This is a genomic window from Neobacillus sp. 19 (assembly GCF_049463095.1).
Lineage (GTDB): Bacteria > Bacillota > Bacilli > Bacillales > Cytobacillaceae > Neobacillus.
The window spans coordinates 1-57,671 of sequence record NZ_JBMPZU010000001.1; the positions used below are offsets into that span (position 1 = coordinate 1).

Consider the following 57,671-nt stretch of genomic DNA (forward strand, 5'->3'; position numbering starts at 1 on the left):
GTTCAATTTTGAAGCAGGTGCTTTTTTATTCCTAAGTCATTGATGGAAGCGAGTTCAAAGTTTATAATATAGTAAGATAGTAAAATTTTGATAAACAAGTAGAATCTGTATGTCTACTTGTTTGTTTTTGTAGGAGGATCACAGTGAAAGTATACGTTAAAATCATCTTTGTTTTAATGCTTTCATTTTCGCTCGTTAGTTTGAGCGGCTGCTTCGGGAAAGATAAAGCGACAGAGGCTGAGGGAAAAAAGACTTCAGAAACCGATCAAAGTACGAAAAAAGCAAAGGCAGCTGAACAAAGTACTGAGAAAGCGAAAACGACCGAACAAAGTCCTGATAAAACAAAAGCAACCGAATCAACCACCGATAAAGCAAAAGCAACGGAACAAAGTACCGATAAAGCAAAAGCACCGGAACAAAGTACGAGCAAAGCAAAAGAAACGAATCAAAGCAGTAATAATACGAAGGAATCCAATCAAAGTACAAGTAAGCCAAAAGAAACAAACCAACCCGCTAAAGAAGCCGATAAAAAAGCACCTGACACGCAAACTGTCGGGGAAAAAGAAGTGACTGATTTTGTCCTAAAAAATACTAGGATTGTACAAATTTCTAGTATAAGTAAGCGCAGTAAAGAAGAATTCCCTGACTTGGGACCATTCTTTGTGATACGAGGTATTGATTTACGCGGAGAAACAAGTGAGGTTTGGGTTAAAGATATGAAGATCTTCGAGATGGAGACACAAGCTAAAAACTAACGAAAAAGGGAAACAACCACACGACAGTGTTATTGTTTCCCTTTTTTTTATTTATTTTTAGAAGCTTGATTAATAATGATGGTACATAGCCCCATGAGGAACCAGAGATATCTCCAGTGCAATGTATCTAAAAAGAAGCTGTTAACAATGACACCGATATAGACCGCCAAGAATAAATAAACGGGAAGATTCCAGACTTCCTTTTTTCGATAGTACACCAGTAAGGATAAGATATAAAGTACCACCGCTGCTAAGGAAAGGAAAGAAATCCAGCCATTTTCAGCAATGATGCGTACAAATAGATTGTGTGTGGCATAGCTGAATAGTAATTCAAACTGCCCCGGGCCAATCCCAAATAGATGGGTTGAACCAAGGACAATTCCTTGGCGCTGATAAAAGAATCGATCCGTATCATAGGATTGCAATACATCCGTAGAACCAGAAAACCGAATAGAAATAGAGTGGATAATGGAGTCACCTGCAACACCCATTAAGATGGCAGCCGCAACTCCTATTAATCCAGCCAGCATGGCAATTTGTCCGAGCTTTTTTTTATAAAAAATAGAATAAAAGAGATAGATAACGATTACAATGATAAAGTTTAGAATCGCTGCCCGTGACATTCCTGCTAATAAGACGAAGGCGACGATTCCGGCCAGAGCACAAAAAGCAACATATTTAATTGAAAAATAATGATAGGAAAATGCCCTATCAATCAAAAGAACAATCGCAAGGATTAGAAATGGGGAAAAGTCATTCGGATCCATAAAAAATCCCTGTGCCCGAACTCCTTGAAACCAGGTTCCAACGTCACCAATAATCCCTGTTTTCTGTAATATCACGGCCAAAGTTGAAAACAGAACCGTACAGATATAGCCCCAAAGAATGGAATGGAATTCCTTTTCCGTTCGAATCGTAATAGAAAGAAAATAGTAGATAGCGATCATAAATAGGGTGTGGATAAAATAACTTATACCTTGATGAAGTGCATGACTGCTAAGCACCGACAGCAAAGAAACGATCACAAATAACAGTAAGGCATAATTAACAAAGCGAATATCTCTTAAAGCATCCAGCTTTTGTTTTTTTCAATAATAAAAAGTCCTGCAACGATGACAAAAAGAAGGTCGAAAAGTTTCAGATCGGTATTCATCATCCCAAAGGTGCTGAAGAAGACGAATAATATTGAATTTGTAACATAAGTTTTCTTGATGACCATGTGTCTTACTCCCATGTTTATGAAATTATGCCTTTTAACGTATTTTTCCAAAGGAAAAACACTGCCCCTGAGTAAATAAGGAAAAAAGGCAATCCTGCAACCATACTAAGTAGTGGGGAGAAATTCTCTTGAAAGATGATTTTTATTCCGAAAAAAGGGATCCCGACCATTAACACAAGCAGCAATACTTTTAAAAATGCCATCCAGGGAATCTTCCATTTGATGAATCGCCGCGAGAAAACAGAGAGTAATCCGCTATAAACAAAAAATCCTATTGTAGTAGAGATTGCTGCTCCAACAAACCCCCATTTAGGAATGAAATATAGATTAAGGGTAAAGTTAACAATCGCAGCGATCAGGACGAAATAAAACAATTCTTTCGTTCTTTTCGCAATTTGATAGGTAAGCTGACCATATAATCCGATATTCCAAGCAAAAAAGCCAAGGATTAAAATGGGAATGATAATGGCGCCAGTGGTAAATTGACTCCCTAGTAAAAGCTCACTAACTTCGTTTCGGTAGATGGAGAAATAGACCCCAAACGGCATAGCGATGATAATAAACAGATGAGTAAAGTTAGAAATCCTTCGTTCGATATGGTCATGCTCACTATGCTGCTGTATTTCGTTCATCATGATGGGTTGTATCGCAAAGAACAAGGGATTACAGATTAAGGCAATCGCTTGAACAGCAATCGTAAAATTGGCTGAGTAAATGCCAACTTCATGGGGGGAGCGGAAATATTCAATCATGAATCGATCCGTAAGGTTCATAACCGTTGTCCCGATATACCATCCGATTAATGGAAATCCGTACCGCCAAAATTTCCTTACAAATGCAAAAAATGAATCCCTTGCTACTTTCATAGAATTGAACATTTTACCTACATCTACATACCGAAGCATCGGAATCGTTACGAGGACTTGAGCGGCCAACGTTCCCCAGATAAAAGAAACAGGCGAAAATTGAATATACCCAACAAAAATAACAATAATAATTAATTTCATTAAGGATTGAATCACATTCAAATTGCGAAATTGCTTCGATTGTAAATCAGCCTGGTAAACTCCTCCTAAAACGGTAAAGTAAATAGAACTAATAATGAGGAGGACAGAAGACCAATAGTAGTCCCGATAAGATAATAATCCCGAAGGTATGAAGGGATAAAGAATGACCGCCGCTACAAGAAAACTGAGCGAAATAAAAAATAGCAGGCGGTTCAAATTACGATTAAATTCCAAGATGGCACCATTATTACTGTATTCTGGCCTAAATCTTTGCACCGATAATAAAATCCACTGGGCAAGTACAGATGAAAGGATAATCGTTGTGTTCACAACAATGGTATAGGTCCCATATTCTTTTGGAGAAAAGAGTCTAGTAAACACCATCAGCAAGATGATATTAATGAGTGCAGGAGCTAAAAATACGGGTATATAGATTATGGTATCCCGGCTAATACGACTGTTCTTGACGAGTGCTGACATGGTGCCGTTGTCCCCTTATATTAGCTAAATAGACCTTATTTGTTTTTACACACATTTGCTCCACCGTAAACCGGCTGGCAATCTCAAGAAAATACTTGCCCAATTCCTCGCGGTAGGAGTCATTTGACAGTAAAAGATGGAGTTTTTCGTACATAGCCTCATCATCATTGATTGCGACAAGGATATTCTTCCTGCCATCTGGATCGACGACCTCTTTTACACCGCCAACATCCGTACTAATAACGGGAAGGCCACGGCCGCAGGCCTCTAGCAAGACGTAGGGAAGGCCTTCTTTATGAGAAGTAATCACCATGGCATCCATGTGGTCCATCCAGTCGAGGACATTGTCCTGATTCCCTTTTAGCTGAACGATGCCTTCAAGGTTTTGCCGTTTGATTTCGTGCTGGTAATGACCGAACAATGGACCATCACCAATCAGCCAAAACTCGACATTCTGCCCCAAAAAACGGGAAACCACCCTGAGGAGCATATCCAAATTCTTTTCAGAGGCAAAGCGGCCGACAAAACCAATGATTTTTTTATCTCGACCACGATGCCTTTGCTGCTTTTGTTTTAAAACAGAGTGTGGAATAATCGCACTTTCCAGGATGCCGTTATGGATGACCGACATTTTCTTGCCGTTGATTCCGTCCGCTTTACCCTGGTGATAATCAAAGGCAGATACCGTGATAATATCAGTAGAAAATCGGCTGAAGAGCTTCTCAAGCCAGAGATACAGTCTCCGTTTTTTTGCTGAAAGGGTAGGATCTGTGAAGACAAAGCCATGGGCCGTGTAAATGTTTTTATCCATCCGATTTAAAAAGCCGGCTAACCTGGCAATAATTCCTGCAATGGAACTGTGTGAGTGAACAAGATCATAGTTTCCTTTTTTAATAAAGAGAACCAACTGCCAGATTGCTTTGAGATCGTCCCATAACTTGATAGTCCTTGGGATAGGAATCACGGTAGCGCCAATATGCTGCTTTGCGAGTTCACTGATGAAAGGACCATCCTCTCCAAGTACCACGTGAACATCATGCCCCTTTTTGGCAAACCAATCTGACAGATAAAGTAAATGCTTCTGAGCTCCGCCGATATCCGCACCTGTTATAACATAGAGGATTTTCATGAGACAACGGTGTTGATCACACCTGCAACTCCTTTGACAAATAATTTCTTTGTAAAATGGGACTCATATGTTTCTCGCGCCTGCTGCCCCATCCGTTCACAAAGTGCCGGCTGATCGAGAAGCAGCGCCAGTTTTTCAACCAGTTCTGCAACATTTCCAGGCTTGATGATGAACCCTGTTTTCCCATCCTCGATTAATTCCGGTACACCGCCCACATTTGTAGAAATGCACGGCAAACCCAATGCCATGGCCTCGATAATCGAAAGCGGCATGCCTTCGGTGTCCGAAGGCAAAATAAACACATGGGAATGGAGGATGGTGTCGAATGGATTTTCGAGCCAGCCTAGGAAAGAGACACAGCTTTCAAGATTGTATTGACTTACTAGTTTATATAAGGAGTGTTTATAGCCATCCGTATGCCACGGCGGCTTTTCACCAATGATTTGTAACTGTACGTTATATCCCTGTTTCACCAGTTCCGCCACTGCTGATATGGCAAGGTCCTGTCGTTTTCCTTCTATAATTGTTCCTACCATTGTGATGGTAAACGCTGGATTCGTTTTTTGGGGCGCGGTGGTCATGACCTCCACCCCATTATGAACGACCATGAATTTGGACTTTTGCTTAGGAAATAGTTTCTTGTAACGTTCTGATACTGTCTGCGAGACGACGATGATTTGGTCGGCAGCGGCTACACTTATTTTTCCTAAAAGATTATTCAATTGTTCCTCGCCATGGATATGCCAGATGACCTTTCTCCCCAGTCCTTTTGCCAGCCAGCCGATCATCAACTGGGAGCGAAATTGACTCGTATAGACAAGATCAATCCGATTCTTGCGAATAAAGTTCATCACCTTCCAGAAGTGGGGAAGCATTTGGAACACTTGAATAATCATAAATAAAATGCCCGTTTTAACTTGTCCTTTTCGAATCTGATCCACGTTTTGATGTACTGGAATAATGGTAACCTGTTTACCTGCAGCGTTCACACGGCTGTTCATCGGTCCCTCTGTTGAGGTGGCAAAATACGTTTTCATCGAATCGTTATCAAGCGCAGTTAGGAGTTCAAGCTCACACTTTTGAGCCCCGCCCCATTCCGGACGACTTTCGTAAAAAAGAATGCGCTTCACTGTCTTATCTCCATCCTTTGGCGAACAAAATAACAGGAATTGATTTCATGATTATTTTCATATCCAGTGAAAAAGAATAATTGTAAATATAATATAAATCTAGTTCTAATTTTTCCTGCGGATCAATCTCATATCCACCGTTGATTTGCGCCCACCCAGTAATGCCAGGCTTGACCTGAAGGCGCTTACGAAAATCAGGAACGTTTTTTTCAAATTTTTCGATAAAGACGGCTCTCTCGGGCCGCGGACCAATAATCGACATTTCGCCGCGCAATATATTAATAAATTGCGGGATCTCATCAATGCGATATTTACGTAAATAATAGCCTACTCTTGTAATGCGGACATCATTTTGATTGGCCCATTGTGGTCCGTTCTTTTCCGCATCGGCACGCATGGTTCGAAATTTTACGATCAGGAAGGACCTTCCACTCAACCCGAGTCGTTCCTGTTTGTAGAAAATTGGACCGGGGGAATCTAATTTAATCAAGATTGCCACGATCACCAATAATGGAAAAAGAATGCATAATGAACAAAGGCTAACGAAACTATCAATGGTCTGTTTAATAAAATAATAGAACGGTTTGTTTTTGTTGTTTGTGATTACTAGACTTTGTCCATTTATTACCTTCATCTCTCTCACCCTTATTCATCAAAATTAGAGGTTTTTCTCTCTAGATTTTTACAAGATTCACCTTGAATAGAGCTATAAAAGCATCATGGGTATCTTTACCTATTGTACTATATATTTGCACATTTTGTCTGTCATACGGAGGAATTTTGTCGAAATTGATAGGGGGAAACTTTTACCATTCATGAAATTTTCAGATGAAAACATTTACATAATATAAACGGTCATTTCCTAAATGAAAAATAGCGTATAATGGAAAGAATAAAAGCTAACGGGAGTAGAGGTTCTTGGAGAAACAAAATAGCAGGTATAGATGGGTTGTTTTTGCTACGGTATTGTTTGCATATTTTTTAATTGTGAGTCAACGAACAGCCCCGGGATTAATTTCGGATCAATTAATGAAGGAATTCAGCCTCACTGCAGCTGTCATCGGATTACTGACAAGTATACAGTTTTTGGCCTATTCCGGTTTTCAAGTGCCAATTGGGATTTTATCAGACCGTTTCGGCCCCAACCTATTTCTGATTGTTGGTGCGCTGCTTAATGGAATTGGTACACTCATGTACAGTCTTGCTCCGAATGAATATGTGCTCCTTTTTGCCAGGTTTTTGGTGGGAACGGGGGATGCGGCCATATGGGTCAATTTGGTGATTATTTTAAGCCAGTGGTTTAAAGTAAGAGAATTTATTGGGTTGCTCGGTTTTGCAGGAATGTCCGGCAGCTTTGGCTTTTTGCTTGCTACGGTTCCTTTTTCTGCATGGATTGCCAAAGCAGGATGGCGGGCACCATTTTTAACATCCGGGATTGTGTTATGTCTGTGCGGCATCCTCCTCTATTATGTGCTCGAGCGGAAGCCAAAGCAGCTGTTTCCGCAGGATGCTCCTATTAAGGCGAAACAGAAGAAAACACAGGAAAAAACGCGGGTAATCTTACGACGGGTTTTTACCCATCGCCAGGCATGGGCGACATTCCTCTGCCATTTTGGTGTTGTCGGTACGTATGTGGGCTTCATCGGTTCATGGGCAGTTCCATATGGGATGCATGTGTATGATATGTCGCGGTCGGATGCGAGTCAGCTCATCATGATAGGTCTCTTCGGTGCGATTGTCGGTGCGCCGCTGACCAGCTGGATTTCCAGTCGCTTGGGGTCGATTAAACGTCCCTATTTGGTTGTTCATTTGTTTGTTTTTATCAGCTGGATGGGGTTTCTATTTTTTAGCGGCAAGCCGCCATATATAATGCTTGTGATCATCTTTTTACTCATAGGGTATGGAAATGGCGCCAGTTCATTGACGTTTGCTGTAGTAAGGAATTCGTTTGAAATGAAAGAGGTCGGTGTGGTTTCAGGGTTTGCCAATATGGGCGGTTTTCTGAGTGCCGTCCTCCTGCCAAGTATGTTTGGTAAGGTATTAGATTATTTTCATTCCTCAACTGTTGGTTACCGTTACGGATTTATGATTCCTGTTGTGTTCTCACTGGTAGGAATCATTGGCGGGATCTTAATAAAGGAAGAGAGGCAGGAAGCAAAGCAGCCGAGTGAAGCAGTCGTTTAGCAGGAGATAGAAAAAATGGTCCATCTCGTTTTGATCGCGAGATGGACCATTTTTTAATGTTGTAAAAAAGCAAGTTGAATAAAGAACAATACCGCAAAAACGTATACGAGTGGATGGACTTCACGCCATTTGCCTTTTGTGATTTTTAATAGCGGGAAGCTAATAAAACCAAGTGCAATCCCCGTTGCAATGCTCGAGGTGAGCGGCATACTTAAAACCGTTAAAAATGCCGGGAACGCTTCATCAAGTTCATTCCAGCGGATTTTGGCGATACTGCCCATCATCAGGCTGCCGACGATGATCAAAGCCGGTGCCGTAATCGCTGCAATTCCGGACACAGCACTGACGAGCGGGCCGAAGAAAGCTGAAACGATGAATAATCCAGCAACCGTGAGCGAGGTTAAACCTGTCCGGCCACCGGCAGCGACACCTGAAGTTGATTCAATAAAGGCCGTTGTCGGGCTTGTCCCAAACATGGCACCGACCGCTGTCGCCAGTGAATCTGAGAGCAATGCCTGACGGGCGCGCGGCAATTTGTCTCCTTTCATTAAACCAGCTTGGTTGGCGACTCCGATCATCGTACCGGTCGTGTCAAAAATGGTGACAAGGATAAAGGAAAACACGACTGCGTAAAGGCTGTGCTGGACTACGTCAGTCAATGCCGTGATGGGATTAGCAACCATCAGCCCCTCCGGAAGGGAAGGCAGGGACATGAACCCTTTATCAAAAGAAAGCTGACCGGTAAAATAGGCAACCAGACCAGTAACAATCATCCCGAAAAATAAGGCGCCATTCACTCTTAGTGCCATTAAAATAAGTGTGACGGCAAGCCCGACAATCGCTAAAATGGCTTCCGGGGAATGGAGATCGCCCAATCCGACAAGATTGGACGGGTGTGCAGTAATGATTTTCGTCTGGCGCAGGCCGATAAAGGCGATAAATAATCCGATTCCTGCAGTAATTCCGTGCTTAAGATTTTCCGGGATTGCTTCAATTAATTTTTCCCGAAATGGTGTTAACGATAAGATAACAAAAATAATACCGGCAATGAAAACGGCGGCAAAGGCGGTTTGGTAGCTGATGCCTTGGTGACTGCCGACAACAGAATAGGCGAAGTAGGCGTTCAGCCCCATACCTGGTGCGATGGCGATTGGGTAATTGGCGAAAAGCGCCATCCAAAGGGTCCCGACCAAAGCGGCGATGATGGTGGCCGAAAAAACCTGCTCGAATGGAACACCGGCATCCGCAAGAATGACCGGGTTTACCACAACGATATACACCATGGTAAAAAAGGTCGTAATCCCCGCCATCAGTTCCGTTTTTGTATTTGTCTGATTTTCTTTGAGCTTAAACATAGAGGTCCTCCGAAACACGAATGTTTTTTTATAACTTAATTATATTATTCGCTTTTGGTTGGATTTTCAATAGGCATATTATATTTTGCTCTAATATTGGGGTGCTTACCCTCATGCTGATTTATCAAATTGGGTGCGACGCGAGAAACTGCTCACCCCGACAGCCAAAAGGACACCGATCCCATCAATACCGATATCAAATAGTCTCCCATCCCGAGTGAAATATAATTGAAGAAACTCGGTTAATGCTGCATAGGAGGTAGCTATGATTAGGGCGAGCATTCTCGATTGGAATTTCGTGTGCAGTAAAAAGGTGAAAATAAAAAATGCAGTCAGATGTCCCAACTTTTGTAGCAGGAAATGCCCGCTTAAAGCAGCAGGCAGCGGGAACAAAAGCTCAGCAAAATGGGGACGGCTATCCCATTCAAACCCAATCACCCCGAATTCAATCAGACTATGAAAACTCGCCGTACAAGTAAAGATAAAAATAACAACACCCCAAACCAAAATCAACAAACCCCTCATAACACCACCACCTTAACCCCATTCTAAACGTAAAAAACATGCATTATACCTTAATGGTGCCTGACACCCTTTATAATCTGGGCAGTAGGGAAATATTAGTAAGCATTCACTGTGCGCGATTTTTGGTGTGTAATGTTATAATGGAATGCGTGAATAAAATTCTTTCGAAGGGGAAATGAGTATGATTCTCGTCGTTGGCGGAGCTGGCTATATTGGCAGCCATCTTGTTAAGGAATTAGTTGAAAAAGAAGAGGTCGTTGTGCTCGATAATTTGTCAACGGGGCACCGCGAGGCCGTAGATAGCCGGGCCATCTTTGTCAAAGGAGATCTCGGCAATGAGGACGATCTCCATATGGTCTTCAGAAGTTATCCGATCAAAGCCGTGATGCACTTTGCTGCCTATAGCTTAGTCGGGGAGTCTGTTATTGATCCTTTAAAGTATTATCAAAATAACGTTGCCTCCACTTTAACACTGTTAAAAGTCATGTTGAAATTTAAGGTGAAAAAATTTATTTTCTCCTCTACTGCAGCTACATATGGAATTCCTGATGTTGAACTTATTGATGAAACAAGTGCCACTGCACCGATTAATCCGTATGGTCAATCCAAGTTAATGGTAGAGCAGATTCTCGCAGATTTTTCAAAATCCTACGGGTTGAATTATGTGGTGCTGCGCTACTTTAATGCAGCCGGTGCCCATGAATCAGCAAGGATTGGTGAAAGTCATGACCCTGAAACACATTTAATTCCTATTGTCCTACAACAGCTGTTAGGCCAGCGTGAAAAAGTCGCTGTCTTTGGCTCGGATTATGATACACCGGACGGTACGTGTATCCGGGATTATATTCATGTGACTGATTTAGCAAACGCCCATATCTATGCGCTTGAGGCCTTGCTGTCAGGGAAGAAGTCGGCTGAGACGTATAATCTTGGCAACGGACTTGGCTATTCTGTTAAGGAAGTTATTGAAACATGTGAAAAGGTAACAGGAGTGAAGGCAAACGTAGAAATGGCCGACCGCCGTGCGGGTGATCCGGCCCGCCTTGTTGCATCTTCCCATAAGATTTACTCCGAATTAGGCTGGCAAGCCGAACGGAATTTAGAAAAAATTATTGCTGATGCCTGGAAATGGCACCAGAAACAAACCTATTAAATCAAACCAAAAGCAATGCACTGTCAAACAAAGACGGCGCATTGCTTTTATTTATTTGTAGGACTATTTTGTGAAAACAATTGAAATGATCGGCCAATCGTATTATGGTAATACAAATGTTATCAGTTGGAACAAATGAAAAAATGATATTACTCCCTCAGTACAATGTTGAACACAAAAAGGAGGTATGGTAGGTAAAAAGTTGGGATGAAAACGGTTACAAATTTCATAACATTTCAAATACAATTGAACTATAAGGAGGTTGTAGTGAATGTTCCTTGATGATCGAAGTGTCAATTTATTACATGAATTGATCAAAACTCCACAAATAAAAAATAAGGAACTCGAAGATAAATTTCATTTGAGCAGAAGACAAGTGTCATATTCCCTTGAAAAGATCAATCAGTGGCTGCAAACGAAAAACTTAGTTCCAATCACAAAAAGCAGAAACGGGAATTTTATTATTGATAAAAAAATATTTGCCCATTTTTCTGAAGGGAATTCTGATTCCAACCATTTGGAGGAATATATCCCAACTGAAAAAGAAAGAGCACTTTTAATTATTTTATATTTATTAGGTAAAAGAGAAGATGTTTCCCTCTTTCATATTATCGATCTCTTAAATGTAAGTAAAAATACGGGAATTAGTGATATTAAGGAAGCATCAGAACTAATTAAAAAATACTCTTTATCTATTGTTTATACCCGATCCGAGGGCTATGACATTGTCGGTGACGAATTCCAAATCCGGAAACTGCTAATCGTTGTCGTAAAATCTGTTTTAAACTTTTTTAACGGTCATAAATATTTCGAGAAGTTATTACAACTCAATATTTCCACAACGCAGGAAAAAGTGAAGTCGATTGAGGAATCGTTAAACATTCATTTAACAGATGAAAGCTATGAAAAATTGCCATACATGATTGAACTGATTTTTATCAGAATAGAACAAGGCCATCTGCTCAACGCTGATTTTTATATTGGCTTGGATGAACTGGCAGATACGGAAGAATATGCCGCCTCCAAACTGCTTTTAAAAGAAAACATGGAAGTGCCGATTTCCGAAAGAATCTGGCTCACCCTGCAGCTGCTTACTTCCAATGTTCGCTCAGCAGATATTCTAACCAATGAACGGATTAACGAATTAAAAACAGCCGTTGGTCAAATGATTGAGCTTTTTGAGAAAAAATCCTGTATCTTCATTGTCGACAAAGAGGAAATCTTGGACAAATTGCTGCTCCATATGCGCCCTGCTTATTATCGAATCAAATATCATTTAACACTAAAAAATCAATTTTCAGCCAAAATGATTGAGGAATATATGGATTTGCATGAAATAGTCACATCCTCCATCAAGCCACTAGAGGACTTAATTGGCGAAACGTTCCCTCCCGGTGAAATAGCCTTTATCACCATGTTTCTTGCCGGGCAGCTAATCAAACAGGGTGAAGAGTTGAATAAAAAGAAACGAGCCTTAGTTGTCTGTACAAATGGTTTAACCATTTCAAAAATCATGCAGCAAACCCTAAAGGAAATCTTTCCGGAATTTTACTTTGCTGAAAGTCTCTCGTTACGTCAATTTCAAAACTATCAGCTCGAATACGAGATTGTCTTTAGCACGATTCCAGTACAGTCGGAAAAGCCGATGTATTTAATTAATCCACTAATGACATTAAGTGAAAAAGAATCATTGCGAAGGCAGGTTATAAACACTGTCGACAAGGAAAGCTATGCCACCATCAACATTAGTAGATTAATAACGACAATAAAAGAGAATGCCATTGTTACAGATGAAATGGCCTTATTAACCTCTTTGTCAAAGCTTTTTCAAGAGAATCAAAGGAAAGAGGCGAAAGAGCTTAAAAATGTCACCTTCGGCTTAAAGCAATTTTTACCAAGTGAGTTTATTCAATTTAGAGATCAGGTTACCACGTGGCAGGAAGCGATCACCATTGCCTGCGAACCGCTTGTAAAAAGCAATATCGTTAAGTCGGCCTATGTGACAACATTAATAGAAGAAAATGACCGTCAGCAGATTTATAGTTTTTTAGGTAAAAGGATGGCGATTCCACATGCTGCTCCAGAAAAAGGCGTTACGGCCGACGCATTTGCGATGCTTATATTAAAAAATCCGGTCAAGTTTGCAAACGGACATCAGGTATCGATTATCACACCGCTTGCCATTTATAATCAAAACCGCCATTTAAAGGCATTATCACAATTAGTCGAGCTCGCTGAGGATGAAGAAAAAATTTCCGAACTGATTGGCACAAATGATGCTTCCGATGCCTGGTTTATCATAAATGGCATTTGAATTGTAAGGAGGAACTACCATGTTTTTTGATAGAAAAATAACCTTTTTTGAATTAGAAGCAAAGAATCGCCAGGATGCACTAAGGCAAATGGCCTTGTCATTACAGGAAGCAGACCTGGTTTCCGCTTCGTTTGAGGAAGGAATTTTGGAGCGTGAAGAAACATTTCCAACAGGATTAGCTGTAGAACCGTATGGGGTCGCTATTCCTCATACAGATGCAGACAAAGTCTTTACACCCCAAATTGCTTTTGCCTCCTTAAAAAAACCTGTCAAGTTCCAAATGATGGGGAATGGCAATGAAGAGGTTGATGTATCCTTAATCTTCATGCTCGCCTTAAAAAAAGCAGAAGACCAGCTAACTATGCTGCAACGATTGATGGGGATTTTTCAAGACCGTTCATTATTAACAGAATTCGCAGCTTGTAAAAATCAAAGTGAATTAGAGGGACTTTTAAGCAAGGTTGGACTTGAATAACTTTAAGAGGGGGACTATACATGTCAGTTTTACAATGGTTTGTTGATCTTGGTGCAAGCGTTATGCTGCCAATTCTATTGTTTATTTTCGGAATTATTCTGGGAACAAAACCGGGGAAAGCCTTTAAGGCAGGCTTAACCGTTGGGATTGGATTTGTCGGTTTGAATCTCGTTATTGGTTTATTAACAAATAGCTTAGGACCTGCGGCAAAGGCTATGGTCGATAATTTTGGCTTCCAGCTGGGTACGATAGATGTCGGCTGGCCGGCGGCAGCGGCCATCTCCTATGGTACAGCGTTAGGAAGTTTAGCCATTCCACTAGGTATTGGTATTAACGTTGTCTTGTTAATTACCGGTCTTACGAAAACACTTGATGTTGATATTTGGGATTACTGGCACTGTGCCTTTACGGGATCACTTGTATATGCCTTAACCGGAAACTTTGCCCTTGGATTATATACGATTGCGATTCATTTAGTAGTAATTTTCTTCTTAGGAGATTTAATTGCCAAAGATATCAGCAAATTTTATGGCTTCCAAAATATCACCTTCCCGCATGGTGCATCTGCGCCATCCTATTTAGTAGCAAAACCATTAAACTGGGTGTTTGATAGAATACCAGGCTTTAACAAGTTAGAGGCTGACCCAGAATCAATCCAAAAGAGAATCGGAATTTTCGGTGATTCCACTGTTATGGGTGTCTTAATCGGAATCGTCATTGGGATTCTTGCCGGTTATAATGTCACAGAAATCATGCAGCTTGCCGTTCAAACTGGAGCGGTTATGATGCTGATGCCGCGGATGGTGTCGCTATTAATGGAAGGGCTTTCGCCAATTTCGGAAGCAGCAAGTGATTTTGTCAGAAAGCGTATGCCAGGACGTGATTTATATATCGGGATGGACAGTGCCTTGTCCGTGGGGCATCCGGCAGTTCTATCCGCATCACTCATCATTGTGCCAATTACATTATTCTTAGCAGTTATTTTACCAGGGAATAAAGTTTTACCATTTGGGGATTTAGCAACGATTCCATTTTTAGTCTGCTTAATGACACCTGTTTTCAGAGGGAATATTATCCGTACTGTTGTCGCCGGAACGATTTATATGGCGGTCGGTTTGTTAATTGCTTCATGGGCGGCACCGTTAATAACTGATTCTGCTTTAGCAGCAAAGTTTGATATGGCTGGAAATTCAAGTATTTCTGCACTAGTAGATGGAGCAGTTTGGACGACGTTTATCTTTGTCGGCCTGGCAAAGGTCCTCAATTGGGCGGGAATTACCATTATTGGCGTTGTTGCCTTTGCGGGATTAATTTACTTAAATAAAATCAAACCGAAACGTGATGCGAAATTAGGTAAAGACCAAAGCGCCAGCTTATAAAAACAGCCACGGACGGGCGGGAAAAATTCTGCCTGTCGAAAAAATAAATGAAAGTGAAGGAAGGTGGTGAATCTGATGTTAGAGGATTTAAAACAATTAGTCTGTAAAGCAAATAAAGCGTTAAAAGAGTACAATTTGGTGAAATGGACGAGCGGAAATGTTAGTTATCGGGATCGTGAGAGTAACAGAGTGATAATAAAACCAAGCGGCGTCCACTTTGATGCCTTAAATCCTGAGGATATGGTTGTCGTTGATTTGGATGGTAATGTAATCGAGGGTAAGTTGAAGCCGTCCGTGGATACGGCAAGCCATTTATATGTCTATAGACAGCGCGATGATATTCATTGTATTGTTCATACCCATTCCCCGTTCGCAACTAGTTTTGCGATCCGAGGGCTGGATATCCCGTCCTATACGACAACCGCCGCCAATATTTTTAAGGATAATGTTCCATGTTCTGATTTTGCTGCTATTGGTGAGGAAGAAGTAGGAAAACAAATTGTTGATCATATTGGCGAATCACCTGCTGTTTTGCTTCGAAGTCATGGGGTATTTACGGTTGGAAAAGATATTGAGTATGCATTGAAGGCCGCGGTTATTTTAGAAGAAACAGCAGAATATGCCCATTATGCAACATTGCATAAGCCTGACCTCATGCCGCTAAGCAAAGAGGTCATTGCCTCATGCAACCATTTTTACAGAACGTCCTATGGACAAGAAAAACAAATAATAAAAAAAGGGTGATGAATTATGAAAAAATTATTAATTATGTGTGGAACAGGTATTGCAACATCAACAATCGTGACAGGGAAAGTTAAAACGTGGTTAGCAGAAAATGGTTTGGAAAATAAGGTGAAATTATACCAATCCAAAATCAGTGAGGAACTTAGCAGAATCGATGATTATGATATTATCGTTTCAACGACACTAGTACCTGATAATATTAAGAGTAAGATCATTGACGGCGTGCCATTGTTAACTGGAATTGGAAAAGATGCGATGTTTGAAAAAATCAAAACACAAATTTTGGCGTAGTATAAGAAACAGTCTGCAGATGATGCAGGCTGTTTTCTTCTGTGGTATATTCAGCTTTTAATTATATAAACGGCAGCCTTTAGTAAAAATATATTTTTAAAGATCATTGACAGGCACAACCATTTTTATTATTCTAAATATATAACAAATGCAACACGTTGTAACAAATGTGAAAAATATAATTCAAAGTTATACAACGTAACATTTGTTCAACTCAGTCTGTTTTTTATGTAAAAATTTTTTCGTATGATTGAAAGCGTTTTACCTAAAAATGAAAACGCTATATCACGGATGGAAGGGGTGAGAAACGGTAGTTAATCTAAGCAGGATAGTTAAAGTAGGAGGGATTTCGTGCAGTTAGCTATTATTCTATGTGCCGTTCTCATTGTTCAATATGTACTGTCACTCATTCAAATCAGGTCTTATAAGAAAAATATTGATAAAATTGTTCGTGATTATAAAGGAGAAGATGGGTATTTCATGTTCTCCGGCATGCAAAGAGGGAAATTCCGCCCAGGGGCCATTGCCGTTCTTGTCGTCGATCAGGACTACATTGTTCATGAATGCCACATGTTAAAGGGAATGTCGGTTCTAACGAAATTCAAACCGATAGATTCATATAAAGGGCAGCATGTTGGGGAGATCGTCAATGATGTCAATGACAGTGCTGCAAAATATACAAAGAAGAAGCTGCCTGCGTTTAAACAGGCACTTTTACAAGCAGGAGAAAATGCACTGCTAACAATTTCAAAAAGTAAAATTTCTATGGAAGCATAAAGGAGGGCAACTAAATTATGGAATGGATTAAATGGTTAGGGGAACATTTCATCGGGATGTTTAATGCGGGTGGAGAAACATTTATGGGGTTATTCACCGGAATTGTCCCAACGTTGGTCGTACTACTAACATTTACGTATGCGGTGATTAAGTTCGTCGGGGAAGATAGAGTAAGCAGAGCAATCCAGTTCGCTGCGAAATATACATTGCTGCGCTATACGTTAATGCCGGTGCTATCGGTCTTATTGTTAACAAATCCAATGGCATATACATTTGGCCGCTTTTTACCAGAGAAACAAAAGCCGGCATTCTATGATTCTGCAGTTTCATTTGTTCATCCGGTTACGGGTTTATTCCCATACGCAAACGCGGGTGAGCTCTTTGTCTATTTAGGTATTGCCAATGGAATCAAGGAATTGGGCCTGCCGGTCGCAGACCTTGCTGTTCGTTACTTTTTAGTGGGTATTGTTATTATTTTTATCCGCGGGGTAGTGACCGAGTTAATTACAAACTATCTAGCTAAAAAAGTAGAAGCGGAATCAAGATAGAAGGGAGAGGTTCTAGATGACTAAACGTGGAGTATTTGTATCAAAAGGTTCAGGCGGTTGGGGCGTCGGCCTTTATATAGAGCCAAATGGTAAAAAGAACAAGGTTGTTTCTATCACAGGTGGCGGTATTCACCCGGTAGCAAGAAGAATTGCAGAATTAACTGGTGCAGAGGCAGTGGATGGTTTTAAAGGCTCTTATCCTGAAGAGGAAATGATGTGTGTGGTCATTGACTGTGGAGGTACTGCCCGAATTGGCGTCTATCCAATGAAGCGGATTCCGACAGTAGATATTCTTCCATCCTCACCTTCAGGTCCGCTCGCCAAGCATATCACCGAGGACATTTTTGTTTCCGGTGTAACCGTAAAAGATATTGCACTGGCAGAGGGACATACACAAGCAGCCGGAGCGCAGGAGGCTGTAGAAGATGAACCTAAGTTTGATACGAGCGATAAGGAGAAATTCAAGGAAAGCTATCAACAACTGAAAAAAGAACATGCAGAACATCAAAAAGAAAATCTGCTGCTCCGGTTTTCAAAAGGAATTGGAAATGTAACCGGAACGTTCTATCAAGCCGGCCGTGATACCGTTGAAATGTTATTAAAAAATATCATTCCATTTATGGCATTTGTCAGTATGTTAATGGGGATTATTAATTATACTGGAATTGGTGACGTCATTGCGAACTCTTTATCTCCGCTTGCCGGGTCATTATGGGGACTTCTGGTGATTGTTATTATTTGTACGCTGCCATTCTTATCACCGGTTTTAGGACCTGGTGCGGTTATTGCACAGGTTATTGGGGTATTAATTGGAAGTCAGATTGCACTAGGAAATATTCCGCCGCAATATGCATTACCGGCATTATTTGCGATTAACGGTCAAGTAGGTTGTGACTTTATTCCAGTTGGTCTATCTTTAGGTGAAGCAAAACCGGAAACAGTCCGTTACGGAGTGCCGGCTGTTTTATATAGCCGTTTAATCACTGGTGTAGCAGCTGTTGTGATTGCCTATTTTGCAAGCATCGGTATGTACTAAATTGGCAGGGAAGAGGTTTGTTCGGTGGTTATTATTGACAATAGAAGAATATTAGTAAAAGTGGCCCAAATGTATTATAACGAAGGAGCTACCCAGTCGGAGATTGCGGAAGTCATCGGTGTCAGCCGTTCGCTTGTGTCGAAATATTTGACGAAGGCAAGGGAACTGGGAATCGTGGAAATCACGATCCATGATGAGGGCTTGCATCAATTTAGTCAGTTAGAGCGGAAGGTGGAGCGGCTTTATAACCTTCGCGAGGTTGTCTGTATTGAAAGTGTGGGACAGGAATCTTCCAAGAAACAGCTGGCAGAAGCAGTGAGCGAATTTTTACAAAGGATGATTAAGGACGGACAAATCATTGGGTTCTCCTCCGGGACCACCTTGAATGAAGTGGCCAAAGCGTTGAATTCGCCGCAAATGTTTCCTAAACTTACGGTTGTTCCATTAGTAGGCGGAATGGGGAACGAACAGGTAGATATCCACTCCAATTCGATTGTTGCGAGAGTTGGAGCAGCATTTCAAGCGCAATGTGAATTTCTTCATCTCCCTGTAATGGTGGACACAAAGGAAGCGAAGGAAGTGCTTATGCGGCAGCCTTCCATCCACAGCACGTTTACCCTTGCCGAGCAGTCAAATATTGCCGTGGTGGGGATTGGGGGAAGCCCTGAGCATTCTACAATGGTGAAATCGTACTTAGGCTCAGACTTTCAGTCAATTATAGATGACAAAGAAATTGTCGGTGACATTTGCTATAACTTTATTAACAAATTCGGCAAGCCTGTCGAAAATCAGTGGAACGACCGGGTCATTGCTCTCGAACTTGAAAAGTTAAAGCAGATCCCGCTTGTGATTGGTGTTGCTTCCGGTTTAGAAAAAGTAGAGGCGATTAAAGCGGCCCTCGAAGGGAACTTAATCCATGTCCTGATTACAGATGAAGTGACCGCAAATGCCTTGGTTGAATAGTTAGAGAAGAAAGCTGCACTGGGCGTCATTCAAGTGCAGCTTTTTATTTATTGATGACCAAAAATTTATATAAGTTTTTTGAAAGTTCACTCTTGACAGCCCTTACATGGAGGTATAGACTAAAGTTGTAGGAACAAATGGTATGTAAAGTAACATATGTGAATTAAACAAGGATAGTGTTACAGTGGATAACATTTGTAACTAAAATAATAGTTAACCGTGTTTGTTAGTTAGATAGAATGTAAGCGTTATAAATTAAGAACCTATTTAGGAGGAATCGTACATGTCAGTTTATCAACAGCTTTTACAACGTGAACGTGAAAACGCGCCAATAAGAGTAGGAGTAATCGGCGCTGGTCAAATGGGATTCGGAATGATCGCGCAAATTTCCAATATTCCTGGAATGATTGTTGCAGGTGTATGTGATGTCAACGTGGAAGCTGCCCAGAGAGCAGCGGACTTTTATAACTCAAAAGCTAGTAAAAGGAACCCGGTTATTGTCACAAGCGATTTTCGTGAAGTGATTCAATCTCCAACGGTGGAAGTCATTGTCGATGCGACAGGGGTGCCAGAGGTCGGAGCAAATATCTCGCTAGAAACCTTACGCTCGAAAAAACACCTTGTTCTTTTAAATGTTGAAGTAGATATTACCATCGGTTCTGTGATGTATCAAATGTTTAATAATGCAGGCTTAGTATATACAGGTTCTGCAGGCGATGAGCCGGCTGCAACTCTAGAATTATATGAATTTGCGAAAACAATGGGATTTGAAGTATTAGTTGCAGGTAAAGGAAAAAATAATAAGTTAAACCCACTATCAAATCCTGATGTTTGTGCCGCGGAAGCGAAACAAAAACAAATGAGTGCCCATATGCTGGCAGCCTTCCAAGATGGAACGAAAACAATGGCGGAGATGAACCTGTTAAGTAATGCAACCGGTTTTCTGCCTGATAAAGTCGGCATGCATGGTGTATCAGCAACCGTTCAAGATGTGGCGGACAAATTGGATCTAAAAGAAAATGGCGGCGTACTGGACAGCTTCGGTGTTGTAGAATATGTAGACGGCCTTGCTCCTGGTGTATTTGTCATCGTAAAAAGCGACCTAGAACCTGTTGACCACGAACTTCGTTATTTAAAAGTGGGGAAAGGGCCACACTATACACTATATCGCCCATACCACCTTGCGAGCTTGGAAACACCGATTACAATTGCAAAAGCAGTCCTACAACATGATTCATCCATCCACCCAATTGGTGCACCAATTTCTGAAACAGTAGCTGTGGCTAAACGGGATATTAAAGCAGGCGAAACATTAGACGGCATCGGCGGCTATTCTGTTCGCGGTGTTCTTGAGACACATGTGGATATGACAGTAAACGGCCATATTCCAATCGGCCTGATCAGCGGTAAAGTGGTTGTGAAAAAGGATATTAAACTTGGCCAATTCTTAACGTTGGATGATGTGGAATTAGATTCATCGACAACCGTTTGGAAGTTACGCTCACTTCAAGATCAGCTATTCCCAGTAAGTGTTGAGAATCGCCCATTAGTAAGACTGTAAAAACAAACTTCGGAGGTATAGAACGTGACAAAATCAGTTGTACAGGAAATCGGGGTATTAGTGCCGACGTTTAAAGAGGATAAAATTGTAATCTTATTTGGCCCGCAGGCACCAAAGGAATTGCGCGAAATGGCGGTCATTCATGAATTTGAAAGCGTAACGGAGGAGCCATTAAAAGAGGGCGGTACGATTCAATTTGGCGGGGAGTCGTTTACGATAACAGCCCTTGGAACACTAGCGAACAAAAACTTTAAGGAATTAGGGCATATCTCAATTTATTTCCAAGAGCCAATGGAGGAAGTGTTACCTGGAGCGGTATTTGCACACCCGCATCAATTCCCAACCATTGAAGAAGGAACAGTTATTACTATAAAGTAGGCCGTAAATAAAATAGATCATGAGCAGTGAAGGCGAAAAGGGAAAGAGGAAATGGTTCGAAAAAAACCTGCCCGCTTTTCCCTTTTTTTATTAAAATTTTCCGGAAAATCAGCCTGCTTTTACTTGACGGAAAGGGTAATAGGGGGTATGATGTTTACAAATGTAACACATCAGAACAAATGTAAAAGGAGGAAATAGAAATGATGAAAACGATGAATCTGCCAGAGATGATTACGGAAGAGAAGTTGAAAGATTTATATAAACAAATGTGGCTCATCCGCTATTTTGATGAAAAGGTGGATCAGTTCTTTGCGAAAGGGTTGATTCACGGAACTACCCATCTATGTGTCGGCCAGGAGGCATCCGCTGCCGGTTCGATTGCTGTGATTGGCAGAAAGGATAAAATTGTCAGCACACACCGCGGCCATGGCCATTGCATTGCCAAAGAAGGAGACGTTAACAAAATGATGGCTGAGCTGTTTGGCCGGGAAACAGGTTATTGTAAAGGAAAAGGCGGCTCAATGCATATTGCCGATGTTGAAAAAGGGAACCTTGGTGCCAATGGTATTGTTGGCGGCGGCTTACCGCTTGCAGTCGGTGCAGCGCTCACGTCTAAAATGAAAAAGAAAACTACGTTGTCCTTTGCTTCTTTGGCGATGGTGCTTCAAATGAAGGAAGCTTCCATGAATCCGTTAACCTTGCTGCGATTTGGGATCTGCCGGTTGTCTTTATTTGTGAAAATAACCAATACGGCATGTCTGGCCCGGTAAAAGAAATGACACGAGTTGAAAATATTGCTGACCGTGCCGGTGCATATGGAATTCCTGGCAAGGTCGTAGATGGACTTGATATGGTTGAGATCATGAATTCGGTAAACGAGGCAGTAGAGCGTGCCCGCGGTGGATTTGGTCCAACGTTAATTGAAATGAAAACATACCGCTGGAAAGGCCACTCTAAAAGTGACGCGAAAAAATACCGCACACGTGAAGAAGAGAAAGAGTGGAGAGCAAAAGATGGTATTAAGCGGTTTAAAGAGTTCCTGATTGGAGAAGGAGTCTTAACGGAAGAAAGTGCGAAACAGCTGCATGATGAGGCACTTCAAGAAATAGAGGATGCGGTAAAGTTCGCAGAGAGCAGCCCTGAACCATCAATTGATAGTTTACTAGAGGATGTCTACGCATAATACAGGAGAGGATGAAAATGATGGCTACAAGAGAAATTACTTATTTAGAAGCAGTACGTGAAGCGATGAGCCAGGAAATGCGGCAAAATGACGATGTCTTTATCCTTGGTGAAGATATCGGTGTTTACGGCGGGGCGTTCGGTGTTACTCGCGGCATGATTGAAGAATTCGGACCAGAACGTGTGCGGAATACCCCGATATCAGAGGCTGGGATTGCCGGTGCAGCGGTCGGTGCTGCGTTAACGGGTATGCGTCCGATCTTGGAACTGCAATTTTCAGACTTCATCACAATCGCGATGGACCAAATTGTTAACCAAGCAGCGAAAACACGTTATATGTTTGGCGGGAAAGGAAAAGTGCCGATGGTGTTACGGACACCTGCAGGTTCCGGAACAGGGGCTGCCGCTCAGCACTCGCAAAGCTTAGAAGCATGGATGGCCCATATTCCCGGCTTGAAAGTGGTGCAGCCTTCAACTGCCTATGATGTTAAAGGTCTTTTGAAAGCAGCGATAGACGATAACAATCCAGTTATATTTTACGAACATAAATTACTGTATAAAACTTCTTCACACGTCCCAGAAGAACAATATTCAATTGAAATAGGCAAAGCAGATATCAAACGTGAGGGTACAGATGTAACGATTGTCGCTACAGCGATTATGGTTCATAAAGCGCTTGAAGCAGCCTTAGAACTTGAAAAAGAAGGAATCAGCGTCGAAGTTGTTGACCCGCGGACGATCGTACCGCTTGATAAAGAAACCATTATTAACTCGGTGAAAAAGACAGGCCGCTTAATTGTGGTGCATGAAGCCGTCCGCCGCGGCGGTATTGGCGGTGAAATTGCCAGCATGGTGGCTGAAAGTGAAGCGTTTGATTACCTGGATGCACCGATTAAGCGCTTAGGCGGTAAAGAAGTGCCCATTCCATATAATCCAAATTTAGAAAAAGCAGCGATTCCACAGGTGCCTGACATTTTGGCAGCTGTTAGGGAAACCGTTAAATATAAATAGAAGGAGGGGTTCACAGTGGCAAAAGAAATTTTCATGCCAAAGCTTAGTTCGACAATGGCGGAAGGGACCCTCCTTCAGTGGTTTAAAGAAGAAGGGGAAAGCGTCGAGATTGGCGAGCCATTGTTTGAAATCATGACGGATAAAATTAACATCGAAGTGGAAGCTTACGATGCCGGAATCCTTTTGAAAAAATATTTTCAAGTAGATGAGCAGGTGCCGGTCAATCAAATCATCGGTTATATCGGTGAGGCGGAGGAAACGGTGCCTGACACCTCACCGGGAATTTCCGGTTCTGAAGAAGCGGCAAAGGAAGAGGCTGAAGTTCAGGCGCCTGCAGAAGTGGTTTCTGTGGAAGCAGCCTCCGCGGGAAGTCAAAGTGGCGAGAAGCCGCGCGCCACACCGGCTGCACGGAAGCTTGCAAGGGTAAATGAGCTGGTATTAGGGAATATCCAGGGAAGCGGTCCAAATGGCCGTGTCCAGAAAAGAGATGTCGTCGCGGTTGTCGAAAGTGTATCGGCAGTGCCGAAAGCAACTCCGCTTGCCCGGAAGATTGCTGCTGCCGAGCAGGTTGATTTGTCAGCGGTTACCGGCAGTGGGTTAAACGGAAAAATTGTCAAGACGGATGTCATCTCTCGTGCAGCTAGAGCAGAAGCCGCTCCGGCACCTGCCCAATCACAGCGCAAGAAGATGTCCGGTATGAGGAAGGTGATTGCTGAGCGGATGGCACAAAGTGCTTACACAGCGCCGCATGTTACCTTAACAACAGATGTGGACATGACGAAGGTGAAGGAGCTTCGTGCTTCCCTTCTGCCAGTGGTCGAAAAACAAACTGGTTTGCGATTATCTTATACAGAAGTATTAATCAAGGCCTCTGCTGCCGCTCTTTCTCGTCATCCGGAAGTGAATGTATCAATTGAAGGCGATGAAATCGTACAGCATGGACATGTCCATATTGGACTGGCTGTGGCTGTTCCTGGCGGACTAATGGTCCCTGTTGTCAAAGATGTACTCTTTAAGGGGCTTTCTGAACTTACTCAAGACGCGAAGGACATTGGCAAGCGTGCCCGGGAGAATAAATTACTTCCAGACCAGCTAAAAGGTTCTACGTTTACGATCAGTAATCTTGGCATGTATGCGGTTGATGCGTTCACACCAATCATCAATCAGCCGGATAGTGCGATTCTTGGGGTCGGCCGGATCGTTGATAAACCTGTTGCTGTTAATGGTGCACTAGAAATTCGCCCAATGATGACGCTCAGTTTATCGTTTGACCACCGGGCCATCGACGGTGCACCGGCGGCTGCCTTCTTGACAGAATTGAAACAAATTCTTGAAAATCCGTTTGAGTTACTAGTGTAATGAGGTGAAAGAGTTGAAATCATCCTATGAAATCGTCGTAATTGGCGGTGGACCCGGCGGTTATGTAGCCGCATTAAATGCAGCAGAGCTTGGTAAAAAAACAGCGCTGATTGAGGCGGATTTTCTCGGCGGCACGTGTTTAAACAGAGGCTGTATTCCGTCCAAAACCTATTTAAAGCATTCTGAAATAATTGAACAAATTGAAAAAGCGAAGGATTGGGGGATCGAAACCGGCTCCCTGACCCTTTCCTTTGATAAAATGAAGAAACGAAAAAATGACGTCATCGAGCGTTTGCGCGGCGGCATAGCCTTTTTGCTGAAACAAGGGAAAATTGATGTCTATAACGGCTTTGGAACGCTTTTGGCAGACGGAAATGTCATGGTTAAAACAGAATTAGGGGAAGAGACGATTGGAGCGGAAAAGGTCATTGTGGCAACTGGTTCAACGCCGGCTGTGCCACCAATTCCAGGGCTGGATTCTGTCCACTATCACACAAGTGATACGATCTTTGATCTTCCGGATATTCCAAAATCGGTAATCATTATTGGCGGCGGAGTCATTGGCGTCGAATTTGCCACGATTTTTGCTGCCTTGAAAACAGAGGTTACAATCGTGGAGGCAGCTGACCGGATTGTGCCGACGGAGGATGCCGAGGCCTCAAAGTTTTTGGCAAAGAATTTGAAGAAAAAGGGTATTAAGCTTCATGTTGGGGCTAAAGTCCAGCAAGTGGAACAAACCGGCAGTGTAAAAACAGTTGTTTGCGTCGATGCAAAGGGCAAAGAGCTGGCCCTATCAGCCGATACTTTGCTTGTCAGCACAGGCCGCCGGCCAAACCTGTCTGCGGTAAAAGAGGTAAATCTTGAACAAAACGGTCCGTTCCTAAAGGTAAATGATCAAATGGAGACAAGCATTAGCCATGTGTATGCCGTGGGCGACGTAATTGGCGGCTGGCAGCTTGCCCATGCCGCAAGTGCGGAAGGGGTGGTGGCAGCGAATAATGCGGCCGGAATCCAAGATAGTATAGATTACAAAGTAATGCCGCGCTGCATTTACACGCTTCCGGAGATTGCTTCTGTCGGCTTGTCAGAGGAAGAGGCCAAGAAGCAGGGCATCGAAGTCCGGACCGAGAAGTTTGACTTTGCCGGAAGCGGGAAGGCATTAAGTGCAGGAGAGCCGGAGGGCTTCACGAAGGTGATTTTTGAAGCGAAATACGGAGAAATTATTGGCGTAGTGATGGCAGGAGCCCATGTTACGGAAATGATTTCCGAAGCATCAGCGTTTATGTATCTCGAAGGAACCGTAGAGGAAGCGGCAAAAATGATCCACCCGCATCCAACGATTTCAGAAACATTTTTTGAAGCGGCTGTGAAGGCTGTTCAGAAACTGGAGTCTCGTAAAAAGATGGTCCTTGTTGGTTAATTTCATAGGTTTATAAAAAACACATTTGAAATCCCTCATTCCTTGATGATTGGGGGATTTCCATGTGTTTTTTAGCTAAAAAGTGGAGGCGTGCTGCGTTGGTATGGAACGATTTATTGGTTTTAAAAGGAATATCATGTAAAATGTTCTTATAGAATACATTTGTAAAAATCATGGGCTTTTATAAAAGGGGCTGTCTACGTGGAGTGGCAAGAAAGAAGGCAATTGGTTAAGGTCTCCAGCATGTATTATAACGATGGCTGGACACAGGCTGAAATCGCTGCAAAATTGGGCGTATCAAGACCCGTCATATCCAAATTGCTTCAAAAGGCAAAGGATGAGGGAATTGTAAATATATATATTAAAGATGAAACGGTTCGAACCGTTGAATTGGAGCAGCAGCTTGAGAAATATTTTGGTCTCAAGGATGCTGTTGTGGTACCTGCCAACGGCGTGTCAAGTGAATTGGCAAAACGGGCAGTTGGTCTAGCAGGTGCAAACTACTTATCGCAAAATATGAAGGGTGTCAAAAGTATTGGTATTTCATGGGGCACGACGCTTGCCCACCTTGTTCATGAATATCCTTATGAGCGCAGGGAAGACATAAAGGTTGTCCCATTAGAGGGCGGTATGGGTGTAAAATCAGTGGAAATCCATTCCAACCAGTTGGCCAACGATTTAGCGAAAAAAATGAACGGCACATGTACGTATCTGTATGCCCCAGCGATTGTTGAAACAGAAGAAGTGAAAAATCGGCTGATGGCGATGCAGGATATTAAAACGGTATTAGAAAGTGGACGGAATGTAGATGTTGCGGTAATCAGTATCGGCAATCCTTTCAAGAATTCCACATTAATGAATGTTGGCTACTTGAAGGAAACGGATTTAAGCCATCTCCGTGAATTGGGAGTGGTGGGTGACATTGGGTACCGCTTTTTCGATCAAAACGGAAATTCTGTTAAGGATTCTTTATACAGAAAGGTAATTGGCATTACCATGGAAGAAATTAAAAACATTGATATGGTGATTGCTGTTGTTGAAGGAGAGCCGAAAGCAGAAAGTGTGCTTGGCGCATTAAGAGGCCAATTGATTGATGTCCTGATTATTGACGAACAAATGGCAGGTGCAATTTTAAAAAAATATCAACATGAGGTATAATATAAAATAGTAAGTATCTACTAAATTTTTCATTATTTTAGGTAGAGGAAAATGAGTAAAATCAGGTACATGTTCACAATCGTTTGATTACTATATAATATGAAAAATTAACTTGATTGAAAAGATAGCAGCCCGCATAACGGGTTCTTTTTTGAAAGAAAGTCTGTGGAATATTTGTAAAGGAGAAGACCTATATGAAGATTTCAGAAATAGATGTCACCCTTTATTGTTCACATTGTCATGACGAAACCCTGCATCGTGTTCAATATTTAAACGATAAGATTCAAAGTATTGATTGTACGAACTGCCGCCGTACAATCGAGACAGATATGAGTCCGATGAGGGAATTGTACAAAGAGGTATATAAGCGCGTTACATCGAAACCAACAAGATTAACTGATGAATATAAAACGGATCAAGGGAAGTTCATTGAGGGGTTTCCGAAGAGAGTGTTAAGTAAGCCTTTACGTCTGGTAAAATATCTCAATGAAACGAAAGAAGCTTTGAAAAAAATCAATAAAAAGGTGCAATGATCTTTTTCAGGCGATTTTCACTCCATTAAATGTAGGTCTTTATTTCATAATTTGCGTTTAAACTTTGCTCTCTGACATCTTTCGTCGGAGAGCTTTTTATGTTGCAATTTGTCTATTTTTGACTAAATTTGATATTTTTTTCAATGATTATGTCAAATGATGCTGTCTGCTAGTATAATTAATGTAGTGTGAATTCTATAATGGGGCTCACTATTAATGAGAGAATAACAGTTTAAGAGGGGGATTATTAAATGGCAGGTTACAAATTGCCGAAGATCGTCTTATCGATTGGTCTCGGCGCGTCATTGTTGACACCGGCTACTGCTTTCGCGCAAGAACCGGCACATGATTTTACACAGGCAAAAATTCAGTTCGAGCAAAAGCTAATGCAGTCAAAGGCTGGTGAGAATCAGCTTAAAACTGAGGATAATGGGGAAGAAGCAGTTGAAGCAGTCTATGTCACAGACTATAAATTCACCGAAGATTCAGTGTGGATTTCTTGGATGTACGATTATCGAAGCCCAATGATTTCCTATCAAATTCTTTTGAATGGCAACCAAGTTGCGACTCTACCAGCAAACCCAAATGAAGAAGAAAATGTATATTCGATTAAAAACTTGGAGCCGAATACAACGTATTCCATAACGATTAAGGTTTTGAAAAATGGCGTATGGACAAATGAGGAAACCACATTTGAATTTACAACCTATGAAGCACCAAGCGGCGGGGTTGTTACCCTCAAGGATGCCAACCTAGCTGAAGCCATTAAAGATCAGTTGGGAATTGAAAATCGCGGCCTATACGAAAGTGACCTTGACCATTTGACAGAATTATATGCATACGATCAAGGGATTTCATCAATTTCGGGACTTGAGAAAGCGGAAAACCTGGAGATCCTCGATCTATCCAACGATCCTATCTCTGATATCAGACCTTTGGCTGGGTTGAAACATATATATTACCTTGATTTATCCGGAACCGAAGTTAAGGACATTGAAACTCTTCTTACGCTAGAAAGTCTTGAAACAGTATTCTTTTATTATTCTCCGATCAATTTTTCAAAAGGCAGCAGTGCAAGAAAGGTGGCAGACCAGTTGGTCAGTAAGGGAGTAGAGGTGGTATATAGTTTACTGGCTGAAGACAAAAAAATCGTTTCCAATAAAGCGTTTGGACTGGCCTGGAATGATTTCAGCGAGATTAAACCTGATTATTATAAAGTTTATTACGGTGAACGGTTTAGTGATGTAGAAGGGTCTGAAGTGAAGACGACATCTAAAAATGTCTTTTTAACAGGATTAAAGCCTGATACTGATTATGTTGCATTTGTTGTTTCATATACTAATGGGGAGGAGCCGGAGGAACTTAATGTATTACCGGTTTATTTCCACACTTCGACCAAGGCCGCTATTACAGGTTGGGTCCAATTAGGTGACAGTTGGTACCATTATACGGCTGGTACAGATAAGCTTACAAAAGGCTGGTTAAAATCCGGTCCAAGCTGGTATTTCATGAAAAATAATGGTGAAATGGCTACAGGATGGGTATATACAGGCGGAAAATGGTACTTCCTGAATCCAAATGGTGACATGAAAACCGGTTGGGTATTTACAGGCGGGAAATGGTACTTCTTGGACACAAGTGGCGCCATGAAAACTGGCTGGGTGAAAACAGGAGATACATGGTACTTCATGAATAATAACGGCGCCATGCTAACCGGATGGGTGAAATCAGGGTCCTCTTGGTACTACATGAATCAAAGTGGTGAAATGGCTACAGGATGGGTATACACAGGCGGAAAATGGTACTACCTCAAATCCGACGGAAGCATGGCCTACAACACCTATATTGGTAAATACAAACTAGGCAAAGACGGCGCCTGGATTCACTAGAACAAAGAGCGCCTGAACAAAGGGTGCCTGACACCCTTTGCCCTATGACGAGAGTAAATAGGGTGTCAGGCACCGTGAAAGGCAACGTGAGGGTATTTTAACATGCTGCGGGAATGTGTGGATTCCTGCAGTTTTTTTTGGTCAGCTTTTTTAACAGAAGGAAGCGTCAAAAAAACGGTCGCTAATAAGGCTCTAAGCGACCGATATATTAAAAAGACTAGCTGCTGCATTCGCAAAACTACATTTTTTCCACAGTAACTCTTCCTGAAAAGAAGGTTGCGCCGCCTCCCATATCGCTGATGCGATCTGGGGTTAGCGAGTTAACTAGGTATTTTGGGGCTGTTGAATCTTCTTCTGACCTTGCCGCAGCATCCGACCAGAGTCCTTGTGATACGACCACTCCTGGTAGGACATTTTCCCCGACCACTGCCTGAAGCACACATTCCCCGCGATTATTCCACACCCGCACTCTGTCTCCATCCACAATGCCAGCCCCAAGCGCATCTAACTGATTCATATGTAACTTAGGTTTTTTTTCCAGGCTGATATGTTTCGGATTATTGGAAAAGGTGGAATTTAGGAAATTATGATTCGGCCCGGGTACAAATTGAATGCGATGGTCTCCATCATTCACGAGCGGGATATAAGTTGGCAGGGCAGGATACCCATCTTGTTTCATCCTCTCGGAATATAGCTCTATTTTTCCACTAGGAGTCGGAAGTGTCCCGGGGAACAGTGGTTTGACCTTGGCTTTCAGATAGTGCTGTTCAGATAAAGCGTCGTAATCAATCCCCTCCAAATAAGGATTTTGAGGATGATTCAGGGCGCTTGCAATCATCGCTGTCTCTGTTTCTGTGAAAGCTGCCTCATCACCAAATCCCATTCCATTTGCCAGTAAACGGAAGACGTCCACATTTGATTTTGACTCCCCGAATGGTGAGATGAGCGGCTGCTGGATTTGGGCATAATGATGCCAGTACGATGTGTATAAATCCGTGTTTTCAAAAGACGAAGTTGCTGGCAGAACAAGATCGGCATACTTGGCCGTTTCTGTTAAAAATAAATCATGAACGACAAGGAATAAATCTTCTCGCGCAAGACCTTCTCTGACTTTATTGCTTGACGGTGCAACTAAAGCGGGATTGGAACCATACACATACAGCGATTTAATCGGCGGGTCCAGCGTTAATAATGCATCGCCCAGCAAGTTCATGTTGATGACCCGGGTATTTTTATTTTTCAAAAGCTCTGGCCGCTGCAGGCTCGCAGTGTTTAGGGCAAGGTAGGCAGAATTACCTTTAATGGCACCGCCGCCTTTCACGAGCCATTGACCGGTTAGGGCAGGAAGGCATGAGATAGTACGGACGAACATGCCGCCATTGTCATGATGCTGGGGCCCGTTGCCGATGCGGATAAAGGAAGGTGACGTTGCGCCATACATCCTGGCCAGCTTGTAAATGTCTTCTGCAGGTACGCCGGTAATTTCGGACACTTTGACAGGGTCATATTGAACGACATGGTCGCGCAGTTCATCGATACCGACAGTATATTTTTGCAAAAAGTCGTGGTCTACAAGTTCTTCGGCAAATAAGACGTGCATTAATCCGAGGGCGAGGGCACTGTCCGTCCCTGGCCGAATCGGAATAAACCAATCTGCCATTCTGCCTGTTTGATTTTTATGAACATCGATGACGATGATTTTGGCATCGTTTTGCTTGCGGGCCTGCTGCGCCAGGGCGACCTGGTGCATGTTGGTACTTACCGCATTAATACCCCAAAAGATGAACAGCTTGGAATGAACCGTATCCTCAGGGTCAATTCCTAAGCTTGCGCCCATCGTATATTGATACCCTGCTGAGCCAGCCGAGTTACAAATTGCCCGGTCCAATCTTGAGGCACCCAAGTGATGCCAAAAACGGCGGTCCATGCCTTCAGCGCTTAGCCTTCCCATGTTTCCGTAAAAGCTGTAGGGGAGAATGCTTTCCGGTCCATCTGTGGCGATGAGATCCTTCCATCGGGAAGTAATGGTGCTTAGAGCATCCTCCCAGCTGATTCGTTCAAACTTTCCCTCACCTTTGGGGCCTATACGTTTTAACGGATATTGCAGGCGACTTTCATCATAAATTCTCTCTGACATGTTGCGAACCTTGTTGCAGATATGACCTTTGGTTACCGGATGCTCGGGATTGCCCACTACCTTTACAATACTTCCGTCCACCTTATGCAGAAGCAACCCGCACTGATCCGGGCAGTCCAGCGGGCAAACAGCATGAAACACACCATTTGGCACATCAATGAAAGATGGCATAGTAACACAAAAACCCCTTTCCACAATAACAATCACCCAAACATACCCTCGGGGAGCGGCCAGGCATTTCAATTGTCCGCCCCAGGTGGAATACTGTCTTTTCGTGGTGTCAGGCACCATTAGCAATAGATTGATATTTTTAAATTTTGCTACTATCATAACATGAATATGGGTGTCAGGCACCATGAAGGCACATTAGTCTGTGGAACTTTGGGAATAAAATAGGCTGAATCCCATTTTTGATGTGGGCATGTGGTATAATAATTTCGATTATTGTGGTTCATATTGGGTAAATATAAAAATATTGTCATAATTTGCATATAATGAGTGACGAAAAAAGGAGAGACAGGCTGTGAAAAAGGTTCGTAAAGCAATCATCCCTGCTGCTGGATTAGGTACACGTTTCCTACCAGCAACCAAAGCAATGCCAAAAGAGATGCTTCCGATTGTGGATAAGCCAACGATTCAATATATCGTTGAGGAAGCAATTGCTGCTGGAATCGAAGATATTATTATCGTAACAGGTAAAGGAAAACGGGCAATTGAGGATCATTTTGATTTTGCTCCTGAGCTTGAGAAGAACTTGCTTGAAAAAGAAAAGTGGGATCTTTTAAATAAGGTAAACTACACCTCCAATCTTGCTGACATCCATTATATCCGTCAGAAAGAGCCGAAAGGACTGGGGCATGCAGTGTGGTGTGCACGGAATTTTATTGGCGATGAGCCATTTGCCGTGCTATTGGGTGATGATATTGTCCAAAGCGATACCCCGTGTTTAAAGCAATTGATTGACCAGTATGAAGCGACCTTCTCGTCGATTATTGGGGTACAGCATGTTCCGGAAAATGAAACACACCGGTACGGGATTGTCGATCCGCTTGCGCAGGAAGGCAGACGTTATCAAGTCAAAAACTTTGTTGAAAAGCCAAAGCCTGGAACAGCTCCATCTAACTTAGCGATTATGGGAAGATATATCCTAACCCCTGAAATATTTATGTTCCTAGACCAGCAGGAGGAAGGGGCTGGCGGTGAAATCCAGTTAACGGATGCCATCCAAAAGCTAAATCAAATCCAGCGCGTCTTTGCTTATAACTTCGAAGGAAAGCGGTTCGATGTCGGTGAAAAAATTGGCTTTGTCAAAACAACAATCGAAGTAGCCCTCCAGCAAGAAGGCATTCATGATGAACTGCTGCAATTCCTAAAAGAACTCATCGCCGCAGACGAAGAAGGAAATAGGAAACCAAACAGCACAAAAGAAAAAGTGGAAAACAACACCCAGCAAGTATAAATGGTGTCAGGCACCCTTCGTGGACACGTTCCATCTGGGGTGGACAGTTCCGAATTCTGTGCTCTTTTGCCGGTGGTTGTGAACGTACCGCAAGAGGTGTGGTTGTGAAATTGAAAAAAGCCGCATTTTACTTGGAGTAGACCTCTTAGTAAAATGCGGCTTTTCCTTATACCTTGAACTGGTTAGGGATTATTTACTGAAAAAATTTCATGACCCCGTTAAGCAGCCCGGAACAGAGTTTGTTTTGATAGCTGTCACTAACAAGATTTGCCCGTTCTTTGTCATTTGAAATGAAGCCGATTTCGACTAAAACAGCCGGTGTTTGATTGCCCCGTATGACTCTAAAGCTCTCATCCTTTATGCCCCTTGAGACCGCTCCTGTTGTTTTAATAATTTCATCCTGAAGGAAGGAAGCGAGCCGCTTGCTTTCCGCAGGCATGACCCCATCTGCTGAATTATGATAGGTTTCAATTCCCTGCGCCCCGCTGCTAGTAGACGAATTTACGTGAATACTGATAAATGCATCCGGTTTGATCGAATTCGAAAACTCTACACGCCCGTCCAATGAAACAAATTCATCAGTGCTTCTCGTTAAATAGACGGTGTAGCCGTTATTTTTTAAGAGATCAGCAAATTTTAGGGTGACCTGTAGGTTGATGTTCTTTTCAAAAACACCAGCCGCACTGGCGCCGCCATCATAGCCGCCATGCCCGGCATCCAAGACAATCGTTTTGGTTGTCGAATCCTTCGAATGGGCATAAGGATTCCAGGCGCCATTGGCATCTAAAAAGTAATCCACACCGCCAACTGTAATCCAGCCAGTCAGCATGATCCCGTCGGAATCGGAATAATACCAATAGTTATTCACTTTAAACCAGCCAATTTGCAATGCGCCGGATTGGTTGAAGAAATGCCATTTTCCATTCAATTTGAGCCATCCAGTCTGCATGGCCCCGCTTGAATTTAAATAATACCGTCCTTTGTTATCTTGAAACCAGCCTGTTTGCATTTCCCCTTGTGAATTTAAAAAGTACCAATTCCCACCGGTTAACAACCAGTTTGTCTGGAGCGAAAAATCGGAGGCAGCATAATACCAAATGTTATTTAGTTTGAACCAGCCCTGTTGAAGCTGTCCTGTCTCATTTGCGTAATATTTTTTCGAATTGACCGTAAGCCAATCACCGATAAAAAGGACACCGTCCTGATCAAAATAGTAGCCCTTACCGCCTACTACGGCGATTCCGGTTGTTAATGCCCCGCTATTATTAAAAAAGTACTTTTTTCCTTGCTCTTCATACCAGCCTGTTTGCATGGTCCCATTTTGGTTTAAATAATATTTTCTACCGTTCTCGGCCAGCCAGCCGGTTTGAACGATGCCTTCTTGGTCGGAATAGTACCACTTGCCGCCGCTTAATCCCCATCCGGAAATTAATGCGCCATTAGTATTAAAAAGATATTTCTTCTCACCAATATCTACAGGGCCTAATGCAGCATAGCCATCACTCTTAAAGTAATATTTCTTGCCGCCGACTTCCTGCCACTGGTTCTCGAGCATAACTCCTGAACTATTAAAATAAAAAAGATCCGCCGCTAGACTTAAAAGCCCTGTGGCTCGTTCCCCGCTTGACTTGAGATAATACCAGACGTTATCCAATTTGAGCCAGCCGGTTTTCATGGCACCATCGTCCTGGAGATAATACCATTTCTCCCCGAGGTTCAACCAGCCGGTTTTCATTTCTCCGTTTGCCTGGAGAAAATACCACTTACCGCCGGTATACAGCCAGCCGGTTTTCATCGCCCCATCGCCTTGCAGATAATACCATTTTCCTTCAGATTTTAGCCAGCCTGTCAGCATGACTCCTTTTGCGTCCATGTAATACCATTTATTCCCGCTATAGACCCATCCCGTTGCTGCTGTATTGTTTTGGTAGAAATACCACTTACCGTTTTCTTTTGACCAGCCCCAATTGACAGCATAGGAAGGTGAATTTCCTAATCCCATTGATAAAAGCAATGCGAAAATTGATAAAATGATGAGTTTCCTTTTCAATGCCTTATTCCCTTTCCCCTCTTTTTCTAATTATTCTAATGAACCTATTTACCCGTTTCTTCACGCCCTGTGTGGACAAAATGGCCGCTACACCGGAAATAGATATGTTTATATTAAACTCTATTTCTGGTTATGTGAAGTATAAATCGCCAAAATTCTTCCTGTATTAGGAAAAAAACGTAATTTCATAGAGAAGGTTGGCGTATGAATTAAGGGATCAGAGTGGAAAAAGATCAAAAATCGTAAGTTTCCCGGGGAATAAGGCGATTTTTGTAAGGAATCTTTTAAATGAGGGGTAATTTTGCGATGGGTGTGAAGTTCTATTTTAGGAAAAAGTGAACAAGTAAACACCCGCACAGATGAAGCAATAAGAGAGGTTCCAAATATGTCCCATCATACACCCATTTCCCGTTGCCACATAGGATATAAAATGAAGATAAACGGGGGAGGTTCTTTTATGTATCCTTTTACAAATTACCATGATGCCTTATATCGGCAATCTAATACATTGATTCAGGATATTGAAAAAGCTATTAATGGTGAATATAGTGCTATTGATTGTTATGCGAGGCTGGCCAATTTAGCGCCGCATAAGAAGGAAAGGGAGCGAATCCTTGAGATTCGACAGGATGAAATAAAACATTATCAGCAATTTGTTCAAATTTATCGCGGCCTTACAGGAATGCCTCCTCAGCCCAAAATGATTGAGGGGTGTCCGGGGGTATATTTACAAGGATTGGAATTTGCCTTAGAGGATGAGCAAAAAACAGTGGATTTTTACTTAGAAATTGCGGATACTTCGAACGATCCGTTCATTAAAGAGGTTTTCAAGCGGGCAGCTGCAGACGAGCAAAATCACGCTGTTTGGTTTCTGTATTATTTTGCAAAAGCAAAGAAGTGAACTCTCCAATAATAGGAAAATGCCCCGAAATGAACTGGCACCGGGGCATTTTTGTGTTTGACCATAGTAAATAGGAGGGGGGCGGAGGTGTTAGTCGGCGTCACCTCCCCCGCCTACATAATCTCCACTGTCTCCGCCACCGTCAGAATTTCCTCCGTTTTCCTCACCGGAGCCACCACTGTCATCGTTATTGTCACCTGACTCTCCATCCGCCACGTGGTTATGATCATTGGCTGAATCATTGTAGTAAACGTGATTATTAGGATTGTCGCTTGAGGATCGCACTTTTTCTTTACTTAAACTGGGGAAAATTAAAAAAGCTATAATAATTAGTAAGGTACCGAAGAATTCCTGTGTGACGAAAATAAGATAAATTCCGTACACAAGAAGGAGGACACCAACTATTCTTTGAATCATTCTTACACTTTTCAGAGACATTCCTCCTAAATATAAAGTAAGAAATGATAAGACATTTATTAATAAATATTAAGGCTGAGGACTTTTTATTCATTCCTGTCACACTTCAGGCTTGGTCGTTTTTTCAAAACAAAATTAAACCCCAAGTGAAAGCACAACACCCCAAACCACATCTTTGAACAATTTGTTACATAATCAAAAAGCGCCAACCAACATGGAAAATATTTGTATAATGAAAAAGAAGGGAATGGTGCCTGACACCCAAACTACCATTTCCATCATAATAATATTTTATAGGAGTGATTGATTTGGCCCGTAGGATTCGCTTATGGTTTGAAGGTGCGAAGTATCATGTGACCAGCAGAGGTATTCGGAAGAGTTCGTTATTTTTTGAGGATAAGGATTTTGGAACGTATCTGGCTTACATAGAAGAAACGAGAGAACGTCACCCCTTTCATCTCCATTCTTACTGCTTAATGAGTAATCATACCCATCTCCAGATTGAAACGCTTGACACCCCGCTCAGCAGCATCATGAAACATCTCAATACGAAATACGCAAAATATTTTAACCAAAAGTATGAATTTTCCGGCCACGTGTTTGAAAAGCGCTATGGTGCCGAGCTCCTCAACTCTCGTGAATATGAGATTGATGTCAGTAAATATATTCATCTAAACCCGGTAGAAGCCGGGATGGTGACGGCGCCTGAGGATTATCCCTGGAGCAGCTGCCGTGCCTTTCTCTACGGTGAAGCTGAAGCAAACCCTCATATTGACCCCAAACCAATTCTTTCTTATTTCCCTGATCCGCAACCCTATTATTATCATCAATATTTGAAATCCCGAGGAACGGACAAGTTTTTTTGGGAAGATGGAAAAATGACCAAACGGGAAGGGGAGTGGTTTCCATGTGGGCTCGAGTAACGAGTATCGGCCTAAAGGGGATGGAAGGCTACCGGGTGAATGTGGAGGTTGGGACATATGTTGGTAATGACTCGTTTAAAATTGTTGGACTGCCGGACGCTGCTGTAAAAGAGTCGAGGGAGAGAATTATTGCGGCCCTCAGTTCGTTAGGTTACGTGCTATCGGGTAACAAAATTATCATTAATCTTTCGCCGGCCGATCAGAAGAAAATGGGGCCGATGTTTGATTTTCCGATGGCGATAGGGCTGCTGCTGAGCTTGCATGAGCTGGAAGCGTCGATACCAGATGATACTGGTTTCCTCGGGGCGCTTTCCTTGGACGGTTCAGTTCAGCCAGTTGAGGGACTGCTGCCTGCTGTACTTGCAGCAAAGAGGCAAGGGATTCGAAGACTTTATATCCCGTTCGATGAACATCTCCCGGAACTTGATTTTGATGGGTTAGAAATTATTTATATTACTTCATTAAAAGATGTCATCGGACATCTTGGGGGTCAATAGGTCCCGCCTGTACATGAAACGATGGAAAACGAGGGAGCCATCAGTGAGAATCGTTATTTAGATTTTCAGCAAATTTTCGGGCATGGAGATGCCAAACACGCACTTGAGATAGCTGCAGCCGGGGAACATCATGTATTGATGACAGGGCCGCCTGGATGTGGAAAAAGCCTGCTGGCTGAAAGCTTCCCGTCTATTTTGCCATCATTATCAAAAGAAGCCTGGCTTGAGGTACTTAGCCTGTATCAATTAAGTAGAAGCACATACTCACAGAGTCATCTGCCTCCCTACCGGAGTCCTCATCATTCCGCTTCAGGGGTAGCTATCATCGGCGGCGGTCAATACCCAAAGCCGGGTGAAATATCGCTTGCCCATCGGGGTGTTTTATTTCTTGATGAAATTGGGGAGTTTCCAAGGAAAACACTGGATATGCTGCGGCAGCCACTCGAAAACGGGTTGATAACGATTAGCCGCACACATGCCTCAATCTCCTATCCCGCTTCTTTTCTATTAATAGCTGCCATGAATCCTTGTCCATGTGGATATTCCGGCTCGAATGCTCATTATTGTACCTGCTCGACAAAACAAATCCTCACCTATCAAAATAGGCTCTCGGGTCCGCTGAGGGATCGGTTTGATATTAATCTTACATTAAGGCCAGTTAATTTAAATGCTGCAAAAGGGGGGATTCATGAGCAGGAGGAACCGTCAAAAATTGTACAGGAAAGAGTGGGGCTGGCTAGGGAAAGGCAATATGACCGCTATGGCGGTGAGATTTGCAATGGTCGAGTACCTTATGATATCCTTCTGCGAGCAAGTCCCCTAACAGTCACACAACAATCAAACTTGCAAAAGCAAGCCATCAAGAAAAACTGGAGCAACCGGACCCAAATCAAAATCATCCGCCTCGCCCGTACCATCTCAGACCTCCAAGGAACCCCGGCCATCACCGACCGAAGCATTAACGAGGCGATAAAGTTGAATACAGTGTAAAGGGTGTCAGGCACCATCCGTGGACAGTGTCCATATGGGGTGGACAGTTTGTTTGCTTATCAAGCAGCGGGGGACGAAGGAGGTCCCCTGCTGATTGATGGGGCGCCGGATCCGGACTTGCGCCTTATTTAGGCTATTGGTTTTAGTAACGTTGGGGCTGCAGTTGATGCAGCTTTGATTCGTATGTGAATATTCGGTGAAATAGCGTGATCATCTTTTCTAAGGTCGATGTGGAATCATGGCCGATGCAGGCAATTTGAATCCAGTTTCGCTGCCTTAAGTATTCGCTCTCAAAATGTAATAGGTATCCATTGTAATAAAGAAGCTTCCCGATTTCATAAGAGGAGACAGTTTCCGGGAGCTCAATGGTCAGGATCATCGGAGAACGATGACCGTCGCTTGATATCAACTGAAAGCCGTAACTTTTTAGCTTATTTTTCAACCACTGATGTGCTTCGGCAATCTCTCGGTAAGTTTCGTCGGTAATATTCTCCACTGCCACAAGCAGTGCTTCCACTAAGTTGGATGAATGAGAAAACGGGATGCCATCCTTTAGCATGTAAACACCTAAATCAATATATTTCGGAATCACCGGCGAGGGTGCAACCTCGTGGTGATGAAAGACGAAGGACAGCCCGGTAAAGGCACGCAATGCTTTCCCGCTAACACCTGTTGCAAGAAAAACCCCAGATAAATCCAATTCCACAGCACCAATGGAACTGATGCAGTCAAGACAAAGCTTCAGGCTGTACTCTTCCGCAATCCCCTTTAGAACCGTCAAGTCATTTAACATGCCAGTTGACGTCTCACTATGGACAGCCCAAATCCATGTTCGAATCGTTTGATACTTTCGCAGCAATTTCTTCCTTGGAAAAAGCGTGACCCCATTCTTTTTCCAACACATCAAAGCTTAATCCCTGCCGCCGTGCTTGGTCCACCAAGCGGGAGCCAAACTCTCCATTCGCTAAAATCAATCCTCTGCCGTTTAATAATGAAAGTTGAGCAGCTACAACTTCATTTGCCAGTGAACCCGTACCTGCTAAAATTTGAACATGCTTGCAGTTTGTTAAGCGGCGAAAGATGCTTCTGACCCTGTCTAGCTTTTCACGAAAAACATCTGAACGATGGGAGTAAGGACTGCCCATTAGTGCTGTCCGGACTTTTTCTGGGATTTGGACCGGACCTGGTAAAAACGGGACAGCCGGTCTGAGAATTCTGCCTGCAAACGATGCGTCAAACGTTGCTTTCGTTAAATACATTGGTTGGAAACGGGCTTCTTCTGTACCGGTAAGCTGGGCAAATGGCTGGAATCCCATTTGGTTATAAAGCTTTAATTGACGGATCGTTCCTGAGATCACAGCAAGGTCGTATCCTTTTTCTAAACAAAATTTTGCTAAAAATTGCGCAAGCCCGGCAAAGACACGGCCATTTCGGTATTCTTTTTTGACCGCCAGAAGCCGAACCTCACAGGGCTGATTGACTTTAAAAGGCAATGAATCTTCAACGGCACCTATTTTCCGGTCGAGTGAAAACGGACGCTGGCTGCGGACGGCGACCATTCCGACAAGCTCATCGCCTTTGATGCAAATAATATATGTATTTTCATGATGGAAAGGATCGACTAATTGTTTTTGCTTATTTTTTTCATGCTGGGGAATTTCTTCTGAAAAAGTTTGATAGTTTAATTGATGAATTCGTTCAAATTCTTGAAGGCTGGTTGCAATTTTAAAAAAATACGACTGATTATTGTCCACGGTTATTCAACCTTTCTTTGATATTTTCAGAATGTGCTAGAAGAACGACGCCGGTAATGGCAAGTTCAATGAGACAGGTTATCCCATTATATTGCTTAAAAAATAGAAAGACAGGAATGGCAAGGAATGCCCCTAACCCGGCAATGGTAAAACTTTTGATAAAGGGATAAAGGGCGAAAAATGCCAGCAGGATGACAGGAATTAGCAGTGGTTCGAAACAAATCATTCCTCCAATAAAAGTGGAAATTCCTTTCCCGCCCTTGAATTTCAATACGGCAGGCTTAATATGGCCAAGTATCGCCATCCCCAGGCCAAGCAATTGAATAGGCTCGGAAAAATGAATCGAGCGGGCGATCAAAATGACGGCAGCACCTTTTAAAGCATCGCCCAGAAAAGTAGCGACAAACGCCTTCTTTCCATGAAGACGGCCTGCGTTCCGGGCTCCGACATTCCCGCTCCCATGAAGACGAATATCCTTGCGGTACATGGCCTTTGTAACCAAGTAGCCAAACATGACATTACCAATCAAATAGGATAGAACAAAATACAACCATATCACTTGAACCACCACCTAATCTAAAATGGGAACAATTTTATATAGAAAAATTGTATGGATATCTCACAGGATATTCGGGAGAATTTACCAAAATGCTCTTACTATCATTTTGAGGTGATTTGAGTTTGATTTCAATGGAAAGTTTAGAAGAATTGTAACAACCTGCTGGCTAAAAACAGAGACCGAGAGGATTAAAATCCTCCCGGTCCACTTTAATAGTGCTTCCAACGGTGCCTGTGATTAAATAAACAAAAGTAAGCTAAGGGCCATTACGGCCATGCCGCCAATCAGTCCATAGATGGATAAGTGGGCCTCATCGTATCTTTTGGCTGCGGGCAGTAATTCATCAAGGGAGATAAATACCATAATGCCCGCCACAGCTGCGAATATTACTCCAAACATGATGTCATTCAGAAATGGCATAAGGAAGAGGTAAGCGACCAATGCGCCAATCGGTTCCGATAAACCGGATAAGAAAGAAAGCTTGAAGGCTCTTTTCTTATCGCCTGTTGCGAAATAGACTGGGACGGAAACGGCAATCCCTTCTGGAATATTGTGGATGGCAATGGCCACGGCAATGGCAATTCCAAGTGCCGGGTCTTGCAGTGCCGAGGTGAAGGTTGCAATCCCCTCAGGAAAGTTATGAATTCCGATTGCCAGCGCTGTAAATGTCCCCATTTTTAATAAATCAGGATGTGTGCCTTTACTGCCGGGAACCTGCATGTCTTCCACTGTTTTTAGTTCATGGGGATTACTTTGTTTTGGAATGAATTTGTCAATGCTGGCAATCAAGAGCATGCCGCCAAAAAAACCGCCGACGGTTAACCAGTTACCAGGTCCAATTCCCAAAGCGTCAACGAGTGCTATTTTTGCCTTAACAAAGATTTCAACCATAGATACATAAATCATCACCCCAGCGGAGAATCCAAGGGTTACCGATAAAAATTTGGTGTTGGTATGTGAAGTGAAAAAGGCAAGAATGCTGCCAATTCCAGTTGCAAGGCCAGCAAATAATGTTAATCCGAAGGCTAATAACAGATTTTCAGTCACCTTCATTTCACTCCTTTATGAAAATGTCCTCATCGAAAAACATTCAATTTTATAAACCTTTTAGTTTTGCTTCTACTTTATATGCACTAAGTGAGAAATGTTTCCGATGAGAAACAAATTGTCACATCAATTTATCTCTGCTGTATTACGAATTGTTTTTTTGGGGCAAAAAAAAGCTGACTAAACAAGCCGCCTTGGTGGGACGGTCTGTTTAGTCAGCTAATTTCACTATGTAAGCTCCGCTTCATTGTAATTCCAGTTGTTTCTTTAGTTCAGTCTGAATTCGCTGCTTTTCTTCTGCTGCAACTACGCCATAGTAGATCTTATTGATCATGGTGCCCGTTTCATTGATTTCCATTTGCTGAATATTTTTTCCGGCATCTCGATAGTTTTTTTGGATATCTGTCATTTGTTCAAAGGTCAAATTTGTTTTTATATTTTTTCCAATGGCAGTGAAGAAGTCAGAAAAATTCGTTAAGCTTGATAAACTTACACCTTTATCTATGACCGCCTTGATGATTTGCCGCTGTCTGGATTGACGGCCGAAGTCGCCCCGTGGGTCTTCATAGCGCATTCTGGAAAAACTAAGCGCCTGCTCTCCGTTAAGCGTGATTTCTCCCTTTGCAAAGTGGAAATGATCCTGGGAAAAATCCAAGTCATTTTGAACCTTTACACCGCCAACGGCATCGACAATATCCTTAAATCCTTCCATATTAATTTGCATAAAATAGTCTATTGGGATATCGAGGAAATGTTCAACGGTATCCATCGCCATGGGTACCCCGCCGAAAGCATAGGCATGGTTAATCTTATCCTCCGTGCCCTTTCCGATAATTTCGGTGCGGGTGTCACGGGGAATGCTGAGCATTTTCACGGAATTGTTGTTTGGATTTACCGTTAAGACAATAATCGTGTCAGATCGCCCCTTATCGCCTTCCCGCTCATCAACACCAAGCATTAAAACAGAAAAGGGGTCTTTTTCTTTAAAGACCACGGGTGTTTCCCGTTTGACAGATACCTCTCTTTCAATCGGCTGGTGCATCGTTACTACGGCATTTTTTAAGGATGAATAAACGGTGTAGGCGTAAACTCCTACAGTGATAAACAGTAGTAAAAGAATAATCCCCGTAACCTTTAACCATTTACTGCCTTTTCGCTTGTGAGACTTCATCGGTAAAACCCCCTTCATTTAACAACATAAAACAGGATGTCAGGCACCGCTCATATACAGGTTAGGTTCTTAGCGGTAGATGATGTGTTAGCTTACAAGGGAGTAAGTTCAAGATGTTAGCAGCTTGGTAATCTTTAAGATTAGGTTTTAGCAGGTCTCAGGAGATTTGGTCTGTGGAGATGATAAATAACTACTATCCATTTTACCACTAGCAGTAAAGAAATCCCAATATTCTATGAATAATATCATATCCATATGCAGCCGACAGAAAGAAAAACATAAAATACAAAAATAAAAGAGATGCAGAAATAAAACTGCATCCCACTTGCCAATAGTAGAAAGGGTGTCAGGCACCATTTCCACTATCGTCGTCTTTCTTTTGTTTTTTCTGGTGCTCTTGGAGGGCGAGGAGGATGTCTTGGACGTCGATTTTGCCATCTTTGTTTAGGTCAGCCAATGTGTTTTCAGGTGCAGCAGGAGGTGGTGGTGCAGGTGCCGCTGGTGCCGGATTGATAGGCGTGGCGGCAGGTGCAGCCACAGCGACAGCCGGTTTTTTCGGTTTAAAGGCAAAGGTAAACAAAAGCAGCACAAGAATGAGTAATCCCGAAACACCATCGACGATATAGAAGATCGTCGTATAATCGGACCATAAAGTCTTACTGCTGCTCATCTTTTTCTCAGAATTGGCGATATATTGCTTGATTTCCGAATGATTTGGATAGATGCGCTGGACCGCTTCAAACTTTTCTAATGCGTGCTTATAGTAGCCGCCCCAATACAAATCCAGTCCTTCTTGATAAAGCTTATCTGTTTCACTCTTGAAATCTCTGACACCTGCTTGGTTGACAAATTCTTTCACCGTATTCACTGGCACGGCAAAATTAAAGCCTTGCACCTCTTGGCCATTCACTGTGTCGCCTCTAAAGGTGAGCAATCCAATAATCTGGCCGTTTTCATTTATAACAGGCCCGCCGCTATTACCATGTGTGGCGGCTGCGTTAATTTGAATAACAGGGCTTCCTTGTTCTGTCTTTTTCGATGTAGCTGAAATTTGACCGGCATTCATTGATGAAACCAATGATGAATCTGGTGACAAAAGATCGGAATCGGCTGCAGCAGGGTAGCCGCTCACCCAAATATTATCCTGATTCTGAATGTCATCGGAATTGCCAAGCTGTAAAGTGGGCAGGTTTTTCCCTTCAATTTTTAATACAGCTACATCCTTACCTTCATTGACAGGGGCACCATAGCTTTTAACCTCGCCATCGAGGACATCCCCTCCAGGTAAAATAACCTTCAATACCTTTTGAATCCCCGTATATTGGGTGTAGGTAAGCATGTACTGGTACGCGGTTGCATAGTCAACTTTAAAGTAATCAGCCATTATGCCGACAAGCTGTTCAAACGCCGCATTGGCAATGTCCTCGTCTTTCATTTGCGTTGCTTCGACCACATGGGCATTAGTGACAATGTAGCCATCTGAACTAATAATCGCACCAGAACCGGAGCCGCCAACAACTGATTGGTAGCCCAGTTGATCCAACACAGCCATGACTTCGGGATCATCTGGGTTATTAAACTGCCATCCGACAACAGCGTAATCAACGATTCGAACAACTGCCGGCTTTGTGTACTCGGCCAGTTTTTGTGCTTGAGCTATTTTGCCTTCTGCTGGTTTGATATTCATGAGGAAGAAGGATGTAACAATTACAGCAATGAGTAACAAGCTAAGTGGTATGGTAAAAAGAGCCCTTTTCTTCAAAATTACGTTCACCTCTTGGATTGGTTATTTCAATTCACTCTGCAATATATTCCGGGACAGAAGAAAGGTAATTTGTACTAATTCAATTTTTAGAAAACTCACGATAACCCGGGGAATTGGCTTTAGTCTAGTTACCATATTCCAAACTCAGTTGACAAAGGTGAATTTCTGAAAATAAAAAGCCTGTCTCCAGAGGGAGCAGGCTCATCTTAAACCTAAAATGAAAAGACTTGCGAATCAGCTGTTTTCTACATCCGGCTCATTCGCTGTATCTATTTCTGGGGGAGTGGTCACATCCGGCTCATTCGCTGTATCTACTTCTGCAGGGGCGTTCACATCCGGCTCATTGGCTGTATCTACTTCTGCAGGGGTGGTCACGTCCGGCTCATTCGCTGTATCTACTTCTGCAGGGGTGGTCACGTCCGGCTCATTCGCTGTATCTACTGAGGTGGTAGTTGTCACGTCCGGTTCCTTCACAGCATTTTCCGAAGCCGGAGCTGTCTCGTCCGAATCATTCGCAGTATCTTTTTCGGCTGGAGTTGTCTCGCCCGGTTCCATCCCGGCATCGCTAGTTGTTGAACCCTCTCCGCCGTTATCTTTAGGGGCGCCACCTATAGCAGAAGGTTCTTCAATAATTTGGGCACCATCATTGCCAAAGGTATATTTTTTGCCATCAATGGTTTGGATCCCTGTTACCATTACTCCCTTGGCATCGAGGTAGTAGGACTTGCCATTATCCTGAATCCAGCCAATTGCCATTTCACCATTTGGATTCAAAAAATACCATTTAGATTGATCCTTTAGCCAGCCTGTTCTCATCGCACCATCTTGAGCGAGGAAATACCTCTTTCCGTCAATCTCTATCCAGCCGGTTTGCATCGCCCCATCCTCATTCAAATAGTACCAGTTATTCTTCAGCTTTATCCATCCAGTCTGCATGACACCATTGCTGTTAAGATTGTACCAAATGCCTTTTAACCTCACCCAGCCAGTTTTCATCGCGCCGGAGGTATCGAGATAGTACCACTTATTCTCGAGCTTTATCCATCCCGTTTGCATGGCACCATCGCTGTTAAGATAGTACCAAATGCCGTTTAGTTTCACCCATCCGGTCTCCATGGCGCCGGAGGCATCGAGATAGTACCACTCATTCTTCACCTTCACCCATCCAGTCTGCATGACACCTTTGGTATTGAGATAATACCACTTGCCTTGATCCTTTATCCATCCCGTTTGTTTTCTGCTGTTTTTTTGGAAAAACCATTGGCTCCCTTTTTTTACCCAACTGGCATTACTTCCTTGCAGTCGTTTAATAAAATTTTCCCATTGAGGCAATAAATTTCTGGGGCAGTTCTTACCCGTCCAATGTTTATGAGGTACAATACGATCACTTGATATGTTAAACCGGCTCATTAAATATTGGACGACCTCGACTGTATTTGATACGGTTTGCTGATAATTGCCGTCTGCATTTACACACATTTCAATATGAATCGATGTTCGATTACCTGGGCCATTATGCCCGTCACCCGCAGCCCATGCGACTTCATCAAAAGGGATGGATTGAATGATTTCATGGTCATCAATTGTTAAATGCCAAGATGCTGTGCGGTCATTCCCGCGCTGTTGTAATTTTGCATGTGCTTCAGCATCGGCCCCTCTGCTTGTATTGTCGGTTTCATGGATAGTAATGTATTTGGGGACTAATTTTAAACCGGGGCGTGTGCTAGTGTTTGAAGCAGGAATGAGTCGTTGAATAATATTCATGGCTTTTTCCTCTCCTTTATTTATTATTTATGCTAAATAGAGTCAATTGGTCAGGGCTTAGGCGAAATTCAGGGTTTTTTACCTGTGTTTTCGGAAAAAACATTGAAGTAAAAAAGTACCTTGGGATTCAAACTCCGATTTACTGTGTTACAAGTGTGCCTTTTTTTCCTCCCCACTGGTCAGAGATTCCGGTTATCGCTTTTCACGACATCCGTAATTTGTTATCATGTTAGTGAGTTAAAGGGCTAGCTGGTGGAAAAATTGTATATAAATACGAATTTATTACGGAACTTTAGAAGTGAAAGATGAATATAGATGCAGAATTTGGAGGTTTTTATGGTGAAACAATTGAAGGTAATGACAGTGTTCGGAACTAGGCCTGAAGCAATCAAAATGGCCCCGCTTGTCAAAGAATTAGAAAAATATCCCGATCAAATCAAATCAATCGTAACGGTTACAGCACAGCACCGCGAAATGCTTGACCAGGTATTGAACATTTTTGACATAACACCTAATTATGATCTGAATATCATGAAAGCTAGACAATCATTAATTGATGTTACAACACGCAGCCTGGAAGGGCTTAATCAAGTTCTTGCCGATGTTAAGCCGGATATCGTGCTGGTTCACGGCGATACATCGACCACCTTTGTGGCAAGCTTAGCTGCTTTTTATCATTCTATTCCGATTGGGCATGTAGAGGCGGGGCTAAGAACTCATAACAAATATTCGCCATACCCTGAGGAAATGAACCGTCAGCTGACAGGGGTCTTGGCCGATCTTCATTTTTCGCCAACCGTCCAGTCAAAACAAAATCTATTAGTGGAAAATAAAAAAGAGGAAGCTATTTTTATTACAGGAAACACAGCCATCGACGCATTAAAAACTACTGTGAAAACTAATTATTCCCATCCAGTTTTAGAAAAACTAGGGAGTGACCGTTTAATTCTAATGACTGCCCACCGTCGTGAAAATACCGGGAAGCCAATGGAAAACATGTTCCGTGCGATACGCCGGGTGGTGGAAAAGCATGATGATGTCCAAGTCGTCTACCCAGTTCACATGAATCCTGTGGTCCGGGAAATTGCTAACAGGATATTGGGGGAAAATGACCGAATTCACCTAATTGAACCATTAGATGTGATTGATTTTCATAATTTTGCTTCGAAAGCCTATTTGATCTTAACCGATTCAGGAGGCGTTCAGGAAGAGGCGCCGTCCTTAGGTGTACCTGTACTTGTACTCCGGGACACAACGGAGCGTCCGGAAGGAATTGAAGCCGGCACATTGAAATTGGCCGGGACAGATGAAGAAACAATCTTTGGATTAGCTGATGATCTCTTATCAGACAAGTCTGCGCATGATCAAATGGCCAAAGCTTCAAACCCATATGGAGACGGCTTTGCCTCCAAACGAATCGTCGAAGCGATCCTCTACCATTTTGAAAGCCGCGATGAAAGGCCAGCGGATTTCGGTGGAAACTAAGGCTTTGTTTTGTTTTTGTTGTATCACGTTCGAGGAGTGTTTAGATGAAGTTAAAGAGGATCCATCATATTGCCGTAATTTGTTCGGATTATCAAAAATCTAAGGATTTCTATGTTCGTGTTCTTGGACTTACACCTGCCCGGGAAGTCTACCGGGAGGAAAGAGAATCTTATAAACTTGATTTGGAAATAGATGGACACTATCAAATCGAGTTATTCTCTTTCCCGAATCCGCCGCCTCGGCCAAGCTATCCTGAAGCGGCGGGATTACGCCATCTTGCCTTTGAGGTGGATGATATTGCAGAGGCGGTGGAAGTTTTACAGAATCAGGACGTAACGGTTGAAACCATTCGTATCGACCCATTAACAAACAAGAAATTCACCTTCTTTGCCGATCCTGATGGGCTGCCGATTGAGTTATATGAGAAATAGCAGGGTGAGTCGTAAGACAAAAAGCAGGTTATCGTTAATACAGATATCCTGCTTTTTTCTATGCTATTGATCTTGGTGTTTTTTAGGGAGGTTATCTCGGTATGCCATATTCAGCTGGTGACCAGGTGCCATAGCCGCCGATATTTGGATAAGGTTGAAAGGTGCCGCTTAAATTTGGACCGATTCCAGGGTAGCCGCCTGGGATGGCACCGGGGTACCCATATCCCAATCCTTGGCCATACCCATAAGGTACCGGTGCCGGTGGATAGCCGCCATAACCGCTAAATCCACCATATCCCGCTGGAACCGGACCATGTGTTAAACCAGATCCTAAATACCCTAACCCTAGTCCGAGCAGGCCAGCACCTAAAACTCCCAAGTCTGAGTTAGCTGTATTCTGGCCACCATGATGATGGCCTGCGTGTTGTTGACTCCCACCATGATGGTATTGTCCTCCGTGTTGTTGACTCCCACCATGATGGTATTGGCCCCCGTGTTGTTGATTTCCGCCATGATGGTGTTGGCCGCCGTGTTGTTGACTCCCGCCATGATGATGTTGGTTTCCATGGTGCTGATTCCCGCCTTGGTGGTATTGTCTTCCAAGCTGTTGTTCAATAGGCATTCTATATGGATAATACATAAAAACTCCTCACTCCTCTGTATGCTTTCCACCACAGCCTATGTAATAATTCATATTCCTCTTGGGTAAAAGCCCATATATAACAATTCTACAAATAATAGGCTATCAATACCGTCCACCCTAGGCAGACAAATGTCCACGAATGGTGCCTGACACCAAAAACAACATGAATGCATTTAAAAGCATTAAAAAGCAATGAAAGGGCATTAAAAATACGTCTCAAGTCTTAGAATTGTTTCGGTTTGTGGTCTATGGCAGGCAGGAGTTTTTTCGTGTATTGTGGAAGTAGTAATTGGAAATAACTTTCTTTTGAAATTGTTATTTTTAGAAAAAGTGAAACAATCATTCACCTTTAGTCGTATGAATATAAAGGATTATTAAGTCAGGAGTCGATTTATTATGAACCCGATTTTGTCATTTTTGATTCGTTCTTTTGCCGCCGTCCCGATAACGGGGATCACTTGGCTTTTATGCTATTTCCTATTCGCACAACCATTCTGGACTTCTACAGCTTTTGCAATTCTTGGAGGGGTCATGACCTATCTAATCCTAGCGGTGTTCATGAACACCAGCTATCTAAAAAAGCATCAGCTGACACGAAAAGAATACCGCTACATTAAGAAAAATTTGGCGGAGGCAAAACAGAAAATCAATCGCTTGAACAAGAGTATTTTCAAGATACGGGATATTTCCTCTGTCAAACAAAGAATAGATATCCACAGAATTACAAAGAAAATTCACAAGATGACGATGAAAGAACCGAAGCGTTTTTTTAAGGCGGAGGAATTTTATTTTTCCCATTTAGACTCGCTTGTCGAGCTGACAGAAAAATATAGCTTTCTATCTTCTCAGCCGAAGCAAAATTTGGAAATGGGTCAGTCCCTGATTGAAACGCGCAGGACATTAAATGAACTCACAAAGGTATTGGAAGAGGATTTGTATCATGTGATTTCCAATGACCTTGATACATTAAATTTTGAAATTGATGTCGCAAAGCATTCCATTAAGAAGAAAAAAGAATCCAAATTCCCTGAAGAAAATAGGTGGCTAAAATGAGTGAAAACAACCCAATCCAAAAATCTGGAGATTTATTAGATGATATACTTGCCAATCCGTTTGGCGATCAGCTTGAGCTTGCAAAAGATCCGGTTCCGCAAACACAAGCAGGCGAAGTGAAGCCCGTTAAGTTAATTGACGTCATCCCGGAAGAAAACAAGGCCAAAGCGTACCAGCTGGCCGAACAAATTGATCCAGCCAACCATCAAGCGATGATCCTCTATGGCACCCAAGCCCAAGGAAAGCTGTTATCCTTCTCGCATGCGATGCTTGAACATGTTCAGAAGAAGGATGTAGGCGAAATCGGAGAAATTATCAGCGATTTAATGAAAAGACTTGATGAGGTTAATCCGGATGAACTAAAGGATGGGAAGCCATCCTTGTTTGCACGTATGTTTGGAAAAATTTCCGGCTCGCTCCAAGAGGTGCTTTCCAAATATCAAAAAACCGGGGCGCAAATTGACCGGATTAGTGTAAAGCTCGATCGCAGCAAAAATGTCCTTTTGTCTGATATCAAATTGCTCGAACAGCTGTATGAGACCAATAAAGAATATTTTCATGCTCTTAACATTTATATTGCCGCTGGTGAAATCAAGCTTGAAGAAATGCAAACGAAGACGATCCCGCAGTTGAAAAAAGCAGCTGAAGCCGCAAACGACCAAATGAAATTTCAAGAGGTCAACGATATGATTCAGTTTGCTGACCGTTTAGACAAGCGTTTGCATGATTTGAAATTAAGCCGTGAAATTACGATTCAGAGTGCTCCGCAAATCCGCTTGATTCAGAATACGAACCAAGCGCTGGTGGAAAAAATTCAATCATCGATTATGACGGCGATCCCGCTATGGAAAAACCAAGTCGCTATTGCGCTGACACTTATTCGCCAGCGCCATGCAGTGGAGGCGCAGAAGCAGGTCTCTAAAACTACCAATGAGCTTCTATTGAAAAATGCAGAAATGCTGAAGACCAATACAATTGAAACAGCGAAAGAAAACGAGCGCGGCCTCGTGGATATTGAAACATTAAAGAAAACTCAGGAAAGTCTTATCTCCACGCTCGAAGAAACCATGCGAATACAAGAAGAAGGCCGCCACAAGCGCCGCCTCGCCGAACAAGAACTAGCCAACATGGAAAACGACCTAAGACTAAAACTGCTAGAAATAAAAGAGAAATAACAAACGGAGGCCGCTCGCTGCAAAAACATAGCAGCAAGCGGCCTCCGTTTGTTATATATCGCAAACAAGTCCCATAAAACTGTCCACCACACACGGAAAGTGTCCACAAAGGGTGACAGGCACCATTTCTCCTATGCGCTAGTTGTTTACTGGTGCTGTGCTTAGGTATTCTTCTAGGGTGATGCCGCGGGTCATGATTTCTTTGGCGATGGCTTTTCCGACGTAACGGAGGTGCCATGGTTCGTATTGGTAGCCGGTTATATTGTCTTTTCCTTTTGGGTAGCGAATGATAAAGCCATAATCCGCTGCGTGGTCCTCGAGCCAGTCCGCTTCAGGCGTATCGGCGAAGCAATCCTCTGCTGCACATTCTCCATTACCGCCCGTTACATCAATGGCAAGGCCTGTTTCATGCTCACTTGTTCGGGGAACCGCACTATAGGTTATTGCTGCTTCGTACCCATCTGCATGAACGTAGTGATTAAACAACGAGGCTTGTTCTTCATGTGATCGGTAGGCTGAAACACCAAGAAGGCTCACACCATCCTGTTTTGCCCCGGCAAATAATTTTTCGATGGCGGCCCCGGCCTTAGCCCGCATTTTTCGCTTATCCAATTTCTTTTCAAAAATAAAAGGGATGTCAGGATCAACCAAATCACTTGGATTGTAATTATCAGGCAGCTTATTTTGCTTGTTCACAAGAACAGGGATTATATCTGGATTAGTGACGACCTGTGTACCGGTGTCGGTCTGAGTGCGTTTCTTATCTAAGTCGGAGTCTGTTGAAGGTTGATCGGCAGGGACAGGCGGATGATTAATTGTCTTCCCGTCATTTGGCGCAAAATAATTTTTCCATGAGCATCCTGTTATGAGGAGTACCATCACGAGTAGACAAGTTATTAGTAGAGTTAGTTTTGACATAGTAAACGTCCTTTTTAATAAATTCATTACCTTACTATCATGGACACTATTAAAAGCTTTAAAACCTATCATAAAAATATAGCTCATCACCTGTTACATACCCAAAATGGCTCTCAATACACCCTTTAGGGCAATTCGATTTAACGAAATATTTAGATTACTTTAGGTATATTGACTCTAGTAATTTTAAATAAATTTGCGTATAGTTTTTATAAACCCATAAATCGTACGAAACGGCAAAACCATTGAAAAATGGTGACGCAAAACTAAAGGGGCTAATGTTTAACGACGATGCTCGCCAGTTACCGAACACGACTAATTCATGCGATTTATGTAAACCAACGATTGAGGAGGTTTTCATGTGTTGAAGATGATTATTAGGGGCAAATATTATTATCACGTTTTCCAGCACCGACACCATGAATTGCTGCAGCAAGACTGTCTTGATGAAGGGCTGAGAATAAAGTTAAAGGTTAAAGCGACGTATCATAATAGTAAAGCGGTTGAAATAGGAATGTTAATGTAAGCGATGCCAGCTAAATGTGTTTCGCAAAAAGGAGAAGCCTAGGAATTTACCTAGGCTTTTTATTGTAGAGAGATCATTATTAATTAAACTTTTGAACAAAATTACAGTTGGAACAAGCTCGTCCTATCAGCCTTTTCGTTACTTGATGTTCATAATAGATTTCTTCATATCCACAGACAGGGCATTCGATAATATGAAATATTTGTCTTTCTCCCAACACGGCATCTAACAATAATTCAAAATGCATCTATTTGTCCCCCTATCTAGTTTTTCTAAAAGAATAACAAATACTAGAAGTGAAAATAGAAGAAAATTGTCAGGGTGTCCAATAATATTTTCGACATAAATCTTCTTGCAACAAGGCGCAGACCATAGAAAAAGCGCGGGTTATCAAACCCGACGCCGACTGATCTTCAACAATTAATGTGACATAACCTCACTGCCATCATCATGTCCGTCTTGTGTCACTTTCAAGATACCGACAGCACCTTTCTGAACATGATTGAATTGATGGGTAACAAACGGGTAGCTGCCTTCCTTCGTGACCGTAAATTCAATGACAGCACCGCCGCTGGCCGGAAGCATGATTGTTTGCATTCCTTTAAAATGATTAAACGGATTGCCATCCATATAGACATCATCAAACATAGTACCGACAACATGGAAGCTTGAAACCTCATTTGGACCAACGTTCATCACGTAGAATCTCACTTTGTCGCCGACTTTCGCAAGCAGCGGTTTATCGACAAGTGCACCAACTGTGCCGTTCGTATTAATATCTCCATCTTTTAAAGCCTTGGCTGAAAAGACAACATTCTTAGGTACTCCATTTGTAAAATCGTTTAAATCATTGTATTTATACCACTCATTTTGGACAATGACGAATTCACGGTCGACTTCTGAATCAGTTGGATAGCCGCTAGTAGGTTTAACGATAATCGTCCCGTGCATTCCGTTGGCAATATGTGAGAGAACGGGCTTCGTTCCGCAATGGTACATGAACACTCCCGGATTGTTAGCCGGATAGCTGAATGTGCCGGTTTCGTCAGGCATAACGTTAGCGAAATCTGTTGATGGTGCGGCATGGACGGCATGAAAGTCCATGCTGTGCGGGATGGCCGGGTCCATATTTTTTAAGGTAAAATTAATTTTATCGCCTTGGTTCACGACAATGACGGGTCCTGGTGCTTCACCATTAAAGGTCCAGGCTTTATACATATCGCCTTTAGAGATTTCTATATCCGTAATTTGTGAAGTCATTTCAATGTTGACCTCATGCTCACCGATTCGATTCATTTTAATTGGAGTTGGTTTTTGATTTAGATGCTCATGGGGTGCGATAACATTTGAAGCTGTACTCTTGTTAGATTGGGCCTTACCCTCTTTTTCACTTGAAAGATCCACTTTACCACAAGCACTTAATACCATGACAGATGAAACGATAATGGCTGCAAACTTCACTATCTTACCCATTTTAAATCTCCCCCATTTACCCCTATTATTTTGTTTGATGATTACGCTTTCATTTTAACTCATGTAAAAAACCCCCAAGTGATGCAGGTCACTCAGAATAAAGCCAGTAGTGAACATTTTGTGAATTGGTGAGCAAAGTAATATTAACACCTTGTCAATGCTAAATAATAACCGCGAAAAACGGTTATTCTATAAGAAAAAGGAGGCTATTTTTTGAAGGATAAAATAGATAAAACAAGCGAAGGTTTGAACCAAATTATAGAGATCATTAACGCAAAAGGGGATGAAGGTGAACTTGAGGAGATTGTCAAAAAAGGAAGAACCAGCCGGAATGTAAAGGAGCCTGGAAAGGGGTAAAAAAGTGGACTTAGAATTTATTTCTAGGTCCTTTTTGTGTTAACATAGTGGTTATCCTCAGAGGGTGAAGAGGATTGTGGATAAATTAGTCAGAAATGTGGATATTTTTAGATAAATTGTGGATAAAAGGGTGCTTAATGTGGATAAAAGTCATTATAAGTTATGGATGAGGATAAATGACAAAAAAACTGTTGATAATTTGTGGATATCCTCAAAATTTTGTTGATAACTGCTATATGCATGTGGATATCCTCTTTTTATCTGTGGATATACCGAGGGTAAAACAAATGACGCCCTTCCACTGGATTTTTAAAAAATTTATGTTATTGAAATAAAATTTTAAAAAAATGTACGGAATTTTAAAAAATAATTCCATCGATACGCTCCCTTATACCTATAAAAACGTCGAGAATAGGACTGTGTAGGACATAAGTGGCATAGACGACCATAAATACCCCATATATGATTAAAGTAGTTGCAAACGCTGCCATTTTTCCTTACATAACAGGCGTTTACAATAGAATCAATCATAATTTAAGGGGGACTTATGAAAAGAAAAACGTTACTCATTTCTTCCATTTGCACTGTTTTTTTGGGAACCAGCACTGTTTTTGCCAGCAATGACACAACGATTGTTCCAACGATTGAAAAACAAGAAAAAAGCAGTCCTTTCGCATCAGAGAAACCTCATCCAGTTTTCACGTGGAATTCAACCGTGATCCCAGTTTCAAGCGTTCTTCATCCTAGCTCAGCAAAAGGTGCCGGCATGGTAACAGCACCGCTTCAGAAAATCGATCAGATCCTAAACCAAGCTATTTCAGAAAAAGTCATGCCCGGTGCTGTTGCCTTTGTGGCCAGGGGCGGAAAAATTGTTAAACACACGGCATATGGGAATTCAGCGCAATACAGCGATGGCAAGTTTACCGAATTGGAACATCCAATCCCGATGCAAGCGGATACCATTTTTGACCTTGCATCAATTAGTAAAATTTTCACAAGCACTGCTGTGATGATTCTTTTTGAAAAAGGGTTATTCGAACTGGATGATCCGGTTGCCATGTATATTCCAGAATTTGCTGCAAACGGCAAACAGGATGTCACCATTCGACAGCTATTAACTCATACCTCTGGATTCGTCTCCTGGATTCCGCTCTATACGAAAGGAAATTCGCGCGACGAGAGGCTGCAGTTGGTTTTCGAGCAGCCATTAAAAAATCCTCCCGGCACCAATTATGAGTACAGCGATTTAAACATGATTACTTTAGGGGCGCTGGTAGAGAAGTTATCCGGAGAGCGCCAGGATGAATTTGTGAAAGAGCATATTACAGGACCTTTAGGAATGAAGGACACGATGTATAATCCGCCGGCCTCCTTGAAAAACCGGATTGCTGCGACGGAATATCAATCTACACCAAATCGCGGCCTTGTCTGGGGCGAAGTACATGATGAGAATGCCTGGTCGCTTGATGGGGTGGCAGGCCATGCCGGTGTCTTTTCTACAGCTGAAGATCTTGCAAAGCTTGCACACATTTTCATCAATGAAGGCAAGTATGCTGGAAAAAGTATCCTGAAAACAGAAACGGTCAAACTATTACTAGAGAATCAAAATGAAGCATACCCGGGCAATGACCATGGACTTGGCTGGGAGCTTGGGCAAGGCTGGTATATGGATGCCCTATCTGAAGGTACTTATTCCTTTGGTCATACCGGTTATACAGGAACGTCGATTGTCGTCAGTCCGAACAATAAAACTGTGGCGATTCTACTGACAAACCGTGTCCATCCAAGCAGAACAACGGTGTCAACGAATCAAACAAGAAGATTGTTTGCTAGGCAGGTTGCGGATGCCATTCCAGTTTCGATTCCAGGGAAGGGACCAGCTTGGTTTGCCGGATATGGTGATAAACTGAACCGCGTCATGGAAGCAGATCTTCATTTACAGAAAGATGCAAAATTGACGTTTAGTACATGGCATATGACCGAATACCAATGGGACTTCGGTACCGTTGAAATTTTTCAAGATGGTGTATGGAAAAAAGCTGCCGAATTCACCGGTACAAGCAATGGTTGGGAGCAAAAAGAAGTAGCGATTCCAAAAGAAGCGGAAAAACTGCGCTTTCTGTATAAAACAGACACAGCTAATAACGGCCGCGGCTGGTATATCTTGAATCCGAAACTTGATTCAACCCCGCTAACCTTTACACAGAACGATTGGCAGTTA

Annotated in this window: 55 protein-coding genes, 1 pseudogene and 1 riboswitch (1 of these 57 running past the window's edge); of the genes and pseudogenes, 34 read left to right on the forward strand and 22 right to left on the reverse strand. The window is 42.5% G+C overall.

Going from position 1 to position 57,671, the window contains the following annotated elements; translation table 11 throughout:
* Positions 1-143 precede the first annotated feature (143 nt).
* On the forward strand, positions 144-755 hold the full coding sequence (locus ACO1D1_RS00005; protein WP_423334524.1) for a hypothetical protein: 612 nt from the start codon (positions 144-146) through the stop codon (positions 753-755).
* A 47-nt stretch (positions 756-802) separates the two neighbouring features.
* On the opposite strand, the gene ACO1D1_RS00010 is transcribed toward ACO1D1_RS00005, so the two are convergent.
* The 6 genes from ACO1D1_RS00010 to ACO1D1_RS00035 form a co-directional block, all read right to left on the reverse strand.
* Positions 803-1,702: an O-antigen ligase family protein gene (locus ACO1D1_RS00010; RefSeq protein ID WP_423334525.1), complete on the reverse strand. Its 900-nt coding sequence runs from the start codon at positions 1,700-1,702 to the stop codon at positions 803-805.
* Between the two features lie 116 nt (positions 1,703-1,818).
* On the reverse strand, positions 1,819-1,974 hold the full coding sequence (locus ACO1D1_RS00015; protein ID WP_423334526.1) for a hypothetical protein: 156 nt from the start codon (positions 1,972-1,974) through the stop codon (positions 1,819-1,821).
* Positions 1,975-1,991: 17 nt separating this feature from the next.
* Positions 1,992-3,461, reverse strand: a complete 1,470-nt coding sequence (locus ACO1D1_RS00020) for a lipopolysaccharide biosynthesis protein (RefSeq protein ID WP_423334527.1) — start codon at positions 3,459-3,461, stop codon at positions 1,992-1,994.
* The gene (locus ACO1D1_RS00025) at positions 3,430-4,590 is read right to left on the reverse strand and encodes a glycosyltransferase family 4 protein (RefSeq protein WP_423334528.1); all 1,161 of its coding nucleotides are present in this window, start codon (positions 4,588-4,590) and stop codon (positions 3,430-3,432) included. The genes ACO1D1_RS00020 and ACO1D1_RS00025 overlap by 32 nt, the downstream gene beginning before the upstream one ends.
* Positions 4,587-5,720, reverse strand: a complete 1,134-nt coding sequence (locus ACO1D1_RS00030) for a glycosyltransferase (RefSeq protein WP_423334529.1) — start codon at positions 5,718-5,720, stop codon at positions 4,587-4,589. Before ACO1D1_RS00030 ends, ACO1D1_RS00025 begins: the two co-directional genes overlap by 4 nt.
* Positions 5,721-5,724: 4 nt before the next feature.
* Entirely contained in the window at positions 5,725-6,354 is a 630-nt protein-coding gene (locus tag ACO1D1_RS00035) for a sugar transferase (protein WP_423334530.1), read from the reverse strand.
* Positions 6,355-6,638: 284 nt separating this feature from the next.
* On the opposite strand from ACO1D1_RS00035, the gene ACO1D1_RS00040 reads away from it, so the two are divergent.
* A complete protein-coding gene (locus ACO1D1_RS00040; RefSeq protein ID WP_423334531.1) occupies positions 6,639-7,904 on the forward strand; it encodes an MFS transporter in 1,266 nt (421 codons plus the stop codon).
* A 53-nt stretch (positions 7,905-7,957) separates the two neighbouring features.
* On the opposite strand, the gene ACO1D1_RS00045 is transcribed toward ACO1D1_RS00040, so the two are convergent.
* A complete protein-coding gene (locus ACO1D1_RS00045; RefSeq protein WP_423334532.1) occupies positions 7,958-9,259 on the reverse strand; it encodes an NCS2 family permease in 1,302 nt (433 codons plus the stop codon).
* Between the two features lie 111 nt (positions 9,260-9,370).
* Positions 9,371-9,784: a VanZ family protein gene (locus tag ACO1D1_RS00050; protein WP_149871733.1), complete on the reverse strand. Its 414-nt coding sequence runs from the start codon at positions 9,782-9,784 to the stop codon at positions 9,371-9,373.
* A 181-nt stretch (positions 9,785-9,965) separates the two neighbouring features.
* Between ACO1D1_RS00050 and galE the strand changes: the two genes are divergently transcribed.
* From galE to ACO1D1_RS00145, 19 genes and pseudogenes are all read left to right on the forward strand, one after another.
* A complete protein-coding gene (gene galE, locus ACO1D1_RS00055) occupies positions 9,966-10,937 on the forward strand; it encodes a UDP-glucose 4-epimerase GalE (protein ID WP_423334533.1) in 972 nt (323 codons plus the stop codon).
* 271 nt (positions 10,938-11,208) lie between these two features.
* Positions 11,209-13,251 (forward strand): BglG family transcription antiterminator, encoded by a 2,043-nt coding sequence (locus tag ACO1D1_RS00060; protein ID WP_423334534.1) that lies wholly within the window; start codon positions 11,209-11,211, stop codon positions 13,249-13,251.
* 19 nt (positions 13,252-13,270) lie between these two features.
* Entirely contained in the window at positions 13,271-13,726 is a 456-nt protein-coding gene (locus tag ACO1D1_RS00065) for a PTS sugar transporter subunit IIA (protein WP_423334535.1), read from the forward strand.
* Between the two features lie 20 nt (positions 13,727-13,746).
* Positions 13,747-15,105 carry a PTS galactitol transporter subunit IIC gene (locus tag ACO1D1_RS00070; RefSeq protein WP_149871729.1) on the forward strand — a complete coding sequence of 453 codons (1,359 nt, stop codon included), beginning with the start codon at positions 13,747-13,749 and terminating at the stop codon, positions 15,103-15,105.
* Between the two features lie 75 nt (positions 15,106-15,180).
* Positions 15,181-15,849 carry an L-ribulose-5-phosphate 4-epimerase gene (locus ACO1D1_RS00075; RefSeq protein ID WP_423334536.1) on the forward strand — a complete coding sequence of 223 codons (669 nt, stop codon included), beginning with the start codon at positions 15,181-15,183 and terminating at the stop codon, positions 15,847-15,849.
* 6 nt (positions 15,850-15,855) lie between these two features.
* Positions 15,856-16,140, forward strand: a complete 285-nt coding sequence (locus ACO1D1_RS00080) for a PTS sugar transporter subunit IIB (protein WP_149871727.1) — start codon at positions 15,856-15,858, stop codon at positions 16,138-16,140.
* 351 nt (positions 16,141-16,491) lie between these two features.
* Positions 16,492-16,917, forward strand: a complete 426-nt coding sequence (locus ACO1D1_RS00085; protein ID WP_423334537.1) for a transcriptional regulator GutM — start codon at positions 16,492-16,494, stop codon at positions 16,915-16,917.
* A 17-nt stretch (positions 16,918-16,934) separates the two neighbouring features.
* Entirely contained in the window at positions 16,935-17,465 is a 531-nt protein-coding gene (gene srlA / locus ACO1D1_RS00090; protein WP_149871725.1) for a PTS glucitol/sorbitol transporter subunit IIC, read from the forward strand.
* Between the two features lie 16 nt (positions 17,466-17,481).
* The gene (srlE, locus tag ACO1D1_RS00095; RefSeq protein WP_149871724.1) at positions 17,482-18,501 is read left to right on the forward strand and encodes a PTS glucitol/sorbitol transporter subunit IIB; all 1,020 of its coding nucleotides are present in this window, start codon (positions 17,482-17,484) and stop codon (positions 18,499-18,501) included.
* 24 nt (positions 18,502-18,525) lie between these two features.
* On the forward strand, positions 18,526-19,464 hold the full coding sequence (locus tag ACO1D1_RS00100) for a sugar-binding transcriptional regulator (protein ID WP_149871723.1): 939 nt from the start codon (positions 18,526-18,528) through the stop codon (positions 19,462-19,464).
* Positions 19,465-19,747: 283 nt separating this feature from the next.
* Entirely contained in the window at positions 19,748-21,025 is a 1,278-nt protein-coding gene (locus ACO1D1_RS00105) for an NAD(P)H-dependent oxidoreductase (protein ID WP_423334538.1), read from the forward strand.
* 24 nt (positions 21,026-21,049) lie between these two features.
* The gene (locus tag ACO1D1_RS00110) at positions 21,050-21,403 is read left to right on the forward strand and encodes a PTS glucitol/sorbitol transporter subunit IIA (protein WP_149871721.1); all 354 of its coding nucleotides are present in this window, start codon (positions 21,050-21,052) and stop codon (positions 21,401-21,403) included.
* A gap of 200 nt (positions 21,404-21,603) precedes the next feature.
* Positions 21,604-22,586, forward strand: a pseudogene (locus ACO1D1_RS00115) (thiamine pyrophosphate-dependent dehydrogenase E1 component subunit alpha).
* A gap of 17 nt (positions 22,587-22,603) precedes the next feature.
* Positions 22,604-23,596 (forward strand): alpha-ketoacid dehydrogenase subunit beta, encoded by a 993-nt coding sequence (locus tag ACO1D1_RS00120; RefSeq protein ID WP_423334539.1) that lies wholly within the window; start codon positions 22,604-22,606, stop codon positions 23,594-23,596.
* Positions 23,597-23,611: 15 nt separating this feature from the next.
* Positions 23,612-24,955: a dihydrolipoamide acetyltransferase family protein gene (locus ACO1D1_RS00125; protein ID WP_423334540.1), complete on the forward strand. Its 1,344-nt coding sequence runs from the start codon at positions 23,612-23,614 to the stop codon at positions 24,953-24,955.
* 13 nt (positions 24,956-24,968) lie between these two features.
* The gene (gene lpdA, locus ACO1D1_RS00130) at positions 24,969-26,375 is read left to right on the forward strand and encodes a dihydrolipoyl dehydrogenase (protein ID WP_423334541.1); all 1,407 of its coding nucleotides are present in this window, start codon (positions 24,969-24,971) and stop codon (positions 26,373-26,375) included.
* Between the two features lie 243 nt (positions 26,376-26,618).
* Positions 26,619-27,533 carry a sugar-binding transcriptional regulator gene (locus tag ACO1D1_RS00135; protein WP_423334578.1) on the forward strand — a complete coding sequence of 305 codons (915 nt, stop codon included), beginning with the start codon at positions 26,619-26,621 and terminating at the stop codon, positions 27,531-27,533.
* Between the two features lie 194 nt (positions 27,534-27,727).
* A complete protein-coding gene (locus ACO1D1_RS00140) occupies positions 27,728-28,066 on the forward strand; it encodes a bh protein (protein WP_149871717.1) in 339 nt (112 codons plus the stop codon).
* Positions 28,067-28,317: 251 nt separating this feature from the next.
* Positions 28,318-29,955 carry a fibronectin type III domain-containing protein gene (locus ACO1D1_RS00145; protein ID WP_423334542.1) on the forward strand — a complete coding sequence of 546 codons (1,638 nt, stop codon included), beginning with the start codon at positions 28,318-28,320 and terminating at the stop codon, positions 29,953-29,955.
* A 238-nt stretch (positions 29,956-30,193) separates the two neighbouring features.
* Here ACO1D1_RS00145 and ACO1D1_RS00150 read toward each other — a convergent pair whose 3' ends face one another.
* On the reverse strand, positions 30,194-32,263 hold the full coding sequence (locus tag ACO1D1_RS00150) for a molybdopterin-containing oxidoreductase family protein (RefSeq protein ID WP_423334543.1): 2,070 nt from the start codon (positions 32,261-32,263) through the stop codon (positions 30,194-30,196).
* 352 nt (positions 32,264-32,615) lie between these two features.
* Here ACO1D1_RS00150 and galU point away from each other — a divergent pair, with 352 nt between their 5' ends.
* Positions 32,616-33,551 (forward strand): UTP--glucose-1-phosphate uridylyltransferase GalU, encoded by a 936-nt coding sequence (gene galU / locus ACO1D1_RS00155; RefSeq protein ID WP_423334544.1) that lies wholly within the window; start codon positions 32,616-32,618, stop codon positions 33,549-33,551.
* Positions 33,552-33,744: 193 nt separating this feature from the next.
* Here galU and ACO1D1_RS00160 read toward each other — a convergent pair whose 3' ends face one another.
* Positions 33,745-35,601: an N-acetylmuramoyl-L-alanine amidase gene (locus tag ACO1D1_RS00160; RefSeq protein WP_423334545.1), complete on the reverse strand. Its 1,857-nt coding sequence runs from the start codon at positions 35,599-35,601 to the stop codon at positions 33,745-33,747.
* Between the two features lie 457 nt (positions 35,602-36,058).
* On the opposite strand from ACO1D1_RS00160, the gene ACO1D1_RS00165 reads away from it, so the two are divergent.
* Entirely contained in the window at positions 36,059-36,502 is a 444-nt protein-coding gene (locus ACO1D1_RS00165; RefSeq protein WP_423334546.1) for a ferritin-like domain-containing protein, read from the forward strand.
* 90 nt (positions 36,503-36,592) lie between these two features.
* Here ACO1D1_RS00165 and ACO1D1_RS00170 read toward each other — a convergent pair whose 3' ends face one another.
* Positions 36,593-36,940 carry a hypothetical protein gene (locus ACO1D1_RS00170; RefSeq protein WP_423334547.1) on the reverse strand — a complete coding sequence of 116 codons (348 nt, stop codon included), beginning with the start codon at positions 36,938-36,940 and terminating at the stop codon, positions 36,593-36,595.
* Between the two features lie 278 nt (positions 36,941-37,218).
* On the opposite strand from ACO1D1_RS00170, the gene ACO1D1_RS00175 reads away from it, so the two are divergent.
* The 4 genes from ACO1D1_RS00175 to ACO1D1_RS00190 are packed head-to-tail and all read left to right on the forward strand — an operon-like array spanning position 37,219 to position 39,461.
* Positions 37,219-37,842 (forward strand): transposase, encoded by a 624-nt coding sequence (locus tag ACO1D1_RS00175; RefSeq protein WP_423334548.1) that lies wholly within the window; start codon positions 37,219-37,221, stop codon positions 37,840-37,842.
* A complete protein-coding gene (locus tag ACO1D1_RS00180) occupies positions 37,827-38,339 on the forward strand; it encodes a magnesium chelatase domain-containing protein (protein WP_423334549.1) in 513 nt (170 codons plus the stop codon). The genes ACO1D1_RS00175 and ACO1D1_RS00180 overlap by 16 nt, the downstream gene beginning before the upstream one ends.
* 21 nt (positions 38,340-38,360) lie before the next feature.
* Positions 38,361-39,329: a YifB family Mg chelatase-like AAA ATPase gene (locus ACO1D1_RS00185; protein ID WP_423334550.1), complete on the forward strand. Its 969-nt coding sequence runs from the start codon at positions 38,361-38,363 to the stop codon at positions 39,327-39,329.
* 3 nt (positions 39,330-39,332) lie between these two features.
* Positions 39,333-39,461, forward strand: a complete 129-nt coding sequence (locus tag ACO1D1_RS00190; RefSeq protein WP_423334551.1) for a hypothetical protein — start codon at positions 39,333-39,335, stop codon at positions 39,459-39,461.
* 10 nt (positions 39,462-39,471) lie between these two features.
* Here the strand turns inward: ACO1D1_RS00190 and ACO1D1_RS00195 are convergent, their stop codons facing one another.
* The 7 genes from ACO1D1_RS00195 to ACO1D1_RS00225 all read right to left on the reverse strand — a co-directional run bounded on the left by ACO1D1_RS00195 (position 39,472) and on the right by ACO1D1_RS00225 (position 47,389).
* Positions 39,472-40,188 (reverse strand): hypothetical protein, encoded by a 717-nt coding sequence (locus tag ACO1D1_RS00195; RefSeq protein ID WP_423334552.1) that lies wholly within the window; start codon positions 40,186-40,188, stop codon positions 39,472-39,474.
* Positions 40,139-41,083: a GNAT family N-acetyltransferase gene (locus tag ACO1D1_RS00200; RefSeq protein WP_423334553.1), complete on the reverse strand. Its 945-nt coding sequence runs from the start codon at positions 41,081-41,083 to the stop codon at positions 40,139-40,141. The genes ACO1D1_RS00195 and ACO1D1_RS00200 overlap by 50 nt, the downstream gene beginning before the upstream one ends.
* Entirely contained in the window at positions 41,073-41,642 is a 570-nt protein-coding gene (locus ACO1D1_RS00205; protein ID WP_423334554.1) for a glycerol-3-phosphate acyltransferase, read from the reverse strand. Before ACO1D1_RS00205 ends, ACO1D1_RS00200 begins: the two co-directional genes overlap by 11 nt.
* A 237-nt stretch (positions 41,643-41,879) precedes the next feature.
* Entirely contained in the window at positions 41,880-42,689 is an 810-nt protein-coding gene (gene zupT, locus ACO1D1_RS00210; protein WP_423334555.1) for a zinc transporter ZupT, read from the reverse strand.
* 244 nt (positions 42,690-42,933) lie between these two features.
* Positions 42,934-43,860 (reverse strand): LytR family transcriptional regulator, encoded by a 927-nt coding sequence (locus ACO1D1_RS00215; RefSeq protein WP_423334556.1) that lies wholly within the window; start codon positions 43,858-43,860, stop codon positions 42,934-42,936.
* A gap of 346 nt (positions 43,861-44,206) precedes the next feature.
* Complete coding sequence (locus ACO1D1_RS00220) at positions 44,207-45,622, reverse strand: trypsin-like peptidase domain-containing protein (protein ID WP_423334557.1); 1,416 nt, start codon at positions 45,620-45,622, stop codon at positions 44,207-44,209.
* Between the two features lie 237 nt (positions 45,623-45,859).
* A complete protein-coding gene (locus tag ACO1D1_RS00225; protein ID WP_423334558.1) occupies positions 45,860-47,389 on the reverse strand; it encodes an N-acetylmuramoyl-L-alanine amidase in 1,530 nt (509 codons plus the stop codon).
* A 336-nt stretch (positions 47,390-47,725) separates the two neighbouring features.
* On the opposite strand from ACO1D1_RS00225, the gene wecB reads away from it, so the two are divergent.
* Entirely contained in the window at positions 47,726-48,874 is a 1,149-nt protein-coding gene (wecB, locus tag ACO1D1_RS00230) for a non-hydrolyzing UDP-N-acetylglucosamine 2-epimerase (RefSeq protein ID WP_423334559.1), read from the forward strand.
* A 44-nt stretch (positions 48,875-48,918) separates the two neighbouring features.
* A complete protein-coding gene (locus tag ACO1D1_RS00235; RefSeq protein ID WP_423334560.1) occupies positions 48,919-49,305 on the forward strand; it encodes a VOC family protein in 387 nt (128 codons plus the stop codon).
* A 91-nt stretch (positions 49,306-49,396) separates the two neighbouring features.
* On the opposite strand, the gene ACO1D1_RS00240 is transcribed toward ACO1D1_RS00235, so the two are convergent.
* The gene (locus tag ACO1D1_RS00240) at positions 49,397-49,945 is read right to left on the reverse strand and encodes a hypothetical protein (RefSeq protein ID WP_423334561.1); all 549 of its coding nucleotides are present in this window, start codon (positions 49,943-49,945) and stop codon (positions 49,397-49,399) included.
* A 399-nt stretch (positions 49,946-50,344) separates the two neighbouring features.
* Between ACO1D1_RS00240 and ACO1D1_RS00245 the strand changes: the two genes are divergently transcribed.
* Both ACO1D1_RS00245 and ACO1D1_RS00250 read left to right on the forward strand, forming a co-directional pair.
* Positions 50,345-51,001: a 5-bromo-4-chloroindolyl phosphate hydrolysis family protein gene (locus tag ACO1D1_RS00245; protein WP_423334562.1), complete on the forward strand. Its 657-nt coding sequence runs from the start codon at positions 50,345-50,347 to the stop codon at positions 50,999-51,001.
* Complete coding sequence (locus ACO1D1_RS00250) at positions 50,998-52,176, forward strand: toxic anion resistance protein (protein ID WP_423334563.1); 1,179 nt, start codon at positions 50,998-51,000, stop codon at positions 52,174-52,176. Before ACO1D1_RS00245 ends, ACO1D1_RS00250 begins: the two co-directional genes overlap by 4 nt.
* A gap of 138 nt (positions 52,177-52,314) precedes the next feature.
* Here ACO1D1_RS00250 and ACO1D1_RS00255 read toward each other — a convergent pair whose 3' ends face one another.
* Positions 52,315-53,094 carry a M15 family metallopeptidase gene (locus tag ACO1D1_RS00255; RefSeq protein ID WP_423334564.1) on the reverse strand — a complete coding sequence of 260 codons (780 nt, stop codon included), beginning with the start codon at positions 53,092-53,094 and terminating at the stop codon, positions 52,315-52,317.
* Positions 53,095-53,319: 225 nt separating this feature from the next.
* A riboswitch (cyclic di-GMP riboswitch) is annotated at positions 53,320-53,404 on the forward strand.
* A gap of 51 nt (positions 53,405-53,455) precedes the next feature.
* Between ACO1D1_RS00255 and ACO1D1_RS00260 the strand changes: the two genes are divergently transcribed.
* Positions 53,456-53,620: a hypothetical protein gene (locus ACO1D1_RS00260; RefSeq protein WP_423334565.1), complete on the forward strand. Its 165-nt coding sequence runs from the start codon at positions 53,456-53,458 to the stop codon at positions 53,618-53,620.
* A gap of 79 nt (positions 53,621-53,699) precedes the next feature.
* Here the strand turns inward: ACO1D1_RS00260 and ACO1D1_RS00265 are convergent, their stop codons facing one another.
* Both ACO1D1_RS00265 and ACO1D1_RS00270 read right to left on the reverse strand, forming a co-directional pair.
* A complete protein-coding gene (locus ACO1D1_RS00265; protein ID WP_423334566.1) occupies positions 53,700-53,867 on the reverse strand; it encodes an acyltransferase in 168 nt (55 codons plus the stop codon).
* A gap of 173 nt (positions 53,868-54,040) precedes the next feature.
* Positions 54,041-55,093 carry a multicopper oxidase domain-containing protein gene (locus ACO1D1_RS00270; RefSeq protein ID WP_423334567.1) on the reverse strand — a complete coding sequence of 351 codons (1,053 nt, stop codon included), beginning with the start codon at positions 55,091-55,093 and terminating at the stop codon, positions 54,041-54,043.
* Between the two features lie 213 nt (positions 55,094-55,306).
* On the opposite strand from ACO1D1_RS00270, the gene ACO1D1_RS00275 reads away from it, so the two are divergent.
* Both ACO1D1_RS00275 and ACO1D1_RS00280 read left to right on the forward strand, forming a co-directional pair.
* Positions 55,307-55,450 (forward strand): hypothetical protein, encoded by a 144-nt coding sequence (locus ACO1D1_RS00275; RefSeq protein ID WP_423334568.1) that lies wholly within the window; start codon positions 55,307-55,309, stop codon positions 55,448-55,450.
* A gap of 547 nt (positions 55,451-55,997) precedes the next feature.
* Positions 55,998-57,671, forward strand: the 5' portion of a protein-coding gene (locus ACO1D1_RS00280; protein ID WP_423334569.1) for a serine hydrolase. 12 nt of this gene lie beyond the right edge of the window; only the first 1,674 of its 1,686 coding nucleotides appear in the window; the start codon lies at positions 55,998-56,000; its stop codon lies off the right edge, out of view.

Coding starts and splice junctions, on each gene's coding strand:
- ACO1D1_RS00170 (WP_423334547.1), bottom strand. CDS start 36,940: ATGTCTCTGAAAAGTGTAAGAATGATTCAAAGAATAGTTGGTGTCCTC.
- ACO1D1_RS00050 (WP_149871733.1), bottom strand. CDS start 9,784: ATGAGGGGTTTGTTGATTTTGGTTTGGGGTGTTGTTATTTTTATCTTT.
- ACO1D1_RS00010 (WP_423334525.1), bottom strand. CDS start 1,702: ATGATCGCTATCTACTATTTTCTTTCTATTACGATTCGAACGGAAAAG.
- wecB (WP_423334559.1), top strand. CDS start 47,726: ATGGTGAAACAATTGAAGGTAATGACAGTGTTCGGAACTAGGCCTGAA.
- srlA (WP_149871725.1), top strand. CDS start 16,935: ATGGAATGGATTAAATGGTTAGGGGAACATTTCATCGGGATGTTTAAT.
- ACO1D1_RS00245 (WP_423334562.1), top strand. CDS start 50,345: ATGAACCCGATTTTGTCATTTTTGATTCGTTCTTTTGCCGCCGTCCCG.
- ACO1D1_RS00060 (WP_423334534.1), top strand. CDS start 11,209: ATGTTCCTTGATGATCGAAGTGTCAATTTATTACATGAATTGATCAAA.
- ACO1D1_RS00080 (WP_149871727.1), top strand. CDS start 15,856: ATGAAAAAATTATTAATTATGTGTGGAACAGGTATTGCAACATCAACA.
- ACO1D1_RS00235 (WP_423334560.1), top strand. CDS start 48,919: ATGAAGTTAAAGAGGATCCATCATATTGCCGTAATTTGTTCGGATTAT.
- ACO1D1_RS00150 (WP_423334543.1), bottom strand. CDS start 32,263: ATGCCATCTTTCATTGATGTGCCAAATGGTGTGTTTCATGCTGTTTGC.
- ACO1D1_RS00065 (WP_423334535.1), top strand. CDS start 13,271: ATGTTTTTTGATAGAAAAATAACCTTTTTTGAATTAGAAGCAAAGAAT.
- galE (WP_423334533.1), top strand. CDS start 9,966: ATGATTCTCGTCGTTGGCGGAGCTGGCTATATTGGCAGCCATCTTGTT.
- ACO1D1_RS00265 (WP_423334566.1), bottom strand. CDS start 53,867: ATGCATTTTGAATTATTGTTAGATGCCGTGTTGGGAGAAAGACAAATA.
- ACO1D1_RS00225 (WP_423334558.1), bottom strand. CDS start 47,389: ATGAATATTATTCAACGACTCATTCCTGCTTCAAACACTAGCACACGC.
- ACO1D1_RS00070 (WP_149871729.1), top strand. CDS start 13,747: ATGTCAGTTTTACAATGGTTTGTTGATCTTGGTGCAAGCGTTATGCTG.
- ACO1D1_RS00045 (WP_423334532.1), bottom strand. CDS start 9,259: ATGTTTAAGCTCAAAGAAAATCAGACAAATACAAAAACGGAACTGATG.
- ACO1D1_RS00140 (WP_149871717.1), top strand. CDS start 27,728: ATGAAGATTTCAGAAATAGATGTCACCCTTTATTGTTCACATTGTCAT.
- ACO1D1_RS00145 (WP_423334542.1), top strand. CDS start 28,318: ATGGCAGGTTACAAATTGCCGAAGATCGTCTTATCGATTGGTCTCGGC.
- srlE (WP_149871724.1), top strand. CDS start 17,482: ATGACTAAACGTGGAGTATTTGTATCAAAAGGTTCAGGCGGTTGGGGC.
- ACO1D1_RS00015 (WP_423334526.1), bottom strand. CDS start 1,974: ATGGTCATCAAGAAAACTTATGTTACAAATTCAATATTATTCGTCTTC.
- ACO1D1_RS00020 (WP_423334527.1), bottom strand. CDS start 3,461: ATGTCAGCACTCGTCAAGAACAGTCGTATTAGCCGGGATACCATAATC.
- ACO1D1_RS00165 (WP_423334546.1), top strand. CDS start 36,059: ATGTATCCTTTTACAAATTACCATGATGCCTTATATCGGCAATCTAAT.
- ACO1D1_RS00255 (WP_423334564.1), bottom strand. CDS start 53,094: ATGTCAAAACTAACTCTACTAATAACTTGTCTACTCGTGATGGTACTC.
- ACO1D1_RS00270 (WP_423334567.1), bottom strand. CDS start 55,093: ATGGGTAAGATAGTGAAGTTTGCAGCCATTATCGTTTCATCTGTCATG.
- ACO1D1_RS00185 (WP_423334550.1), top strand. CDS start 38,361: ATGGAAAACGAGGGAGCCATCAGTGAGAATCGTTATTTAGATTTTCAG.
- ACO1D1_RS00025 (WP_423334528.1), bottom strand. CDS start 4,590: ATGAAAATCCTCTATGTTATAACAGGTGCGGATATCGGCGGAGCTCAG.
- ACO1D1_RS00135 (WP_423334578.1), top strand. CDS start 26,619: ATGTATTATAACGATGGCTGGACACAGGCTGAAATCGCTGCAAAATTG.
- ACO1D1_RS00215 (WP_423334556.1), bottom strand. CDS start 43,860: ATGAAGTCTCACAAGCGAAAAGGCAGTAAATGGTTAAAGGTTACGGGG.
- ACO1D1_RS00250 (WP_423334563.1), top strand. CDS start 50,998: ATGAGTGAAAACAACCCAATCCAAAAATCTGGAGATTTATTAGATGAT.
- ACO1D1_RS00075 (WP_423334536.1), top strand. CDS start 15,181: ATGTTAGAGGATTTAAAACAATTAGTCTGTAAAGCAAATAAAGCGTTA.
- ACO1D1_RS00240 (WP_423334561.1), bottom strand. CDS start 49,945: ATGTATTATCCATATAGAATGCCTATTGAACAACAGCTTGGAAGACAA.
- ACO1D1_RS00105 (WP_423334538.1), top strand. CDS start 19,748: ATGTCAGTTTATCAACAGCTTTTACAACGTGAACGTGAAAACGCGCCA.
- ACO1D1_RS00035 (WP_423334530.1), bottom strand. CDS start 6,354: ATGAAGGTAATAAATGGACAAAGTCTAGTAATCACAAACAACAAAAAC.
- ACO1D1_RS00180 (WP_423334549.1), top strand. CDS start 37,827: ATGTGGGCTCGAGTAACGAGTATCGGCCTAAAGGGGATGGAAGGCTAC.
- ACO1D1_RS00120 (WP_423334539.1), top strand. CDS start 22,604: ATGATGGCTACAAGAGAAATTACTTATTTAGAAGCAGTACGTGAAGCG.